General features: G+C 69.9%; 42 protein-coding genes, 1 tRNA gene and 1 CRISPR repeat array. Of the genes, 16 read left to right on the top strand and 27 right to left on the bottom strand.

Annotation, left to right across the window (positions count from 1 at the left end):
• Nucleotides 1-983, bottom strand: a 983-nt coding sequence (locus ACFE64_RS06485) for an aminopeptidase P family N-terminal domain-containing protein (RefSeq protein WP_375391640.1), incomplete at its 3' end; no start/stop codon positions are given.
• Between the two features lie 82 nt (nt 984-1065).
• Nucleotides 1066-1731: a hypothetical protein gene (locus ACFE64_RS06480; protein ID WP_375391639.1), complete on the bottom strand. Its 666-nt coding sequence runs from the start codon at nt 1729-1731 to the stop codon at nt 1066-1068.
• A 107-nt stretch (nt 1732-1838) separates the two neighbouring features.
• Between ACFE64_RS06480 and ACFE64_RS06475 the strand changes: the two genes are divergently transcribed.
• Nucleotides 1839-3662, top strand: a complete 1824-nt coding sequence (locus tag ACFE64_RS06475) for a DUF885 family protein (protein WP_375391638.1) — start codon at nt 1839-1841, stop codon at nt 3660-3662.
• A gap of 1 nt (nt 3663) precedes the next feature.
• On the opposite strand, the gene ACFE64_RS06470 is transcribed toward ACFE64_RS06475, so the two are convergent.
• A complete protein-coding gene (locus tag ACFE64_RS06470; RefSeq protein WP_375391637.1) occupies nt 3664-5073 on the bottom strand; it encodes a hypothetical protein in 1410 nt (469 codons plus the stop codon).
• A gap of 27 nt (nt 5074-5100) precedes the next feature.
• Here ACFE64_RS06470 and ACFE64_RS06465 point away from each other — a divergent pair, with 27 nt between their 5' ends.
• From ACFE64_RS06465 to ACFE64_RS06450, 4 genes are all read left to right on the top strand, one after another.
• On the top strand, nt 5101-7158 hold the full coding sequence (locus ACFE64_RS06465) for a S9 family peptidase (protein WP_375391636.1): 2058 nt from the start codon (nt 5101-5103) through the stop codon (nt 7156-7158).
• 91 nt (nt 7159-7249) lie between these two features.
• Nucleotides 7250-7678 carry a hypothetical protein gene (locus ACFE64_RS06460; RefSeq protein ID WP_375391635.1) on the top strand — a complete coding sequence of 143 codons (429 nt, stop codon included), beginning with the start codon at nt 7250-7252 and terminating at the stop codon, nt 7676-7678.
• Complete coding sequence (locus ACFE64_RS06455) at nt 7675-8241, top strand: DedA family protein (RefSeq protein WP_375391634.1); 567 nt, start codon at nt 7675-7677, stop codon at nt 8239-8241. The genes ACFE64_RS06460 and ACFE64_RS06455 overlap by 4 nt, the downstream gene beginning before the upstream one ends.
• A complete protein-coding gene (locus ACFE64_RS06450) occupies nt 8238-8645 on the top strand; it encodes an acyl-CoA thioesterase (protein WP_375391633.1) in 408 nt (135 codons plus the stop codon). The genes ACFE64_RS06455 and ACFE64_RS06450 overlap by 4 nt, the downstream gene beginning before the upstream one ends.
• 54 nt (nt 8646-8699) lie before the next feature.
• Here ACFE64_RS06450 and ACFE64_RS06445 read toward each other — a convergent pair whose 3' ends face one another.
• Nucleotides 8700-8981: a hypothetical protein gene (locus ACFE64_RS06445; protein WP_375391632.1), complete on the bottom strand. Its 282-nt coding sequence runs from the start codon at nt 8979-8981 to the stop codon at nt 8700-8702.
• A gap of 118 nt (nt 8982-9099) precedes the next feature.
• Nucleotides 9100-11766, bottom strand: a complete 2667-nt coding sequence (ppc, locus tag ACFE64_RS06440) for a phosphoenolpyruvate carboxylase (protein WP_375391631.1) — start codon at nt 11764-11766, stop codon at nt 9100-9102.
• Between the two features lie 123 nt (nt 11767-11889).
• Here ppc and ACFE64_RS06435 point away from each other — a divergent pair, with 123 nt between their 5' ends.
• Nucleotides 11890-12381, top strand: coding sequence for an RES domain-containing protein (locus ACFE64_RS06435; protein WP_375391630.1), 492 nt, complete (start codon nt 11890-11892; stop codon nt 12379-12381).
• A gap of 68 nt (nt 12382-12449) precedes the next feature.
• Here the strand turns inward: ACFE64_RS06435 and katG are convergent, their stop codons facing one another.
• A complete protein-coding gene (gene katG, locus ACFE64_RS06430; RefSeq protein ID WP_375391629.1) occupies nt 12450-14648 on the bottom strand; it encodes a catalase/peroxidase HPI in 2199 nt (732 codons plus the stop codon).
• 94 nt (nt 14649-14742) lie between these two features.
• On the opposite strand from katG, the gene ACFE64_RS06425 reads away from it, so the two are divergent.
• On the top strand, nt 14743-15645 hold the full coding sequence (locus tag ACFE64_RS06425) for a hydrogen peroxide-inducible genes activator (RefSeq protein WP_375391643.1): 903 nt from the start codon (nt 14743-14745) through the stop codon (nt 15643-15645).
• Between the two features lie 10 nt (nt 15646-15655).
• On the opposite strand, the gene pyrC is transcribed toward ACFE64_RS06425, so the two are convergent.
• Nucleotides 15656-16687, bottom strand: a complete 1032-nt coding sequence (pyrC, locus tag ACFE64_RS06420; protein ID WP_375391628.1) for a dihydroorotase — start codon at nt 16685-16687, stop codon at nt 15656-15658.
• A gap of 23 nt (nt 16688-16710) precedes the next feature.
• Here pyrC and ACFE64_RS06415 point away from each other — a divergent pair, with 23 nt between their 5' ends.
• Entirely contained in the window at nt 16711-17430 is a 720-nt protein-coding gene (locus tag ACFE64_RS06415; RefSeq protein WP_375391627.1) for a YgfZ/GcvT domain-containing protein, read from the top strand.
• A gap of 118 nt (nt 17431-17548) precedes the next feature.
• The gene (locus ACFE64_RS06410) at nt 17549-18025 is read left to right on the top strand and encodes an RcnB family protein (protein WP_375391626.1); all 477 of its coding nucleotides are present in this window, start codon (nt 17549-17551) and stop codon (nt 18023-18025) included.
• 107 nt (nt 18026-18132) lie between these two features.
• On the opposite strand, the gene ACFE64_RS06405 is transcribed toward ACFE64_RS06410, so the two are convergent.
• On the bottom strand, nt 18133-19461 hold the full coding sequence (locus ACFE64_RS06405; protein ID WP_375391625.1) for a UDP-glucose dehydrogenase family protein: 1329 nt from the start codon (nt 19459-19461) through the stop codon (nt 18133-18135).
• Between the two features lie 177 nt (nt 19462-19638).
• Complete coding sequence (locus ACFE64_RS06400; protein ID WP_375391624.1) at nt 19639-20382, bottom strand: DUF1134 domain-containing protein; 744 nt, start codon at nt 20380-20382, stop codon at nt 19639-19641.
• A 158-nt stretch (nt 20383-20540) separates the two neighbouring features.
• Between ACFE64_RS06400 and ACFE64_RS06395 the strand changes: the two genes are divergently transcribed.
• Nucleotides 20541-20630, top strand: a tRNA-Ser gene (locus ACFE64_RS06395).
• A 185-nt stretch (nt 20631-20815) separates the two neighbouring features.
• Here ACFE64_RS06395 and ACFE64_RS06390 read toward each other — a convergent pair.
• The 3 genes from ACFE64_RS06390 to ACFE64_RS06380 all read right to left on the bottom strand — a co-directional run bounded on the left by ACFE64_RS06390 (nt 20816) and on the right by ACFE64_RS06380 (nt 23725).
• A complete protein-coding gene (locus tag ACFE64_RS06390) occupies nt 20816-20980 on the bottom strand; it encodes a hypothetical protein (protein WP_375391623.1) in 165 nt (54 codons plus the stop codon).
• Between the two features lie 472 nt (nt 20981-21452).
• Nucleotides 21453-22973, bottom strand: a complete 1521-nt coding sequence (locus ACFE64_RS06385; RefSeq protein ID WP_375391622.1) for an ABC transporter permease/substrate-binding protein — start codon at nt 22971-22973, stop codon at nt 21453-21455.
• Nucleotides 22970-23725 carry an ATP-binding cassette domain-containing protein gene (locus ACFE64_RS06380; RefSeq protein WP_375391621.1) on the bottom strand — a complete coding sequence of 252 codons (756 nt, stop codon included), beginning with the start codon at nt 23723-23725 and terminating at the stop codon, nt 22970-22972. Before ACFE64_RS06380 ends, ACFE64_RS06385 begins: the two co-directional genes overlap by 4 nt.
• Nucleotides 23726-23775: 50 nt before the next feature.
• On the opposite strand from ACFE64_RS06380, the gene ACFE64_RS06375 reads away from it, so the two are divergent.
• The gene (locus ACFE64_RS06375) at nt 23776-24570 is read left to right on the top strand and encodes an SDR family oxidoreductase (protein WP_375391620.1); all 795 of its coding nucleotides are present in this window, start codon (nt 23776-23778) and stop codon (nt 24568-24570) included.
• Nucleotides 24571-24572: 2 nt separating this feature from the next.
• Here the strand turns inward: ACFE64_RS06375 and ACFE64_RS06370 are convergent, their stop codons facing one another.
• Both ACFE64_RS06370 and ACFE64_RS06365 read right to left on the bottom strand, forming a co-directional pair.
• The gene (locus ACFE64_RS06370) at nt 24573-24713 is read right to left on the bottom strand and encodes a hypothetical protein (RefSeq protein ID WP_375391619.1); all 141 of its coding nucleotides are present in this window, start codon (nt 24711-24713) and stop codon (nt 24573-24575) included.
• 44 nt (nt 24714-24757) lie between these two features.
• Nucleotides 24758-25051, bottom strand: coding sequence for a 4a-hydroxytetrahydrobiopterin dehydratase (locus ACFE64_RS06365; protein ID WP_375391618.1), 294 nt, complete (start codon nt 25049-25051; stop codon nt 24758-24760).
• A 49-nt stretch (nt 25052-25100) separates the two neighbouring features.
• Between ACFE64_RS06365 and ccmA the strand changes: the two genes are divergently transcribed.
• Both ccmA and ACFE64_RS06355 read left to right on the top strand, forming a co-directional pair.
• Complete coding sequence (gene ccmA / locus ACFE64_RS06360) at nt 25101-25691, top strand: heme ABC exporter ATP-binding protein CcmA (protein WP_375391617.1); 591 nt, start codon at nt 25101-25103, stop codon at nt 25689-25691.
• A 130-nt stretch (nt 25692-25821) separates the two neighbouring features.
• A complete protein-coding gene (locus ACFE64_RS06355; protein ID WP_375391616.1) occupies nt 25822-26469 on the top strand; it encodes a heme exporter protein CcmB in 648 nt (215 codons plus the stop codon).
• Here the strand turns inward: ACFE64_RS06355 and ACFE64_RS06350 are convergent.
• The 10 genes from ACFE64_RS06350 to ACFE64_RS06305 all read right to left on the bottom strand — a co-directional run bounded on the left by ACFE64_RS06350 (nt 26466) and on the right by ACFE64_RS06305 (nt 33366).
• Nucleotides 26466-27005, bottom strand: a complete 540-nt coding sequence (locus tag ACFE64_RS06350; protein WP_375391615.1) for a hypothetical protein — start codon at nt 27003-27005, stop codon at nt 26466-26468. The two genes, ACFE64_RS06355 and ACFE64_RS06350, sit on opposite strands and share 4 nt — an antisense overlap.
• The gene (locus tag ACFE64_RS06345; RefSeq protein ID WP_375391642.1) at nt 27006-27890 is read right to left on the bottom strand and encodes a class I SAM-dependent methyltransferase; all 885 of its coding nucleotides are present in this window, start codon (nt 27888-27890) and stop codon (nt 27006-27008) included. It lies immediately after the preceding gene.
• A 5-nt stretch (nt 27891-27895) separates the two neighbouring features.
• Nucleotides 27896-28213, bottom strand: a complete 318-nt coding sequence (locus tag ACFE64_RS06340) for a hypothetical protein (protein WP_375391614.1) — start codon at nt 28211-28213, stop codon at nt 27896-27898.
• Entirely contained in the window at nt 28200-29618 is a 1419-nt protein-coding gene (gene thrC, locus ACFE64_RS06335; RefSeq protein WP_375391613.1) for a threonine synthase, read from the bottom strand. Before thrC ends, ACFE64_RS06340 begins: the two co-directional genes overlap by 14 nt.
• A gap of 157 nt (nt 29619-29775) precedes the next feature.
• Entirely contained in the window at nt 29776-30357 is a 582-nt protein-coding gene (locus ACFE64_RS06330) for an SURF1 family cytochrome oxidase biogenesis protein (RefSeq protein WP_375391612.1), read from the bottom strand.
• Nucleotides 30354-30770 carry a DUF983 domain-containing protein gene (locus ACFE64_RS06325; RefSeq protein WP_375391611.1) on the bottom strand — a complete coding sequence of 139 codons (417 nt, stop codon included), beginning with the start codon at nt 30768-30770 and terminating at the stop codon, nt 30354-30356. Before ACFE64_RS06325 ends, ACFE64_RS06330 begins: the two co-directional genes overlap by 4 nt.
• Nucleotides 30730-31656, bottom strand: a complete 927-nt coding sequence (locus ACFE64_RS06320; protein WP_375391641.1) for a cytochrome c oxidase subunit 3 — start codon at nt 31654-31656, stop codon at nt 30730-30732. Before ACFE64_RS06320 ends, ACFE64_RS06325 begins: the two co-directional genes overlap by 41 nt.
• A 119-nt stretch (nt 31657-31775) precedes the next feature.
• Complete coding sequence (locus tag ACFE64_RS06315; RefSeq protein ID WP_375391610.1) at nt 31776-32330, bottom strand: cytochrome c oxidase assembly protein; 555 nt, start codon at nt 32328-32330, stop codon at nt 31776-31778.
• Nucleotides 32327-32461: a hypothetical protein gene (locus ACFE64_RS06310; protein ID WP_375391609.1), complete on the bottom strand. Its 135-nt coding sequence runs from the start codon at nt 32459-32461 to the stop codon at nt 32327-32329. The genes ACFE64_RS06315 and ACFE64_RS06310 overlap by 4 nt, the downstream gene beginning before the upstream one ends.
• A complete protein-coding gene (locus ACFE64_RS06305; RefSeq protein WP_375391608.1) occupies nt 32458-33366 on the bottom strand; it encodes a heme o synthase in 909 nt (302 codons plus the stop codon). The genes ACFE64_RS06310 and ACFE64_RS06305 overlap by 4 nt, the downstream gene beginning before the upstream one ends.
• 329 nt (nt 33367-33695) lie before the next feature.
• Between ACFE64_RS06305 and gntA the strand changes: the two genes are divergently transcribed.
• Both gntA and ACFE64_RS06295 read left to right on the top strand, forming a co-directional pair.
• Nucleotides 33696-34400 carry a guanitoxin biosynthesis heme-dependent pre-guanitoxin N-hydroxylase GntA gene (gene gntA, locus ACFE64_RS06300; protein ID WP_375391607.1) on the top strand — a complete coding sequence of 235 codons (705 nt, stop codon included), beginning with the start codon at nt 33696-33698 and terminating at the stop codon, nt 34398-34400.
• Nucleotides 34370-34987, top strand: coding sequence for a DUF1989 domain-containing protein (locus ACFE64_RS06295; protein ID WP_375391606.1), 618 nt, complete (start codon nt 34370-34372; stop codon nt 34985-34987). The genes gntA and ACFE64_RS06295 overlap by 31 nt, the downstream gene beginning before the upstream one ends.
• Before the next feature lie 61 nt (nt 34988-35048).
• Nucleotides 35049-41681: direct repeats of the CRISPR family, unit length 36 nt; unit sequence GTTGCCGTTGGACCGCGGTCTCTGAGCGGCTATGGC.
• Between the two features lie 74 nt (nt 41682-41755).
• Here the strand turns inward: ACFE64_RS06295 and cas2 are convergent.
• The 3 genes from cas2 to cas9 all read right to left on the bottom strand — a co-directional run bounded on the left by cas2 (nt 41756) and on the right by cas9 (nt 46399).
• A complete protein-coding gene (gene cas2, locus ACFE64_RS06290) occupies nt 41756-42094 on the bottom strand; it encodes a CRISPR-associated endonuclease Cas2 (protein WP_375391605.1) in 339 nt (112 codons plus the stop codon).
• Nucleotides 42091-43011, bottom strand: coding sequence for a type II CRISPR-associated endonuclease Cas1 (gene cas1 / locus ACFE64_RS06285; protein WP_375391604.1), 921 nt, complete (start codon nt 43009-43011; stop codon nt 42091-42093). The genes cas2 and cas1 overlap by 4 nt, the downstream gene beginning before the upstream one ends.
• An 88-nt stretch (nt 43012-43099) precedes the next feature.
• Nucleotides 43100-46399, bottom strand: coding sequence for a type II CRISPR RNA-guided endonuclease Cas9 (gene cas9, locus ACFE64_RS06280; protein ID WP_375391603.1), 3300 nt, complete (start codon nt 46397-46399; stop codon nt 43100-43102).
• A gap of 467 nt (nt 46400-46866) precedes the next feature.
• Here cas9 and ACFE64_RS06275 point away from each other — a divergent pair.
• Nucleotides 46867-47656: cation:dicarboxylate symporter family transporter (locus ACFE64_RS06275; RefSeq protein ID WP_375391602.1), on the top strand; the 790-nt coding region annotated here is incomplete at its 3' end.

Below are 47656 nucleotides of genomic sequence, written 5' to 3'. Positions count from 1 at the left end.
GCCCAGCGCAGGAAGCGGGTCAGCGCCGCGCCGTCGCGGATCGAGGCGGCGCGGTGGCCGGCCACCTCGGCGGGGTGCTTGAGCGCCTTGGCGAGCACGACGGGATCGCGCAACGGCACGACGGTCGCGCCCGCGCGCTCCAGCCGGGCGGCGATCGCCGCCACCGCGCGCTCGGGGTCGACCGCGACGCGCCTGCCACTCAAGGCGGCGAGACCGTCGGCGAAGGCTTCGCGCGGATGCGTGCGCACCGCGTTGCCGAGGTGGCGGCGCACGGCGTCGTCCAGCTTCTCCGGCGCGACGAACAGGTCGATCGCGCCGTCGGCGTTGACGATCGCATAGCTGAGCGCGACCGGCGTGTGTTCGACATCAGCGCCGCGCACGTTGAGCGCCCAGGCGATGGAATCGAGCGCGGTCAGCACCACCGCGTCGGCGCGGTTGGCCGCCAGCCAATCGGCGATATCCGCCCGCTTCTCCGCAGACGAGCGACCGGCGGCCGGGTCGTCATGGGCCTGCAGCCTGGCGTCGGACGGATGGGGGCGATCGGTCCAGATCGCGTCCACGGGGTTGCGGTCGACCGGCACCGGCGTGGCGCCGCGTTCGGCGAGCCGCGCCGTCGTGTCGGCCACCCAGCCGGCGGTGTGGAGCCAAGGATCATAGCCGATCCGCGCGCCTGACCGTACATGTTCGGCGAGCCACCCGGCGACGCTCTCGGCGGGCACCCCGACATGGTCCCAGTTGGCGCCGTCCACCTGTTCGCGGACCTGGATGGTGTAGCGGCCGTCGGTGAAGATCGCTGCCGCGTCGGCGAGCACCACCGCCGTTCCCGCCGAGCCGCCGAAGCCGGTCAGCCAGCCGAGCCGCTGGGCGTAGGCGCCGACATATTCGCTCATATGCTCGTCGGTGAGCGGGACGACGAAGCCGTCGAGCCCTTGGGCGCGAAGCTCGGCGCGAAGGGCGGCGAGGCGGGCGGAATAGCGGGTCATGCGCCAGACCATGCCAGAGCAGAAGCACGGGCGACAGGCCGCGGTCTCGCTCCCGGTCGACCGGAAGCGAGGCCTGACCGGTTTACTGGTTGGTCGTGACGGTCGTCGTCGTCTTGACCGCGGCCGGCCGGGCCGCCGCGCGATGAACGATGCGGCGAGTCGTGGTGTGGCGGACGACCGGGTGGCTGGTCGCGGCGGGGGCGACGGCGCTGGTCGTGGTGGTCACGGTCGCGCTGGTCGGCTGCGGCTGGGCGACCACCACCGGCGGGGCAGCGCGGGCCGCGGCGGCATCGGCCTGGGCGGACGCGGCGGCTTGCTGCGCGGCCTCAGCCCTGGCATTGGCGGCGGCAGCGTCAGCCCGGGCCTGCGCCGTCGCGTCCTGCTGCTGTTGGGCGGCGGCGGTAGCGGCGTTCGCCTGCGCGTTCGCGGCGTCGACCTGCGCCGCGGCGGCGTTGGCCTGGCGCTGCTGCGAGGCCCCGATCGCGCGGTCCGCCAGCTCCTGCGCCCGATTGGCGTCGGCGATCGCCTGATCCTTGTGGTTGCGGGCCAGGTCCTCCTCGGCGGTGCGCAGCGCGGCAGCGGCCTCGGCGTGGAGGCGCGGGGCGTCGCCGGTCGCGCCGACCTGGGCAGCGGCCTGCACCTTGGCCCGGGCGGCGGCAACCGCTTCCTGCGCGCGGTCCTTCTTGCCTTCGGCGAGCGCGGGCGCGGCAATCAGCGCGGCCGCGGACAGGAACAGGATGGTACGCATGGACTACTCCTAACGATGATGACGCAGGTTAACCCGGTAGGTCCGCTCCGGTTCCCTCATTGCTCCGCGCCCAAGCCGTGGGTAGCGAGGCGGGGAGGGGAGACTTCATGCTCATCAGGACCATTATCGCGCTGGCGTTGCTGGGCGCCGCGCCGCCGGTGCTGGCGCAGGCGCCGCCGCTGCCGACGCCGCTGCCGGGTGACGGGCCGGAGGACGCGAAGTTAAAGCGGCTGTTCTACGACCAGGACGAGCGCGACCTGCGCTACAACCCGATCGGTGCGATCTATCGCGGCGATCTGCGCTATGCGGGATCGATCGGCGATCCCTACACCGACGCGGCACAGGCGCGCGCGCTGCGATTCACGCGCGACGACCTCAAGGCGATCCGGGCGATCGACCGCGCCAGGCTGACGGCTACAGACCAGATCGCCTATGACGTCTTCCTCGACGGCGCCGAGCGCGACCGGCGCGGCTTTGCGCCCGGGCTCGTCAAGATCGGCCGCGCGATGCCGATCAACCATTTCGGCGGCTACCAGACCTTCTATCCAGATTTCGCCTCGGGCAAGGGCGCCGCGCCGTTCACGACGGTGCTCGATTACGACAACAATCTGAAGCGCAACGCGCAATATGCGGCGCTCTACGACCGCGTCATCGCGCGCTTCCGCGAGGGGCTGCGCGCGGGGATCGTCGAACCGAAGCTGACCGTGCGCAACATGATCGAGCAGTTCGACAACCTGCTGGGACAGGGGGTCGAGGGCTCGGTCTTCTATCAGCCGGTGACGATGTTCCCGCCCGCGATCCCGGCGGCGGACCGGGTGCGGCTGACCGCCGCTTACGCGGCACAGGTCCGCGACGTGATCCAGCCCGCGCATCGGAAGATCAGGGACTTCCTCGCCGACGAATATCTGGCGCGCGCCCGCGACACGGTGGGCCTGTCGGCGATGCCTGGGGGCAACGCCTATTACGCCTATCGCATCGAGACGAGCACGACGCTGCCGATGACGGCAGCCGCGGTGCATGCGCTGGGGCTGCAGGAGGTGGCGCGCGACACCGCGCAGATGCAGGCGCAGGCGGCACGGATCGGCTGGACGGGCACGCTGCCGCAGCTGTTCGACCGGATGCGCACCGATCCGCGCTTCCAGCCGACATCGGCGACCGACGTGCGCGCGGGCTATGCCGCAATCGCCAGGGCGGTCGACGCCCATGTCGACGAGCAGTTCGCGCTGAGGCCCAAGGCGCCGCTGGAGCTGCGACCCGTGCCCGCCTTCCGCGAGAAGACTGCCGCCTCGGGCAGTTACGAGGAGGGGACGCCCGACGGCAGCCGGCCGGGCATCTTCTACTACGACACCTACGACCTGCCCTCGCGCTACACCTGGGGCATGGATTCGCTCTACCTGCACGAGGCGATTCCGGGGCATCACTTCCAGATCAGCCTGGCGCAGGAGAATGCGAAGCTGCCCGCCTTCATGCGGTTCGGCGGCAACACCGCCTATGTCGAGGGCTGGGCGCTCTATGCCGAGAGCCTGTACGCGGCGTTCGGGCAGGAGCGCGATCCGTACGACCGGATGGGCGGGCTGAACGACGACATGTTGCGCGCGATGCGGCTGGTGGTCGACAGCGGGCTGCACGCGATGGGCTGGAGCCGGGAGCAGGCCATCGCCTACATCCTCGCCAACTCGCCCGAGAGCCGCACGGACGCCACCGCCGAGGTGGAGCGGTACATCGCCAATCCGGGGCAGGCGCTCGCCTACAAGATCGGGCAGCTGACCATCCTGAAGCTGAAGGCGGAGGCGCAGGCGGCATTGGGCGCGACGTTCGATCCGCGCGCGTTCCATGCCGTGGTGCTCGATACCGGCGCGCTGCCGATGCTGGTGTTGGAGAAGAAGGTGCGCGCCTGGATCGCGGCGGGCGGCGGTATGCCGGCGGCGTAGCTCAGCCGGCGAGCGCCCAGGTGGCGGGCGCAGCGATGCGCAGGCCGGCGAGGGCGATGAGCCCGGCGGCGAGGGCGAGCGCGGATCGGCGACCCCAGCCGACCGGAGCGCCCTCGCAGGCCGCGAGCAGGCCCGCGGCGAGACCCGTCGCGACTGCCGCCCACAGATGATAGCGCAGATCGGAGGCGATGCCGACGACGAGCAGGCCCGCCTCCATACCGAACGCCGACAGGAGCAGGCCGAGCGCCAGCGCGCGCGCGGGCTGCGGCGGCGTGCGACGGAGTGCCGCCGCCAGCGCGAACGCACCGATCAGCCACCAGGCGGGGGCGCCGACCGGCGATGCTCCGATCGCGGCGGCGGCGGGCTGCAGCGCGCGGGCGGCGGCGCGCGCCGGCTGGCCCACGCCCCAGCCGTTCGGCTGCGACGCATACGGGGCGGCGGCGGGCGCCTGGCGCGGCGGCGGCAGCAGGCGCAGCGCGCTGACCGCGTGGAGCAGGCGGTGCTCGGCATAGCCGAGCGGGTGGGCGGCGATCAGCTGAAGCCAATCGCGCTGGACGGGGGAGAGGTTCGGATCGCGGTCGAAGGCGAGCGTGTCGGCCAGCGCGCCGCAGCGCGTCTCGTCGCCCAGCACATCCCAATAGACCGGCGTGTAGCAGTGCCGGGCGCGCGCCTGGCTCCAGGTGGCGACGGGCAGGCCCGGCAGCGTCGGCAGGTCCGTGAGCGTGGCGATCCCGGCCATGTCGAACACGGGCAGCGTGCGCTCGACCAGCGACGGCCTCGCGCCGAGCAGGCGGTGATTGACGGAGCCGCCCAGCGCCACGACCAGCACGATCCCCGCCAGCGCCGCGCCGACGCGCGCCACCGGCCGCGTCAGCCCGCCCCATTGCCCCAAGGCGAGCGCCAGCGGGACCGCGCCGAACGCCGCGTTGGCGCGCACCAGCACCGCATAGCCGACCAGCAGCACGACGGCCGCGCGCGCCCCGCCCGGCACGGACCGGCCGGCGAGGCGATAATGGGCGGTGACTCCCGTCGCGGCCGCGAGGCACGCGATCATCTGCGCGTCTTTCAGCACGCACGTCATCCAGCTCGCCAGCGGCGGGAACAGCGCGCACCCCAGCACGGCCCACCCGGCGCGTGGCCGCCCCGCGCGGGCGAGCGCGGCGGCCAGCAGGCCCAGCCCGGTGAAGAACAGCGCCGTCTGGACGGCGAAGAACGGCCCGCTGCCGCCCAGCCCCAGCCGGATCAGCAGCCGCCACGTCGCCGCCATGATCGGCGGGTGCCAATCGTCGAGATCGCCGGTCAGCGCCTGGCGATACTGGTCCACCCCGTCGAAGGTGACGACGCCCGGCCAGAACAGCGCGATCCACCCGGCACCGGCGATGGCCGCTGCGACGCCCACGCGCATCGACATGACGCGGTCAGACGGTAAGGGCGGGGCATGACCGAACCCGTGCCCCCCGTCGCGCCGACCCGCCCCCACAGCTTCACCGCCCATGGCGAGACCATCAGCGATCCTTGGGCCTGGCTCAAGGACCCGCATTATCCCGAGGTCACCGACCCCGATGTGCTCGGCTATCTGCAGGCGGAGAATGCCTATTTCGAGGCGGTGATGGCGCCGCACCGGCCGCTGGTCGACCGGCTCTACGAGGAGATGAAGGGGCGCATCAAGGAAGACGAATCGTCGGTGCCGCAAAAGGACGGCGACTGGCTCTACTGGACGGGCTTCGAGACCGGCGGGCAGTATCGCAAATGGTGGCGCAAGCCCGTCGCGGGCGGCCCGGATGAACTGCTGCTCGACGAGCCGGCGCTGGCCGAGGGCAAGGAGTATTTCCGCCTCGGCGCGTTCGCGGTGTCGAACGACGGGTCGAAGCTCGCCTACGCGATCGACGACAGCGGCGCGGAGCGGTTCGAGATCAGGGTCAAGGACCTGCTGACCGGCGAGCACCTGCCCGACACCATCCCCGGCATGCTCTCCGACATCGTCTGGACGGCGGACGACGCCGGCTTCCTCTACGGCCTTGCCAACGAGCAGTGGCGGACGGACAATGCCCGCTTCCACCGGCTCGGGACCGATCCCGCCGACGACGTCGTGCTCTATCACGAGGCGGACGAGGGCTTCCGCGTCGCGGTCGCCGAGACGAGCGCGCGCAACTGGATCGTCATCGCGACGGGCGATCATGTGACGAGCGAAATCCGGCTGCTGCCCGCGCACGATCCGCGCGCGGCGCCGATCCTGGTCGCGCCGCGCCGCGAGGGCCGCGAGTACGACGTGGACGAGCATGACGGCACGCTCTTCATCCACACCAACGACACCGATCCGCAGTTCCGCCTGGTCACCGCGACGGTCGAGCGCCCGGAGGAGTGGAATGAGCTGATCGCGCCGGACCCGCATTTCTACATGACCGGGGTGGAATGCTACCGCGACTTCTTCGTGGTGGAGGGGCGCGAGGACGGGCTCGATCAGGTCGAGATCCATTCCTACGGCGGCGGCGCGCCGAAGCGGATCGCCTTCCCGGAGGCGAGCTACGCCGCCGGGCTGGGCGACAATCCCGAATATGACGTGGCCGTGCTGCGGCTCGGCTACGAGTCGATGGTCACGCCGGGCACGGTGCGGGACTATGACGTCGCGACGGGGGCGCTCACCACCCTGAAGGTGCAGGAGATCCCGTCCGGCTACGACGCGGACAGATACCGGACCGAGCGGCTGCACATCGCGGCGCGTGATGGGACGCGGGTGCCGGTGTCGATCGTCTACCCGCGCGACTTCCCGCGCGACGGCTCGGGGCGGCTGTTCCTCTATTCCTACGGCGCCTACGGGCACGCCATCCCGCCGGGCTTCTCGACCGGGCGGCTGTCGTTCCTCGACCGCGGCTTCGCCTATGCCATCGCCCACATCCGCGGCGGCGACGATCTCGGCCAGCAATGGTATCTCGACGGCAAGCTGGCCAAGCGCACCAACACCTTCACCGACTTCGTCGACGTCGCACGCGGGCTGATCGCCGGGGGCTGGACGGGCGAGGGCCGCATCGCCATCGCCGGCGCGTCCGCGGGCGGCGAGCTGATGGGGGCGGTGGTCAATTCCGATCCCGAACTGTGGGGCGCGGTGGTCGCAGGCGTACCGTTCGTCGACGTGCTCAACACGATGATGGACGCCGAGCTGCCGCTGACGCCCGGCGAATGGCCGGAATGGGGCAACCCGATCGAAGACGCCGACGCCTTCCGGCTGATCCGCTCCTACAGCCCCTATGACAACGTCACGGCGCAGGCCTATCCGCCGGTGTTCATCTCCGGCGGTCTCAACGATCCGCGCGTCACCTATTGGGAGCCGGCCAAATGGGCGGCGAAGCTGCGCGCGACCAAGACGGACGGTAATCTGCTGCTGCTCAAGACCAACATGGGTGCGGGCCATGGCGGCAAATCCGGCCGCTTCGAAAGCCTTCGCGAGGCGGCGGAGGAGAACGCCTTCGTGCTGTGGCAGATGGGCGTGGAGGGGTGAGCCGCTGGCCCCCCGCGCTGATCCTCGCCGCCGTGGTTGGCGGATGGGCCTACCTGGCGGTCCGATCGGACGACGAGCCGAGCGTGCCGCAATGACGGGTTGCTATTCGAGTGAGGCGCCTTCGCAGCCACAACGCTTGCTCGTCGAACGCAGCGGATCACTCGTGATCGGAACGGAGACCGTTCCCGTATCCGGCTACCATGACAAGGACGGTGACGCGCTTCTACCGACTAAGAAGATTGTTGTGGTGCAAGTGCATCTTCCAACGATCGAGGTGGATACCGGCTATCCCTTGCTGCTCCGCGCGATCGCCGATCGTCGTGGGCTTTTCGTCCCGAGCGAGGCCGACGCCGGGATGAGCTTTGATCGCGTGCCGTGCAGCGCGGCGACGCGCGATCGTCATGCCGGGCTTGTCCCGGCATCCACTGCGGGTTGGGCGTCCCGCTCGAGCCCGGAGAGCTTCGCCAGGACCGTCGGTGGACCCCGGCACGAGGCCGGGGTGACGGTCAGGTCGGCATGAACATCGAGTCCCTCGTCCAGCATTACGGCCTGCTCGCCCTGTTTGTGGGTGCGGGGATCGAGGGCGAGGCGGTCGTCGTCGCGGGCGGGCTGCTTGCGCATCAGGGGCTGATCCCGCTGCCGGGCGCTTGTGCCGCGGCGGCGGGCGGTTCGTTCCTCGCCGATCAGGCGTGGTTCGCGGTCGGGCGGAGCCAGCGCGACCGGCCATGGGTGCAGCGCATCCGCGCCAGGCCCGCTTTCGCGCGCGCGCTGCAGGCGCTGGAGCGACATCCCAAGGGCTTCATCTTCGCCTTCCGCTTCATCTACGGCCTGCGCACCGTCAGCCCGATCGCGATCGGCACCGCGGGCGTGCGCCCGCGTCTTTTCCTGGCGGTGAATGCGGTGGCGGCGGTGGTGTGGGGGATCGTCTTCAGCGCGATCGGCTACCTGTTCGGGCGTGAGTTCGAGGCGTTCACGGGCCGGTTCCACCCGCACGGCCACCGGTTGTGGATCGTCGTCGGGGCGCTGGTCGCCACCGGGCTCGTGGTCGGCGGCATCCACTGGCTCCGGACCCGCCGGCGATGAGCCGCTTCCGGCTCGCCTTCACCGCTGACGCGGCCGACATCGACGCGCTGGGTCACGTCAACAACGCGGTGTGGGTGCGCTGGGCGCAGGAACTGGCGGTGGCGCACTGGGCGGCGCTCGCCTCGGCCGCGGACCAGGCGGCCTATGTCTGGGTCGTGACGCGGCACGAGCTGGATTATCGCGGCAATCTCGGCCCGGGCGCGACCGCGATGGGCGAGACGTGGGTCGCCGATGCGCCGCGCGGCGCGCGGTTTGACCGCCGCTTCCGGTTCGTCGGCGAGAATGGGCGGGTGCTGGTCGAGGGGGTAACGACCTGGGCGCTGCTGGACCGGGCGAGCGGGCGGCTGCTGCGCGTGCGAGCGGCATTGGCGGAGCTGTTCCTGGCCGGGGCGACGCGGAAATGAACTCCGCGTCGGCGGTCGGCCGCTCGCGCGGCGCGACCGCCGGCCGCGCTCAGCCTAACGGTAGTAGCAGCGCCGCTTGGCAGTGATCGACCGGTCGATGGCACGGCCGCCGAGCGCACCGCCCGCCACGCCGGCCAGCGTGCCGCCGACACCGCCTAGCAGCGCGTGGCCGAGCAGGCCACCGCCGACGCCGCCCGCGACCAGGCCCGTGGTGCCGCTCGAATGCCTGCACACCTTCTGACCACGATAATAATGCGTGTGCCGGCGCCGTGCATCGGCGGCAGTGGTGGGCAGCAGCACCGCGGCGGCGGTGACGGCGAGAATGAGCTTACGCATACTAGAACCTTCCCGGGTTGAAGACGCGGACAACACACGATGCGTCGTTTCGGTTCCGGTTCGATGCGCAGCGCGAGCGCGCTGGAGCGGCCGGGCTGGCGCGGCGTGCCGCACCTGCTCAGCCGGAATTCCGCAGCGCCGTCGCGATGGCGTTGATCGACAAGAGGATGCCCTCCGCGACCCGCGGGTCGTCCTCGCCGGCGCGGTGGCGGCGCATCAGCTCGACCTGGAGGAGGTTGAGCGGCTCGATATAGGGCAGGCGCAGCCGGATCGAGGCATCGAGCTTGGGGCTATGCTCCAGCAGGCGCGACTGGCCGGTGATCGCCAGCAGCCGTTCGATCGTGCGCGCGTGCCAGTCGGCGATATGGCGAAACGTCGGCGCGGCGAACGCGCGGTCCTCGACCAGCTCGGCATAGCGCGCGGCGATGGCGATATCGGATTTCGCCAGCACCTGCTCCATGTTGGCGAGCGTCGCGGCGAAGAACGGCCAGCCCTGCGCCATGTCGGCCAGCAGCGCCGCATCCGCCTCGCCCGCGAGCGCCTGGCCGACGCCGTACCAGCCGGGCAGCATCACCCGCGCCTGTGCCCAGCTGAACACCCAGGGAATCGCGCGCAGATCCTCGATCGCGTCCGACTTCTTGCGGCTGGCGGGGCGGCTGCCGATGTTGAGGTCGGCGATCTCGGTCACCGGCGTCATCTGGCGGAAGAAGGTGCGAAACTGGTCCGAGCCGTAGACCAGATCGCGATACGCGCCGAACGCCGCCGCCGACATCCGGTCCATCACCGCGCCGAACCGCTGCGCGTCGGCGGCAGACAGGCGCGGCGGCTCCAGGCTGGCGAGCAGCGTCGCGGACGCCATCGCCTCTAAATTGGTCCGAGCCGCGTCGCGGGTGCCGTATTTGCCCGCGATCACCTCGCCCTGCTCGGTGATGCGGATGCGCCCGGCGACGGTGCCCGGCGGCTGCGCGCGGATCGCCGCGAAGGCGGAGCCGCCGCCGCGCCCGACCGCGCCGCCGCGGCCGTGGAACAGCTGCATCCGTACGCCCGCCGCATCGAACACCGGCCGCAGGGCCGCCGCCGCCTGCGACAGGCTCCAGACCGACGTCAGATAGCCGCCGTCCTTGTTGGAATCGGAATAGCCGATCATCACTTCCTGTTGACCGCGTGCGCGGGCGATCGCGGCGACCTCCGGCAGCGCGAACCAGGCCTGCATGATCGCGGGTGCGCCCTCCAGATCGGCGATCGTCTCGAAGAGCGGCACCGCCATGATCGCCGCCTGCGGCGGATCGCCGGGCAAATAGAGCCCCGCTTCCTTCAGCAGCAGGTGGACCTCCAGCAGGTCCGAGACCGAGCCGCACATCGAGACGATATACTGCCGGATCGCGGCGGGGCCGTAGGCGCGGTGCGCGGCGGCGGCGGCTTCGGCGATGGCGAGCTCGGACGCGGTCTCCTCGCTGTAGGTCGCGTGGCGACTGACGAGCGGGCGGGGGCTGGCGAGCTCGCGGCGCAGCAGCGTCACGCGGGCGTCCTCGTCGAGCGCCGGGTAATCGCCCTCGACGCCGGCGACCCGGAGCAGCTCGGCGACGACGCGCTCGTGGACCGCGGAGTTCTGGCGCAGATCGAGCGTGGCGAGGTGGAAGCCGAACAGCTCCACCGCGCGCACCAGCCGCCCGAGCGCGCCGCTCCCCGCCAGCGCCCCGGCACCGCCCTCCGCGAGCGCGCGGGCGAGCACCACCAGATCGGCGCGGAAGGCGCGGGCGCTCGGATAGGGTTCGCCGGCCAGCCGCCCCGGCCGCGGCGCGGGCCGACCGGTCAGCTGAAGGTGCGTCGCAGCGAGGCGCGCGTAGACGCCCGACAGCGCGCGACGATAGGGCTCGTCCTGGCGGCTCGGCGCGTCGTCGCCGCTGCGGTCGGCGAGCGCCCGCACCGCCGGGTCGATCGCCGCCTGGCCGCTGGCGATCGACAGCTCGGCGCCGAGCGCGTGCACCGCGTCGAGATAATGGCCCAGCGCCGCCTCCGCCCCGCGCCCGAGCGCCGCGGCGAGGCTGTCGGCGGTGACGAAGGGATTGCCGTCGCGGTCGCCGCCGATCCAGCTGCCCGGCGCCAGGAAGGAGGGCGCGCGCTCGCCCAGCACCCGGTCCCAGCGCTGGTAGAGGCCCGGCAGCACCGGCATGAACACGTCGCGCAGGTAGGAGAGGGCCGTCTCTACCTCGTCGGTGACGTAGAGCCGCTCGCGGCGCAGCGCGCGGGTCTGCCACAGCAGCGCGATCTGGCGGCGGATCGCGTCATCGACCGCGTCGCCCTCGGGCGTCTCCGCCGTGCCCGCATCCTTCAGCGCCATCAGCTGCGCGATGCGGTTGCGGTGGTCGATCATGCTCTTGCGCCGCACCTCGGTCGGGTGCGCGGTGAGCACGGGCGCGACCAGCGCGTCGGCGAGCAGCGCGCGGACGGCCTCGGCCGACACGCCGTCCGCCGCGAGCTTCGCGACCGCCTCCGCGAGCGTCGCGCCTTCCTCGGCGGCGACGCCCTGCCGATCCTCGGCGAGGTTCGCGAGCATGGAGAAGAGCATGAAGCCGCGCACCACCTCGACGCTCTCGTCGAGAGCGAGCGGCGGCAGCTGCGGCGTCTCGGTCGCGCCGGCGCGAGCACGCTCCACGGCGGCGCGGCGGATGTCCTCGATGCGCGCATAAACGCCCTCGCCGGCATAGCCGCGGATGACGTCGCCCAGCATCGCGCCAAGCAGGCGTACGTCGGGGTTGTTGGCGATCGGAGGAAGGCTGGCCATGGCGTCGATGCTGCGCTGCGGCACGGCAGGGGTCAATGGTGGAGCGGCGCCGTGCCTGCTGATCGGCTGCCTGTGCCGGGTATGTGGTTAGCTGCCGCGTACCGATCCGTGTAACATCGCCCCGTGTCGCGCGACGAACCCGATGTGCGGACGACCGGCAGCGTTGCCACGGTCGCCGGACGATTCTTCCGGTCCGTCGCCGCCGATTTCAGCTCCGATGCACTCGCCGGGTCATCCCGGGCCGGTCGCTACTCGCGACCCGATCAGCCGACGCTTTACCTCAGCGCGTCGGCAGCCGGGGTCAGCGCCGCGATGATCGCTCACCGTATCGCCAGCGAGCGGCGGCAGATCCTCATGTTCGACGTGCATGCCGTGAACATCTTCGACTTGCGTGTGCCCCAAGCCCTCGAACAGGTGCGGCTGGAGGCCGGCGATCCTTTCGCCGATTGGCAGGCGGCCGTTGCAGCGGGAGGGGAGCCGTCCTCCTGGCGTGCCCGCGACTGGATCGAGGGCACCGGCGCGACGGGGCTGATCGACCCGTCCCGCAAGGGTCCGGGGTTATGGCACCTCGTGCTGTTCAGCTGGAACGCGGCCGGCAGCCCTTCCGTCCGTTGACCGTCCGCAACCGGGGGATGCCCCTGCAGGTCAGCCGGTCGGGCCTCGCCCGACCGGCCGCCGCAGCCTCACGCCGTCAGGTCGAAGCGATCGGCGTTCATCACCTTGGTCCAGGCCGCCACGAAATCAGTGACGAACTGCTCCTTGGTGTCGTCCTGCGCGTAATATTCCGCGATCGCACGAAGCTGCGAGTTGGAGCCGAACACCAGGTCGGTGCGCGACGCCGTCCACAGCTGCTCGCCGGTGTGGCGATCGGTGCCCAGAAACTCCTCGTCGCCGCTGTCATCGATCTGCTTCCACGCGGTCGCCATCTGCAGCAGGTTGATGAACCAGTCGTTGGTCAGCGTCTCCGGCCGGGTGGTGAACACCCCATGGCTCTTCGCCTTGGCGTGATTGACGCCGAGCACGCGAAGGCCGCCGACCAGCACCGTCATTTCCGGCGCGGACAGGCCGAGCAGTTGCGCACGGTCGACGAGCATCTCCTCGGTCGGCACGCTGTGCTTGGTCGACAGATAGTTGCGGAAGCCGTCGACCTTGGGCTCGAGCACCGCGAAGCTCTCGACGTCGGTCCACTCCTGCGTCGCGTCGCCGCGGCCGCTGGTGAAGGGGACCGTCACATCGTGGCCGGCCGCCTTCGCCGCCTGCTCGACACCGACGCCGCCGCCCAGCACGATCAGGTCGGCCATGCTGACCGTGATCCCCGCATCACGCTGAATGCCTTCATACACCGCCAGCACCGTGGCGAGCTCGGCGGGCTCGTTGACCTCCCAGTCCTTTTGCGGCGCGAGACGGATGCGCGCGCCGTTGGCGCCGCCGCGACGGTCCGAGCCGCGATAGGTCGAGGCCGACGCCCAGGCGGTCTTCACCAGCTGCGAGACCGACAGCCCGGCGCCCGCGATCCTGCCTTTCAGCGCCGCGATATCCGCGTCGGACAGCGGCGTGCCGGCGGGGATCGGGTCCTGCCAGATCAGGTCTTCGGTCGGCGCCTCGGGACCGAGATAGCGGGTCTTCGGCCCGAGGTCGCGGTGGCACAGCTTGAACCAGGCGCGCGCGAAGGCGTCCCCGAAATAGGCCGGGTCGGCGCGGAACTTCTCCAGGATCCGGCGATAGGCGGGATCGTCCTTGAACGCCTTGTCGGCGGTGGTCATCATCGTGGCGACCTTCTTGCCGGGCGTATGCGCGGCCGGAGCCTGCGTCTCCTCCGGATTGCCGACCGGCTGCCACTGGTTGGCACCCGCCGGGCTCTTCACCAGCTCATATTCGTGATCGAGCAGGTTGGAGAAATAGGTCATGTCCCACGTCGTCGGTGTCGGCGTCCACGCGCCCTCGATGCCCGAGGTGATGGTGTGGTCGCCCATCCCGCTCTCGTGGGTCGAGTGCCAGCCGAGCCCCATGTGCGCGATGTCCGAACCCTCCGGTTCGCGGCCGACGTTGGACGCATCGCCGGCGCCGTGCGCCTTGCCGAAGGTATGGCCGCCGGCGGTCAGCGCCGCGGTCTCCTCGTCGTTCATCGCCATGCGCGCGAACGTCTCGCGCAGGTCGCGCGCCGAGCCCTTGGTGTCGGGCTTGCCGCCCGGCCCCTCGGGATTCACGTAGATCAGGCCGTGCTGGATCGCGGCCAGCGGGTTTTCGAGGGTGAGGCCGGCTTCCTCGTCGATGCGGGTCTGGCCGAGCCACTCCTCCTCGGTGCCCCAGTAGATGTCGCGCTCGGGCTCGAAGATATCCTCGCGGCCGCCGGAGAAGCCGAACACCGGTCCGCCCATCGACTCGATCGCGACGTTGCCGGCGAGGATGAACAGGTCGGCCCAGCTCAGCGCCTTGCCGTACTTCTGCTTGACCGGCCACAGCAGGCGGCGGGCCTTGTCGAGGTTGCCGTTGTCCGGCCAGGAGTTGAGCGGCGCGAAACGCTGCGAGCCCGAGGACGAGCCGCCGCGGCCGTCGCCGGTGCGGTAGGTGCCGGCCGAGTGCCAAGCCATGCGGATGAAGAACGGGCCGTAATGACCATAATCGGCCGGCCACCAGGGCTGGCTGTCGGTCATCAGCGCCTTGAGGTCGTCCTTGACCGCCCAATAGTCGAGCGCCTTGAACGCCTCGCGATAGTTGAAGCCCTTGGGATGCGGATCGGTCGAGACGCCGCCCTGCGTCAGAATGTCGACGCTGAGCGATTCAGGCCACCAGTCCTTGCTGGTGCGGCCGAGCAGCGTCCGCAGCGCCGCGGGCTGCTTGGCCGGATCGTTGATCGGGCTGGTGGAGGTGATGGCGTCCATGCTCGCTCTCCTGGAGGACGGGGTCTGGACCAGCCGTTGTACCCATGTAAAAGATTTATCCAATGATTTAATCCAATTTCTGTGATCGGATCACATCATCACTGCGCGACTCCCTTCGCTACGCCAGCTCGGCTATCTGCTCGCCTTGCACGAGCATGGTCATTTCGGCCGCGCCGCGCGGGCGTGCTTCGTCACGCAGTCGGCCCTGTCGGTCGGCATCGTCGAGCTGGAGCGGCTGCTCGGCGCGACGCTGGTCGAGCGGACGCGGCGGTCGGTGCGCTTCACCGCGGTCGGGGAGGCGGTGGCGGCAAGGGCGCGTGGCGTGGTGCGCGCGGCCGAGGACCTGAGCGCGGCGGCGCAGGAGGCGCAGGCGCCGCTGACCGGCGCGCTCCGGCTGGCGGTGATCCCCACGGTCGCGCCCTTCCTGCTGCCGCGCGCGCTGGCGGCGGCCGCGGCGCAATGGCCGCGGCTCAAGCTGCAGGTGCGCGAGATGCTGACGGGGGCGGCCTGCGAGGCGCTGGGCCGCGGCGCGCTCGACTGCGTGCTGCTGGCGCTCCCGGCCGAGTGCGGGGAGGTGGACACGATCGAGATCGCGACCGACCGGCTGCTGCTTGCCGTCGGCCCCGCCGACGATGCGACGGCGGTGGCGCTGCCGCTCGCCGAGGAGGATGCGCACCGCCTGCTGCTGCTGGAGGACGGACACTGCCTCAAGGATCACGCGCTCGCCGCGTGCGATCTCCAGGCGCGTGACATGGAAGCGCCGGTGGTCGCGGCGACCTTGCAGACCCTGGTGCAGCTCGTGGACGCGGGGCTGGGCTTCACCTTGCTGCCCGCGATGGCGGTGGAAGCCGGGATGCTGACGGGCACGCGGGTGGCCGCGCGCGCGGTCGACGGGCTGGCCGCCGAGCGCCGCATCGCGCTGGCGTGGCGGCGCGGTCACGCGCGGGCGGGGGATTTCCGGCTGCTGGCCGAGACGATCCGGGCGGCGGTGGCGTGATGGCCGCCGCTCACGCCAGACGCCAGGTGAGCCGCTCACCCGCGTGGAACGGCACGACCGCGCCGATCCGCTCCGGCACGTCGGCGCCCCCGCGCGTCACCGTCACCGTCCCTTCGTTGAGCGGCAGGCCGTAGAAGCGGGCGCCGTGCTCGCTCGCGAACGCCTCGAAACGATCGAGCGCGCCTTCCTCCTCGAAGACCGTCAGATAGCTTTCCAGCGCGAACGGCGCGTTGAAGATGCCCGCGCAGCCGCAGCCCGTCTCCTTCGCCTCGATCAGGTGCGGCGCGCTGTCGGTGCCCAGGAAGAACTTGGGCGAGCCCGATGTCGCCGCGGTGCGCACCGCATCGCGATGGCGCGCGCGCTTGAGCACGGGCAGGCAATAGGCGTGGGGGCGGATGCCGCCGGCGAACAGCGCGTTGCGGTCGAGATGGAGGTGCTGCGGCGTGATCGTCGCAGCCAGGGTCGCGGGCCCTGCGGCGACGAAGCTCGCCGCCTCCGCCGTGGTGATGTGCTCCAGCACGATCTTCAGCGCGGGGTAATCGATCAGCAGCGGCGCCAGCACGCGCTCGACGAACACCGCCTCGCGGTCGAAGATGTCGATCGCGGGATCGGTCACCTCGCCATGGATCAGCAGCGGCATGCCGGCGCGCTGCATCGCGTCGAGCACGGGGCGGATGTGCGCGACGCTGGTGACGCCGTGGGCGGAATTGGTGGTGGCGTGGGCGGGGTATAGCTTGCACGCGGCCCAGGCGCCCTGCTCGAAGCCGCGCACGACCTCGGCTGGATCGGTGTGATCCGTCAGATAGCAGGTCATCAAGGGCGTGAAGCGCGCGTCCTCCGGCAACGCCGCCAGGATGCGAGCGCGATAGGCGGCGGCCATCGCCACGCTGGTCACCGGCGGCGAGAGATTGGGCATGACGATCGCGCGGGCGAACTGGCGGCCCGTCCAGGGCGCGACCGCCTGCAGCATCGCGCCGTCGCGCAGATGGACGTGCCAGTCGTCCGGGCGCCGGATGGTGAGCGTCTGGGGTTGGGAAGCCATGCCCGGACGCTTACCTTGCGCCGATGAGCGGAACCACAGCCGAAACGACCCTGGCGGACCGCGCGGTGCTGCGCCTCGCCGGCGACGACGTGCGCGGGTTCCTGCAGGGCCTCGTCACCAACGATCTCGGCCTGCTCGCGCCCGAGCGCCCGCTCTGGGCGGGGCTGCTGACGCCGCAGGGCAAGGCGCTGTTCGACTTCATCCTGTGGGCGGACGGCGACGATGTGCTGATCGACGCGGAGGCGGCGCAGGCCGACGCACTGGCGAAGCGGCTGGCGCTCTACCGGTTGCGCCGCGCGATCACGATCGCGCCCGATCCGCTCGCCGTCCACTGGTCCCTGGCGACCGGCGGCGGCGCGCCCGATCCGCGGTTGCCGGACCTTGGCTGCCGCTGGCTCGCGCCGCCTGCCGCGCCCGCGACGGGCTGGCAGGCGCATCGGCTGCGGCTGGGCGTGACGGAGGGCGTCGGTGAGCTCGGCGCCGGCGACACCTTGTGGCTGGAGGCGAACGGGCGCGAGCTGAACGGCGTCAGCTTCACCAAGGGCTGCTATGTCGGGCAGGAGAACACCGCCCGCATGCATCACCGTGCCAAGGTCAACCGCCGGCTGGTCGTCTCCCGCCTCGGACCGGAAACGGAGCGGACGCGCGCGCGCTATCCCGAGCTCGGGCTGATGGTGGAGCATCGCCGCGTCGAGGCGCTGGGCGATGCGATCGTGCCCGGCTGGCTGGCCGCGGCGCTCTGACACATGCTGTTACAATCCTGACGACCCGCTGACCGCGCGGTTCGCGCCACGTTCAGCGCGCCCCGCCTATCGCGTCGGTCATCCCGGCCACACCGCCGGGCCAACCGAGGAGCAGGACATGCGTATCATCATCACCGCCGCGCTCGCCGCCGCCGCGCTGGCGCCCGTCGCCGCCGGCGCGCAGAGCTATGGCGAGGGCCGCCAGGACCAGCGCGAGGTGCGGCAGGACCAGCGCGATCTGCGCGGGGCCGAGCGCCAGCGCAACTATGGAGACGCTCGCGGCCCCAATCAGGAGTTGCGCGAGGACCGGCAGGAGACGCGCGGGGACTGGCGCGACTTCCGCCGCACCCATCCGGGCGCATATCGGCTGGGCGCCTATGCCGGCCCGCGCGGCTATCGCTATCGCCCGGTCGCGGTCGGCTACCGGTTCGACCCGGTCTATTACGGCCGCAGCTACTGGCTGAACGATCCCTCGCGCTATCGCCTGCCGGCGCCCGCCGCCTATGAGCGCTGGGTCCGCTACGGCAACGACGTGGTGCGCGTGAACCTGCGCACCGGGCGGGTGGTCACCGTCTACAACGGCTTCTTCTACTGAACGGACGGCCTGGGATGGCGCGAGCCATTCCAGGACTCGTCACGGCGGGCAGCAGGGCCGGCATTGCCGGTCCTGTCTGACGGCGTGGCGTTACCCCGGGCCGGTGCTCACCGGCCGACGGCGGTGTACCGGAAGCCCGCCGCCTCGACCGCCTCACGCCGGTAGATGTTGCGCAGGTCCACCAGCACCGGCGCCTGCATCGCGCCCTTCAGCCGGTCGAGGTCGAGCGCGCGGAACGCGTCCCATTCGGTCACGATCACCACGGCGTCGGCGCCGTCCGCCGCCTCATAGGCGTCGCGGCAATAGGTGAGGTCCGGCAGCAGCGCCCTGGCCGCTTCCATCCCTTCCGGATCGTAGGCGCGCACCCGGATGCCGGCATCGGCCAGGCTCTGCGCGATGGCGAGGCTGGGTGCGTCGCGCATGTCGTCGGTGTTGGGCTTGAAGGTGAGGCCGAGCAGCGCCACCGTCTTGCCGCGCGCGCCATTGTCGCTCGGCAGCCCGCCATTGGCCTGGCCGAGCGCGGCGAGCACCTTGCGCCCCATCGCGCGCTTGCGGCTGTCGTTCACCTTGACCACCGCCTCGACGATCTGGGTCGGGCTGCCGAAATCCTCCGCCGTCTTGAGCAGCGCCAGCGTATCCTTGGGGAAGCACGAACCGCCATAGCCGGGACCGGCGTGGAGGAACTTGCGGCCGATGCGATTGTCGAGGCCGATGCCGCGCGACACGTCCTGCACGTCCGCGCCGACCGCCTCGCACAGATCGGCGATCTCGTTGATGAAGGTGATCTTGGTCGCGAGGAACGCGTTGGCGGCGTATTTGATGAGTTCCGACGTGCGCCGGCCGGTGAACAGGATGGGATTGTCGTTGATGTAGAGCGGGCGATAGATCGCCTGCATCACCTCGCGCGCGCGCATGTCGTCGGTGCCGATGACGATGCGGTCGGGCCGCTTGAAGTCGCCGATCGCCGCGCCTTCGCGCAGGAACTCGGGGTTGGAGACGACCGCGACATCGATGTCCGGCCGCTTCTCGCGCAGGATCGCCTCGACGCGATCGCCGGTGCCGACCGGGACGGTGGACTTGGTGACGACCACCGTCGGCCCGGTGACGGCGGCCGCGATCTCTTCGGTCGCGGCGAAGACGTAGGACAGGTCTGCGTGGCCGTCGCCGCGGCGCGACGGCGTGCCGACCGCGATGAACACCGCGTCGGCGCCCGCGACCGATGGGGCGAGATCGGTGGTGAAGCCGAGCCGCCCGGCCGCGACATTGGCCGCGACGAGCTGATCGAGGCCGGGCTCGTAGATCGGCATCTTGCCCTGGCGGAGCGCGTCGATCTTGGCTTCGGCCTTGTCCACGCAGGTCACCTGGTGGCCGAAATCGGAGAAGCAGGCGCCGGAAACGAGCCCGACATAGCCCGAACCGATCATGGTGATGCGCATGTGACGAAGCTGCCCCGGTTACCGTTGCGGGCGCTTTAGCCGATGAGACCGGGATTGCCAGCGGGGTCGGCTGCGAGCGGGGGACGCGGCCAAGCCGGTCGTCGGACGGGTTCGCTGGCGCGACCCACCGGCCGGCCTTGCGCGTGCCGCGCGGGCGTAGACGCGCCTGCGCTGCGGCTAGAACGGCAGCAGCCGGCTCTTGTGCGTGAAGTTCATGTAGCCGACGTTCACCCCCGCGCGCCAGCCGACGCCGAGCCGGATCGGGATCAGCACGACGTTGCCGCGCCGCAGGTAGGTCGCCGCGAACCCGCCGACGAAATAAAGGCGTCCCTCGGCGCCGGGGAAGCGATGGTAGAGGTCGGCGGTGTCGTAGAGGTTGTAGACCAGCACGAACACCTTGGTCGCGTCGCCGCCGAGATCAAAGCCGACCGACGGCCCGGTCCAGTAGACCGGCATCTGCCCTTCCACCTTGTGGGTCATCACGCCCGAGCCGTAGCGCAGGCCGACCACCACCGCGCCCGCCGCCTCGCGCCCGGCGATATAGGCATTGGGGCGGCCCTGGCTCTTGAGGATCTTCTCGATGATGCCGGCCAGCCCCTGCGCGCCCTTGCCGAACACGCCCTCGCCCGCCGCCAGCAGGTCGTCGCGCGCGAACGTCTCGGAGGAGCGGGTGGTGGCGTCGGCGCTGCGCTCGTCGGGCGGCGGCGCGCTCGGCACCTGCGGCGGCTGCGCATCGGCAGGCGCCTCTTCGGCCGGGACGGGGTCGCGCGGGTAGGCAGGCGCGGGCGTGGTCTGGCGCGGCGCGGATCCGGCCAGGTCGCCGTCGATCGCGCGATTCGGATCGATCGTCCGCACCTGCGCCGACGCCATGGAGGCCGCCAGCACCGCCGCTGCCGCGACCCCCGTGATCATCCGCTTCATCGCCGCCGCTCCCTCGCCCCTGATGCGCCATGGTTAACCGCGCGCGCCCTTGCGGGGCAATGAACGGACGCGCCGGGCCGAGTCGTTTGCGCGCCGGCCCGAGCCGTTGCCTGCCCGCGCCCGCGCCGCTATAGCGCGCGTCGGCCGGCCAGGCGTTGGGAGACGTGGGTGAGTGGCTGAAACCAACGCTTTGCTAAAGCGTCATACGGGAAACCGTATCGAGGGTTCGAATCCCTCCGTCTCCGCCAGCTAGAGCATTTCCCATGTGGGTTCACATGGCCTGAGTTCCTGAGCTAGTTCTTGCACTCGTCGGGGGAGAACGCATCGAGGAGCAGGCCGATGGTGTCCTGGCGCTTGTCGGGGGAGCGTACGGCGGCCTTGCGGAGCAGCGCTTGGCTTGGCGAATCTGCTCGATCGAATTGAGGTGGGAGCTTTAGCGCGGCAGATAGCGCAGCTCGGCATCGCGCGTGGCGATCGCGTCGTCGATGCCCTTCACCTTGTGGGCAGGCCGGTTGTCCATCACGAATCGGCGCGACGCTCCAGCGTCAACCGCTCGCACGATCCGAACTCGCAGATCATCGGCATAGGCCTTCGGCATGGCGGCTGGCCTCCTGCCCGGCAGCCACGCTGAATCACGTCCAGGCTGCTTGTGCATCCCTGGCGACTCTACCCGCGAGGAAACCGCTCTAGGGACTGTGGGATTCATCGTAAGTTGATGACGGCGGCGGCGAGGAGATCATGGCTCGAAGCTCCGGTCGGTTTTGCAGGCGCATTGCGATGCGCTTGAAGTCCTTCAGCTTGCAGAAGGCTCGACGGGTTGACACCAAGTGTAACGGCGGTGTCGATTGAGCTTCTGCGCGCAGCCCGGATGCTGCGAGATGACGACCCTGGCGCCGCGCTCGTTCAACTCGGCCACGAGCGCGTTGCTGTCGAACGCCTTGTCGGCCGGGGTCAGTCGCCTTGCCCGGACAATGCGGCTCTATCTGCGCCCACTGGGCGTCCGTCAGTATATCGCGATCCATCCGCAGCGTGAATCACATTCACGCAAACTTGTGAGTCCCCCACAGTCCCTAGTTGATCTTCGCCGCCAGCCAGCGCGCCGCCTGTTCGGGGCTGCGCTTGGCGGTATCGCGATCGACCTGGTAGTTGGCGGCCCGCATCGCCGCCACCGGAATGCGGCCGACGAGCGGCTGGAGGGCCGCGAGGAAGCGGGCGTCGTGTGCGTGCCGCGGCGAGACCAGCAGGATCGCGTCATAGCCGGGGATCGCGCCCTTCGGGTCGGTGAGCACCGTCAGCCCATCCGCCGCGATGCGGCCGTCGGACGAGAAGGCGGAGATGACATCGGCCCCGCCGCTGGCGAGCGCGCGATACATGAAGGTGGGACTGTAAGGCCGCGCGGCCTTGAAGCGGAACGGGTAGGCGCGCTGCACCGCTCGCCATTCGGGCCGCTCCAGGAACTCGAGGTCGCTGCCCAGCGTCAGGTCCGGCGAGGCGGCGGCGAGATCGTCCAGCGTGCGGAGGCCGCGCCGGCGTGCATCGGCGCCGCGCATGGCAAAGGCGTAGGCGTTCTCGAAGCCGAGCGGCCCGACCAGCCGCACCCCGCGCGTGCGCTGCGCCCAGTCCCCGATCGCGCGCACCATCGCGGCGTGCGGCGGCGTGTCGGCGCGCTTCATGGCGTTGGTCCAGATCGTGCCGGCGTAATCGACGTACACGTCGACCTCGCCGCCCGCGAGCGCGCCGAAGATCACGGCCGAGCCGAGCCCGTCGCGATACTCCACGCGGTAGCCGGCGCGGGTGAGCCGGTCGCCGATCAGGCGCGCGAGGATATATTGTTCGGAGAAGTTCTTGGCGCCGACCACGACGGTGCGCTGCGGTTTCAGCCACAGCGGGACGGTCGCCGCGAGGACGCCCGCCGCCAGCGCCAGCAATGCCCCGGCCCAGAGCCAGCGCCGCCGCTCGCGCACCCCGCGCTCGACGAGCCCGATCAGCGCATCCGCTGCCAGCGCCAGCGTCGCCGCCGCCACGCAGCCGGCGAGCACCAGCGCCCAGTTCTGCGTCTGCAGGCCGGCGAAGATCAGGTCGCCCAGGCTCGCCGCGCCGACCGTGGTCGCCAGCGTCGCCGCGCCGATTGTCCATACCGCCGCGGTGCGGATGCCGGCGACCACCACCGGCAGCGCCAGCGGCGCCTCGACCAGCCGCAGCTTCTGCGCCGGCGTCATGCCCACCGCGTCGGCCGCCTCGGTCACCGCCGGGTCGATCCCGGCCAGCCCGGCGACGCCGTTTCGCAGGATCGGCAGCACCGCATAGAGCGTCAGCGCCAGCAGCGACGGCAGGAAGCCGAGTGCGGGCACGCCCAGCCAGGCCAGGCTGAGCAGCAACGGGTAGAACAGCGCCAGCAGCGCCAGCGACGGGATCGTCTGCACCAGGCTCGCCGCGCCCAGCGCGACGCGCGCCACGCCCGCCCGCCGCGCGGACCACACCGCCAGCGGCAGGCTGATCGCGATGCCGAGCGCCAGCGCCGCCGCGGCGAGCAGGACATGCGCGGCCAGCAGCGGCGGCACGCGGCCGAGCGCCTCCGTGAACGCGTTCACCGCATCACCTCGCGCAGCTGCTCGGCCTGCCGCCTCGGCACGGCGACCAGCGCCTGCGCGGCGTCGCCGCCTTCGCCCGCCAGCAGCGCGGCGGGCCTGGCGTCGGCGACCAGCTTGCCCGCCGCCATCACCAGCACGCGATCGGCGAGCAGCAGCGCCTCGGCCATGTCGTGCGTCACCAGCACCGTGGTGAGCCCGAGCGCGTCGTGGAGCGCGCGGAGCTTGCGGCCGAGCGTATCGCGGGTCACCGGATCGAGCGCGCCGAACGCCTCGTCGAGCAGCAGCAGCCTGGCGCCGGGCGCGAGCGCGCGGGCGATGCCGACGCGCTGGCGCTGTCCGCCCGACAGGGCCGCGGGCATCCGGCCCGCGACCTCCCGCGGCAGCTCGACCAGATCGAGCAGCTCCGCCACCCGCCCGCCTTGCGGCCGGCCGGCGATGCGCAGCCCGATCGCGATGTTCTCGGCCACCGTCATATGCGGGAACAGGCCGATATGCTGGAAGACATAGCCGATCCGCCGCCGCAGCGCCGGAGCGGGCCCGGCCGCCACGTCGGCGCCGTCGATCAGCACGCGGCCGGCGCTCGGCACGATCAGGCGGTTCACGGTCTTGAGCAGCGTCGACTTGCCCGAGCCGGACGCGCCGACCAGCGCCACGAACGTTCCCCCCGCGACCGCCGCCGACACCCCGTCCACCGCCGCCACGTCGCCGTAGCGCCTGGTGACGCCCTCGAAGACGAGAGAGGGGGCTGGCATCATCGCCGAGGATGGGGGATGTGAGAGGGACCGTCAAACCGGGAGCGCGCATGAGCATCGTCAAAGCCATCTTCATCACCGGCGGCGCGTCCGGCATCGGCCGCGCGGCGGCGCGGCTGTTCGCGAGCCGCGGCTGGCGGGTCGGCATCGCCGACGTCAACGAGGCCGGGCTGGCCGAGACGGCGGGCGAGATCGGCGGGATGGCGCAGCGCCACACGCTCGACGTGCGCGACCGGGACGGCTGGGTGCGCGCGCTCGACGCCTTCACGCAGACGTCGGGCGGGCGGCTGGACGTGCTGTTCAACAACGCCGGCGTCGCGCAGGGCGGTCCGCTTGCGGACGCGCCGTTCGACGAGATCGATCGGGTGGTGGCGATCAACCTGGTCGGCGTGATGAACGGTGCGAAGATCGGCCATCCCTATCTCAAGCGCACGCCCGGATCGTGCCTGCTCAACACCGCGTCCGCGTCCGCGATCTACGGTTCGGCGGGGCTGGCGCCCTATTCCGCCAGCAAGTTCGGCGTGCGCGCGCTGACCGAGGCGCTGGACGGCGAGTGGAGCGCGGACGGCATCCGGGTGCGTGATCTCGTGCCGGGCTTCATCGACACGCCGCTGCTGACGGGCACGGTGACGGGCAGCAACCAGTCCATCCGCGAGGTGGTGACCGGCCGCGGGCTGGAGCTGACCAGCGCCGAGGCGGTGGCGGAGGCGGCGTGGGCGGCCGTGCACGGCGACCGCATCCATACCTATGTCGGCCCGACGGCGCGGCGGATGGCGTTCGCGGCCCGCTGGATGCCCGGACGCCTGCGGAAGATGATGCGCGGCGGCCCGGGCCGCGAGGTCTAGGCTCAGCCGGTCGAAAAGACCCAGGCGCCGACGCCCTGGCCGAATCCGGTCAGCGCGGCGATGAAGCTGTGGAATCCCGCACCATGATTGGCGAAGGCGTCGACGGCGACGAGCACGATCAACGCGAAGAGCACCGCTTTCATGCCCGCAGGATAACCGGCCAGGGTTAACGACCCGTTCGCGCGCCTCAGTCGCCCAGGATCGCGTCGATCGCCGCCGCCAGCTCGATGTCGCGGTGGGAGAGACCGCCGGCATCGTGGGTGGTGAGCAGCACCTCCACGCGGTTCCAGACATTGGTCCATTCGGGGTGATGGTTCGCCTTTTCGGCGATCAGCGCCACCTGCGCCATGAACCCGAACGCTTCGGCGAAGTCGGTGAAGACGATCGAGCGGGTGATCGCGTCGCGGCCCTCGTCATAGTCCCAATCGGGCAGCCCATCGAGCGCGTCCGCCCGCTCCGCCTCGCTCAATGCCTCGACCATGGCTCACGCTCCTTGGGAAACCGCGGGTGCCAGCGTAAGGCGACGCACGATGACGGGGCAAGCCCTGCTGGAGATGGACGGGGTCGCCTGCCGGCGCGGCGGGCGGCTGCTGTTCGAGCGTCTCGACCTGCGGCTGGCGGCGGGGGAGGCGGTAGTCGTGACGGGGCCGAACGGGGTCGGCAAGTCGAGCCTGTTGCGGCTCGCCGCCGGGCTGCTCGCGCCGGCGGCGGGGACGGTGCGGACCGGTGGGCGCGTCGCATGGCTGGGCGACGCGACGGCGCTGGACCCGGAGCTGCCATTGGCCAAGGCGCTCCGGTTCTGGGCGCGGCTGGACGGGTCGGCGCCCGGCGCGGTGGGCGACGCACTGGCGGCGGTCGGGCTGGCGGCGCTCGGCGATGCGCCGGTGCGGCTGCTCTCCACCGGCCAGCGGCGGCGCGCGGCGTTGGCGCGGGCGGTGGCGAGCGGGGCGGCGCTGTGGCTGCTCGACGAGCCGGCGAACGGGCTGGACGCGGTGGCGGTGGCGGTGCTGGAGGGCTTGATCGCCGCGCATCGCCAGGCGGGCGGGGCAGTCGTGGTGGCGACGCATCTGGGGCTCGATGTGGCGCGGGCGGAGCGGATCGCGTTAGGCGGGGTGGTATGACCTGCTCCCACCGTCACCCCGGCCTTGTGCCGGGGGCCACTCCCGACCTTGGCGTCACCCTCCATTACGGTGCGAGCGGTTCGACCTGCGGCGGATGCCGGCACGAGGCCGGCAAGACGGAGTAGGGCAGGTGCTTCCCCTGATTCTCCGCGATGTCCGCCGGGCGTATGCCGGCGGGGGCGTGACGCTGACCGTCGCCTTCTTCCTGCTCGCCGCGATCCTGTTCCCGTTCGCGATCGGGCCGGACGCGCGGCTGCTGGCGCGGGTGGGCGGCGGGGTGATCTGGGCGGCGGCGCTGCTGGCGGCGCTGCTCCCGGTCGAGCGGCTGGTCGGGCCGGACGTTGAGGCCGGCGTGATCGACCAGCTGGCGAGCCGCGGCGTGTCGCTGGCGGCGGTGGCGGCGGCAAAGACGGCGGCGCATTGGCTCAGCTTCGCGCCGCCGCTGATGCTGGCGGCGGTGGCGGCGGCGGGGCTGCTCGACCTGCCGGCGGCGACGCTGGCGCGGGTCGAGGCGGGGCTGCTGCTCGGCACGCCGGGGCTGGCGGCGCTGGCGGTCGCCTGCGCGGCGCTCGTGGCGGGCCTGCGCGGGGCCGGCGCGGTGGCGGGGCTGCTCATGCTGCCCCTGGCGCTGCCGCTGCTGATCTTCGGCGCCGGCGCGCTCGACGGCGGCGCGTCGGAAAGCCTTGGGGCGCTGAAGCTGCTCGCGGCGACCAGCCTGCTCCTCACCGCCGGCGCGCCGTTCGCCGCGGGCGCGGCCCTGCGGGCGGGGATGGATTAATGCAGCATCGTGAAGGTCATCAGGTGCTGATGCGCGCCGATCGGCTTGTCGCCGAAGGACGCGATGATCGCGAGCTCGTGCGTGCCGGCGGTCACGATCCAGCTGGCGCGATGCACGGTCACGCCGTCCTCGATGGCGGTCTCATCCGGCCGCTGAGTGAACGGGAAGCCCAACGAGCCGTAGAAGGCGCTGATCTTGGCGGTCAGCGCCGGTTCCAATCCAGCGGGATCGGCCGCCCGGACGGTCACGCCGCATGTCCGTTTGGCGGGAGCGAACCAGATGGCCGCCCAGGCGTCGTTCGGGCTCTTCGTGATCCAGCCCTCCGTCACGACGGTGCCGGGCATGACCCTGGCCATCTCATCGGCGGTCATCGGCCGGCCAAGCGCCGGGGCTTGATCGAACCCATGCGCGCGTCCCGACTGCCCTGCCGTCTCGACGCACATCGTGGCGAACAGATCGATCACGTCGCGGCCCTGCGCCGTGGGTGCGGGCTGCGCCAGGACAGCGGCTTGCAATAGCGCGAACGCGAGTCTCATTCAGCTCATCTCCCGGTGGTTCGACCACCTAGCCCAGATCGCGGTCGGCAGCACCAGGCCGCGGGCCTCCTCGCGAACGCCGAGTTCGCCGCATTCGACCGTGCCGGGCAAGCCCGCGCAGGCCTGGCGGAGCATCTCGCCGATCGCCAGCGCGGACATGCGCACCGCATAGACGGTGAGAAACAGGAAGCGGGACTCCGGCCCGAGCAGCGCGCGGCAGCTCGCGATCAGGCCGGGCAGATCCTCCTCCAGCCGCCAGACCTCGCCCTCGGGGCCGCGACCGTATTTGGGCGGGTCGAGCAGGATGCCGTGATAGCGCCGGTCGCGGCGGACCTCGCGCGCGGCGAACTTGGCGGCGTCGTCGACGAGCCAGCGCACCGGCGCGTCCGCCAGCCCGGAAAGGCGGGCGTTGGCGCGGGCGGCCTCGACCGACTTCTTGGACGCGTCGACATGGACGACGCGCGCGCCCCTGGCGGCCAGCGCCAGCGTGCCGACGCCGGTATAGCCGAACAGGTTGAGCATGTCGGGCGCGTCGAGCCCGTGGAGGCGCTCGCGCATCCAGCGCCACACCGGCGCCATGTCCGGGAAGAAGCCGAGATGGCGGAAGGGCGTCGCCTGCGCAGTGAAGCGGACGTCGTCCCAGGCCAGCGGCCAGCCCTCGCGCGGGACGGGCTGGTGGAACCGCCACTGGCCGCCGCCCTCCTCGTCCGCGCCGGGAACGAACTCGGCGTCGGCCTGCCAGTCCGCCGCGGCGGGCGACCACAGCGCCTGCGGCTCGGGGCGGACGAAGCGGAAGCGGCCGTAGCGCTCCAGCTTGCGGCCGTTGCCGGAGTCGAGCAGGCCGTAATCGGGCCAGGGCTCGCCGATCATGGTGTGGAGGGGCAGAGCCGTCACCCGGTGCTGCGCTGGGTGGCGTAGCGTCGCCGGACCGCCCACGGCACCGCGATGGCCACGAACACCGCCATTGTCGCGAAGATGGTTACGCTCTCGCGATCGTGCGCGCGGACGGCGAGCGCGATGACCAGCGGCATGGCCGCGATCGGTGTCAGCTTGGTCGTCCACCACAGCGCCGGCTCGGCGCGTTCCAACCGGACCGCAAGCAACGCCACCGTCGCCCCGACCTTAGCGCCGAGTAGCAACGCGACCGCCCAGCTCATCGCATCGCCAACGGTCGTGAAGCCGAACGACATCATATCAGCCCGCCCCATGGTCCGCGACATAGCCGCCGACCGCGGCCAGCGTCGCGGGCAGGGTGACGAAACGCTCCTGCCGGTGGTGCAGGTCGCCGACGCGAGCCGGCAGGCGCGGACGCACGCCGGCAGCGCGCTCGACGGCGTCGGGGAACTTGGCGGGGTGGGCGGTGGCGAGCGCCACAACAGGTGTTTTCGGCGGCACGCCGGGCGCGAGCCGCAATCGGCGCGCGGCGGCGAGGCCGATCGCGGTATGCGGGTCGATCACCTGCCCGGCGGCGTCGCAGGCCCAGCGCATCGCCATCGCCATCTCGTCCGCGTCGACGCGTTCGGCCGCGAACAGCGCCGCCGCGCCCTCCGCCTGCGCGGTGGTGAGCCGCATCGCGCCGCTCGCCTCGAAGCCGGCCATCTGCGCCGCCGTCGCGCTGCCGTCGCGACCGCCGAGATCGAACAGCAGCCGCTCGAAATTGGAGGAGACCTGGATGTCCATCGACGGCGTCGCGGTGCGCTGGACGGACCCGCGCGAATAGTCGCCGCTGCCGAGCGCGCGCGCGAGGATGTCGTTGACGTTGGTCGCGACCGCCAGCCGTGCGACCGGCAGCCCCATCTTCGCCGCCACATAGCCTGCGAACACGTCGCCGAAATTGCCGGTCGGCACGGCGAACGCGACCGCGCGACCGGGCGCGCCGAGGCGGACGGCGGCGTAGAAATAATAGACGACCTGCGCGGCGAGGCGCGCCCAGTTGATCGAATTGACCGCAGACAGGCGCAGGTGGCCCAGCGCGGCGTCGGCAAACATCGCCTTCACCAGGGCCTGTGCCTGATCGAAGTCGCCTTCGATCGCGATGTTGTGGATGTTGGGCGCGGTGACCGTGGTCATCTGCCGCCGCTGCACGTCGGTGACGCGCCCGAGCGGGTGGACCATGAACACCTCCACGCCCGCGCGGCCGGCGAGCGCGTCGATCGCCGCGGAGCCGGTGTCGCCCGAGGTCGCGCCAATGACGGTGAGCGGCCGGGAGTCGCCGGTGCGATCCGGGTCGGCCAGGAAGCGCTCGAACAGCAGGCCCAGCAGCTGCAGCGCCACGTCCTTGAAGGCGAGCGTCGGGCCGTGGAACAGCTCCAGCAGCCACAGCTCATGATCGAGTTGAACGAGCGGGACGACGGCGGCGTGGCTGAACCGCGCATAGGCCTGCTCGCACAGCGCCCGCAGGTCGGCGGCCGGGATCGCCTCGCCGACGAAGGGCGCGAGGACGCGGGCGGCGGTCTCGGCGTAGGACCGGCCGGCGAGGTCCGCTATCTCGTCCGCGGTGAAGCGGGGCCATGCTTCCGGCACGTACAGCCCGCCGTCGCTCGCCAGGCCGGCGAGCGTCACCTCGGCGAAACCGAGCGCGGGGGCCGAGCCGCGGGTGCTGACGTAGCGCATGGGTCGCGCGGGTAGCGGGGCGGTGAGGGGGGAGCAAGCAAGCTCTGCTTCTCGTCAGGCCGGGGCTCGTCCCGGCATCGACGGCAGGGCGCGTTGCTTGCTCGGCGGAACAGGATCGACGTGGATGCCGGCACAAGGGCGGCATGACGATCCCGGGTCAGCGGCGGCGGCGGAGCGCCAGCACGTAGATCACGGTCGCGATCGCGGCGAAGAAGAACCATTGCACCGCATAGGCGAGATGGTTGTTGGGCACTGCGGCCAGGTCCGGCGGGGCGTTGCGGGCGAGGCCGGGCGGGGCCTCGTCGGCGACCAGCATCATGCGCGCCGGCGTGTGGTCGAACAGCGACGCGATCAGTGGGCGCGCGTCCGGCGCGTGGGAGATGTAGCCTGTCACCACGCCGCCGGACCACGCGATCCTGGCGTCGGGATCGTGCGTCGTGCCGAGCTGGACGATAAGGCCGGCGCGGCACTCGGCTATCGCCCTGAAGCCGACGGCGCCCGCGCCGGCGAGGCGGATCGTCACGGGCTGCGGGCACATCGCCGTCGTTCGGCGAAAGAGCAGTCGGTCGTCGGGAACGGCCGGGAAGGCGACCGAAGGCTTGGCGGGGTTGGCCGCGAGCTGGGCGAGGAACGCCTCCTTCTCGGGGAGGCGGATCAGCAGCTGCCAAAGGCCGAGCGCGATCATCGCGGCGACCGCCAGGCCGACCAGCAGCGTCGGCAGCAGCGGCACCCGCCTCACTTCTTGAGGCGTCCCTCGGCGGCGCGGTTGCGGTATTCGGCGGCGAGCAGCGCCGCCTTGGCGAGCCGCAGCGAGCCGATCACGCCGGCGAAGGTGACCGGCAGCCAAATGATGAAATGGACCCAGAGCGGCGGGTGGACGGTCAGCTCCAGCAGGATCGCCATCGCCATCACGACGGTGCCCAGGATCAGCGTGAGGAACGCCGCCGGCCCGTCGCCGACGTTGAACGCCGAGATATCTAGCCCGCACGCGCGGCAGGTCGGCTCGAACTTGATCCAATGCCGCCCGAACAGCGTCCGCGCGCCGCAGCGCGGGCAGAGGCCCCGCAGTCCGGCCTGCGCGATGGTCGGCTCGGCCACCGCGCCCACGTCCTCAGCCGCCTTCGATCGGCGCGCCCCAGCCGCCCCAGACATAGACCGTGACGAACAGGAACAGCCAGACGACGTCGACGAAGTGCCAGTACCAGGCGGCCGCCTCGAAGCCGAAATGCTGGCGCGGCGTGAAATCGCCCCGATAGGCACGGACCAGGCAGACGATCAGGAAGATCGTGCCGACCAGCACGTGAAAGCCGTGAAAGCCGGTCGCCATGAAGAAGGACGCGCCATAGTTGATCCCCTTGAAGGGGAAGGGCGCATGGGCATATTCGTACGCCTGGATGCTGGTGAAGGTCATGCCCAGCAGGATCGTCAGCCACAGGCCCTTGAGCACGCCGTCGCGGTCACCGACGCCGACGAGGCCCCACACGCCCTTCTTCTCGCCGCCGCGCTGCCCGTGAATCAGCGCGTGGTGCGCCCAGGTGACGGTCGTGCCCGAGCAGAGCAGGATCATCGTGTTGAGCAGCGGGAAGGCGAAGGGGTTGATGACCGTCAGCCCCTTGGGCGGCCATTGCGCGGCAATCGCCGCGGCCCCCTCCGTCGCGCGGGTCACCTGGCCGTCGACGAAGCTCATCGCGGTGGGGAACAGCGAGAAATCGAAGAACGCCCAGAACCAGCCGACGAAGAACATCACCTCCGACGCGATGAACAGGATCATGCCGTAGCGCAGGTGGAGCTGGACGACCGGCGTATGGTCGCCCGCGTGCGCCTCCCTGATGACGTTCGACCACCAGGAATACATCACGGTCAGCACCGCGATCACGCCCATGAAGAACAGGTAGCCGCCGCCGTTCGGTTTGCCGACATGGCCGCCATGCATCCACAAGATGCCGCCGACCGCCATCATCAGCGCCGAGAAGGCGCCGGTGATCGGCCAGATGTCGGGCGGCAGGATATGATATTGGTGGTTCTTGGCGCCGGCCATGCTCACGGATTCCTATCGGTCGTCGGATCAACGCTCTAACGCGGCGGCGAGCGCCGTCAAACCCAAGAGTCGGGAGGCAGCGGTCAGCGGGTAGCAGACCCCCCAAACCTACCTGCTACCTATCCGTCATGCGCGGTTCGCCCCGCCGACGCCCCGGCCGCGCCGGCGGGCCAGAAGGTGTAGGACAGCGTGATGGTCTGGATGTCGCGCGCGTCGGGGTCCTGCAGGATCGCGGGGTCGACGTAGAAGATCACCGGCATGCGCTGCGTCTCGCCGGGCCTGAGCGTCTGCTGGGTGAAGCAGAAGCACTGGATTTTCTTGAAATACTTGCCCGCCTGCGCCGGCTGGACGTTGAAGGTGGCAGTGCCGGTGATGGGGGTCCGGCTGGTGTTGGTGGCGTCGAAGAACGCCATGTCCCGCGCGCCGATGTCCACGGTGTCGGTCCGTGCCTCGGGCCGGAAGCGCCAGGGCAGGTTGGGCGCGACATTGGTGTCGAAGGCGACGACGATCTGCTGATTGACCCCGCCCGGCGCCCGCTCGGCCCGTCCGGTCGTGCCGTTCAGCCCGGTCGCCTGGCAGAACAGGCGGTAGAGCGGCACGCTCGCCCAGGCGAGCCCGCTCATGCAGCAGATGCCGAACACGGCCAGCAGCGCCGTCCGCGTCTGCCGGGTCATGCGTGGCCCTGCCGGATCTTGGCGATGCTGATGAAGAACACCAGCAGCACGAAGCCGCCCAGGATCAGCGCCATCACGATCGCGCGCCCCTTCTGCCGGCCGCGCACCAGGTCTTCGTCATCGGGGGTCATACGAACCATCGGTCGGCAACCAGCGCGCCGAACAGGAGGAAAAGGTAGAGGATCGAATAGGCGAACAATGTCTTTTCCGGCTGCATCCGGTCATCCACGCCCGTCTCGCGCACCGCGACCCGCGCCGCCATGGCGGCGAACACGGCCGTCAGGGTCAGCGCGGCACCCGCGTAGAGCGGCCCCGCCAGCCCCAGCGGCCAGGGCGCCAGCGCGGCGGCGGCCATCGGCACCGTGTAGAGCCCGATCTGCCGCCGGGTCGCGCGCTCGCCGGCGACCACCGGCAGCATCGGCACGCCTGCCGCCGCATAGTCGGACCGCATGAACAGCGCGAGCGCCCAGAAATGCGGCGGCGTCCACAGGAAGACGAGCAGGAACAGGAGCACGGGCAACACGTCCACCCGGCCCGTCGCCGCGGCCCAGCCGATCACCGGCGGAAACGCCCCCGCCGCGCCCCCGATGACGATGTTCTGCGGCGTCCGGCGCTTCAGCCAGACGGTGTAGACCAGGACATAGAACAGGATGGAGACAGCCAGGATCGCCGCCGCCAGCAGGTTCACGGCGAACCCCATCAGGATGACCGACGCCACCCCGACCCCGACGCCGAAATGCAGTGCCGACTGCCGGTCCATGCGCCCTGCCGGCAACGGGCGGGCGGCGGTGCGGCGCATCCGCGCGTCGATGTCCGACTCCCACCATTGGTTGAGCGCCCCCGCCGCCCCCGCGCCGAGCGCGATGCACAGGATGGCGGTGAAGCCCAGCACCGGATCGATCCGGTGGCCGTCGACCGGCGGAGCTGCGAGCAGGCCGCACAGGCCGGTGAAGACGACCAGCGTCATCACGCGCGGCTTGGTCAGCGCCAGGAAGTCGCGCCAGTCGGCAGGCAGGGGGGCGGCGGCGGTGGCCATGAGCCGGTGGATATAGGCGTGGGGGGCAGGCGGGGGAAGCGGCGTTCGGCGACCGCCTCGCCGGGCGGGACGGCGCAGGTCACCACCCCACACCGGATCGGCGCAGCAAGGAACGCCGGAGAGTGTCTGCGGAGATCCACAGTGTTCGACAACAACCACGCCGCCTACCTGTCGCAAGGCTCGGCTCGACGTCGGCCCTTCCTTGGCGATGAACCATGCGGGTTTGATGTTTGTTTACCTCTGGGGGCGCGAGATAACGCAGGTAACCTGCTCTTCTTGACCCGCACGTGACGTTCGGAACGAGGTCTGTCAGCGCGCGTTTGGCGGGCATGCTGAAACCTGAACAGCCCCTGTTCGGCTGGGGCGCCTCGGGCGAGGACGATCTGGCCCGTCGCCTCCACGATCGGGTCGGCGAGGCGGCGTTTCCGTGCGTCGGCGCCAAGGCGGCGCTCGCCCGCGGCACGCTGGACGTGCTGGTCGCGCGCGACCTGACGAGCGCGTGGGACGATCTGCGCATCCACGACAAGCTGATGAAATGGGCCGACGCCTATCGCGCCGAGCCGGCGCTGTTCCGCAGCCTGGCGGTGATCTTCGACCGCCCGGGCGATCTCAGCGAAGCCGAGTTCGAGCGGCATATCTGGCGGCGCATCCAGTCGCTGTCCGACAAGGACGTATGGCTCGGCCAGGATTACGACCGGAGCGTCAGCGCCGATCCCGACGATCCGCATTTTTCGCTGTCGTTCGGCGGCGAGGCGTTCTTCGTCGTCGGCCTGCATCCCCATGCCAGCCGCCCCGCGCGCCGGTTCGAGCGGCCGGTGATGGTGTTCAACCTCCACGACCAGTTCGAGCGATTGCGCGCGCAGGGCAAATATGAGGGCATGCGCGAGAAGATCATGCTGCGCGACGAGGCGCTGGCCGGCTCGCGCAACCCGATGCTCGCGCGCCACGGCGAGGCCAGCGAAGCGCGGCAATATTCCGGCCGCGCGGTGCAGGACGGCTGGCAATGCCCGTTCCGCTACAACGGGGCGACGTGAGCGACCCGCAGATCGTCCCGGAGCGGAGCGGCGTCGCGTTCCGTCTGGATGCGGGCGCGAAGCTGGTGGTGATCGATCCCCGGGGCGAACAGGTGGCGGACCTGCTCGCCTTCAACGCGGACGATGTGGACGAGGTGATGTCGTCGGGGCGCACGCTCGACTATGCCGAGACGATCCGGCTGACCACCGGCCACAAGCTCTATTCGAACCGCTCCAACGTGCTCCTCACGATCGAGGAGGACACCGTCGGCCTGCACGATTTCCTGCTGACGCCCTGTTCGTACGATACCTTCCGCCACTTCTACCCGACGCTGCCGCCGCACCGCGGCTGTTTCGGCAACCTGGCCGACGCTCTGGCGCCGTACGGGATCACGCCCGATCGCATCCCGATCGCGTTCAACTGCTTCATGAACGTGCCCGTCGACGGGGCGACGGGCAGGCTGCGGGTGCTGCCGCCGCTGAGCCGCGCCGGTGACCGGATCGCATTCCGCGCCGCGCGCGATCTGGTGATCGGCCTGACCGCCTGCTCCGCGCCGGATTCGAACGGCGGCAGCTTCAAGCCGATCCATTACCGCATCGAGGGCTGAGAGGGGCGTCGGGCCTACGCGGGGGGTATTCGGCGCTACTAAGGGCGACCGATCGGTGGCTGTTGCCGTTGGACCGCGGTCTCTGAGCGGCTATGGCGTGGTCAGCGCGTTCTCGCTGACGTCAATGGTTGCCGTGGGCCGCGGTCTGAGCGGCTATGGCGCCGCATCGATGGCGGCGCTTACGGCGTGCGTTGCCGTTGGACCGCGGTCTCTGAGCGGCTATGGCCTTGCTAGCTAACGACGTGCCCCTGCGCGCGTTGCCGTTGGACCGCGGTCTCTGAGCGGCTATGGCTTTGGCGATGTGGCAGCCCTGCACTGACGGGTTGCCGTTGGACCGCGGTCTCTGAGCGGCTATGGCCTGCGCCAAAGTGATCAGGTCAGAAGCCTTGTTGCCGTTGGACCGCGGTCTCTGAGCGGCTATGGCCCGACACGAACACGGGTAGCGTCGAAACGTGTTGCCGTTGGACCGCGGTCTCTGAGCGGCTATGGCCAGTTCGGCCGGGTAGCGCTCGTCCCCATGTTGCCGTTGGAGCGCGGTCTCTGAGCGGCTATGGCCAACAGACGACGCTTGCGCTCGCACAAATCGTTGCCGTTGGACCGCGGTCTCTGAGCGGCTATGGCCGCCTGGCCACGCTCATGGTCGCTGGTGCCGTTGCCGTTGGACCGCGGTCTCTGAGCGGCTATGGCATTTTGTGATTCGTCACCACCACCCGCGCGGTTGCCGTTGGACCGCGGTCTCTGAGCGGCTATGGCACATGAGAGCGTCATGGAGCAGGCGCTACAGTTGCCGTTGGACCGCGGTCTCTGAGCGGCTATGGCGCGATCGCCTCGGCACCGGTTAGCTGCTGGGTTGCCGTTGGACCGCGGTCTCTGAGCGGCTATGGCCAGCTCGCCATCGATCGCATAAGCGCCGCTGTTGCCGTTGGACCGCGGTCTCTGAGCGGCTATGGCCTCGGCGTTCCTCGCCTATGTCGCGGCGCAGTTGCCGTTGGACCGCGGTCTCTGAGCGGCTATGGCCCACGCGATGCGCGGCAATGCGCGCGTCTGGTTGCCGTTGGACCGCGGTCTCTGAGCGGCTATGGCGCGCACCAGCAACGAGATAGCCTCGGCGCTGTTGCCGTTGGACCGCGGTCTCTGAGCGGCTATGGCGGTCAGGCCGGACGCGAACGCTACCGTCGTGTTGCCGTTGGACCGCGGTCTCTGAGCGGCTATGGCAGTCAGTTGCGCAGCGTCGCCAACAAGCAAGTTGCCGTTGGACCGCGGTCTCTGAGCGGCTATGGCGATGTTGAGCGGCGGCCGTCCCACGGAGTTGTTGCCGTTGGACCGCGGTCTCTGAGCGGCTATGGCAGACTTCCAAGTAAACACCGGCTTTTGTTAGTTGTCGTTGGACCGCGGTCTCTGAGCGGCTATGGCCCATCCCGCCACTGACATATCATCGCTGTGTTGCCGTTGGACCGCGGTCTCTGAGCGGCTATGGCCATTTGCGTCCTCTGCTCTGGCGCTGATCGGTTGCCGTTGGACCGCGGTCTCTGAGCGGCTATGGCGCGGCAGACGTTCATGTCCGATCCGCCTCCGTTGCCGTTGGACCGCGGTCTCTGAGCGGCTATGGCCTGGCAAACGACCGGAACGCCGCCTGCACGGTTGCCGTTGGACCGCGGTCTCTGAGCGGCTATGGCTTGAATCTCCGGCTGGCGCAGCCCTGGACCGTTGCCGTTGGACCGCGGTCTCTGAGCGGCTATGGCTGCTCGGCCGCATCGCCGTGCTCAGCGGCACGTTGCCGTTGGACCGCGGTCTCTGAGCGGCTATGGCAGCGCAGCCGCTGCCAGCCGCGCTCGCGGTGTTGCCGTTGGACCGCGGTCTCTGAGCGGCTATGGCCGGCGGGACGGAGGCGCGCTACGCGCTTGAGTTGCCGTTGGACCGCGGTCTCTGAGCGGCTATGGCTGCGACCGCCGCTCGCCGTGATCTGGTAGGGTTGCCGTTGGACCGCGGTCTCTGAGCGGCTATGGCCGATCGCGATCGGGACACCTGGCTTCTGGCGTTGCCGTTGGACCGCGGTCTCTGAGCGGCTATGGCCAAGTCGGTGAACGATCGCCTGTTCGGTTCGTTGCCGTTGGACCGCGGTCTCTGAGCGGCTATGGCGTGATGCAGGGACGCCAGCCCCGCGAAGTTGTTGCCGTTGGACCGCGGTCTCTGAGCGGCTATGGCGCAGCGCATTCTTAGCCGGCTCCCCGCTGTGTTGCCGTTGGACCGCGGTCTCTGAGCGGCTATGGCGGTGCTCGCGGCGGCTCATTGACCGAGGCAGTTGCCGTTGGACCGCGGTCTCTGAGCGGCTATGGCTGATCGAGGCGAACACGCGCTGCTCTCTGTGTTGCCGTTGGACCGCGGTCTCTGAGCGGCTATGGCGCTAGCGTGAACAAGGGTGACCGGTTTGCAGTTGCCGTTGGACCGCGGTCTCTGAGCGGCTATGGCTGATGGCGGTAATCCGCGGGTCCAATCTGAGTTGCCGTTGGACCGCGGTCTCTGAGCGGCTATGGCTGATCGACGACCTTCGCGCGGACGGCCACGGTTGCCGTTGGACCGCGGTCTCTGAGCGGCTATGGCGCAACCTTGCGCCGGGCCTAACTCGAACCTGTTGCCGTTGGACCGCGGTCTCTGAGCGGCTATGGCACTTCGCGAGCGCCGAGTGGGCCCAACCTAGTTGCCGTTGGACCGCGGTCTCTGAGCGGCTATGGCGGCAGATAGTAGATATGGCGAAGCGCGCCATGTTGCCGTTGGACCGCGGTCTCTGAGCGGCTATGGCTTGGACAAGGAATAACAGCATGGCCGATCAGTTGCCGTTGGACCGCGGTCTCTGAGCGGCTATGGCCGTCCACGCCGTGCCGTTGAGCGAAGGGTAGTTGCCGTTGGACCGCGGTCTCTGAGCGGCTATGGCCGGCAAGGCGCATGCCGAGGGCGACGGCCAGTTGCCGTTGGACCGCGGTCTCTGAGCGGCTATGGCTCACGAGCCCGTGGATCACCTTGCCGCGCTGTTGCCGTTGGACCGCGGTCTCTGAGCGGCTATGGCCCTCTGCGCCGGCGTCGGAGGACTCGACCTGTTGCCGTTGGACCGCGGTCTCTGAGCGGCTATGGCGCTCGTCGTCTCTGGCGCGAGAACGTCCCGGTTGCCGTTGGACCGCGGTCTCTGAGCGGCTATGGCCGATCGTATTCATCGCCAGCAGCGCCTTGTGTTGCCGTTGGACCGCGGTCTCTGAGCGGCTATGGCCGAGCACGACGCGTCCGCGATGATCGCGATGTTGCCGTTGGACCGCGGTCTCTGAGCGGCTATGGCTGCGCGCCCGCCTGATCGCGGACGCGCAGCGTTGCCGTTGGACCGCGGTCTCTGAGCGGCTATGGCCGAGCTGGTCGCGATAGCTGGCGAGCGGGCGTTGCCGTTGGACCGCGGTCTCTGAGCGGCTATGGCCGGACCGTCAGGTGGTCTGCAGGTGGAGCTGTTGCCGTTGGACCGCGGTCTCTGAGCGGCTATGGCCGCGATCGCGGCGGGGCAGGACCCACGGACGTTGCCGTTGGACCGCGGTCTCTGAGCGGCTATGGCCGCGTCGACCGCCAAGTGAACCGGCGGCTAGTTGCCGTTGGACCGCGGTCTCTGAGCGGCTATGGCAATCCAGACGGGCTTGAAGGGCTCGTTTCGGTTGCCGTTGGACCGCGGTCTCTGAGCGGCTATGGCTCTCCGTCCCTGTCATCGTGCTGATGCTCGGTTGCCGTTGGACCGCGGTCTCTGAGCGGCTATGGCTCTCCGTCCCTGTCATCGTGCTGATGCTCGGTTGCCGTTGGACCGCGGTCTCTGAGCGGCTATGGCAATGCGCTGATAGAATTGCGGCCCTTCGCCGTTGCCGTTGGACCGCGGTCTCTGAGCGGCTATGGCGATTGTATCGGATACTTCCGTCGGCGTTTCGTTGCCGTTGGACCGCGGTCTCTGAGCGGCTATGGCGACGGGGCCGCGCAGACCTCGTACACGCCCGTTGCCGTTGGACCGCGGTCTCTGAGCGGCTATGGCCGCTCATCAGCGCGACCGGGTTATCGATCTGTTGCCGTTGGACCGCGGTCTCTGAGCGGCTATGGCCGTGAACGCGCACAGGTCGACCATGCGCGCGTTGCCGTTGGACCGCGGTCTCTGAGCGGCTATGGCGCCGCCCCCCGTGCAGATCAGCTGCCCGCTGTTGCCGTTGGACCGCGGTCTCTGAGCGGCTATGGCGGTCAGCCGGTCCTGTGGCAGCGGGCGGTAGTTGCCGTTGGACCGCGGTCTCTGAGCGGCTATGGCCGCTGGCGTCCTGCGCGCCATCAGCTTGGCGTTGCCGTTGGACCGCGGTCTCTGAGCGGCTATGGCAGGCAGCGGCAAGGGGAAGACTGATGCACTGTTGCCGTTGGACCGCGGTCTCTGAGCGGCTATGGCACGCTTCGACCTTCGCCGTGGTCGCGTTGCGTTGCCGTTGGACCGCGGTCTCTGAGCGGCTATGGCCGCGCCGGCCACGGGATGGTGCGCTGACATGTTGCCGTTGGACCGCGGTCTCTGAGCGGCTATGGCGTTCTCGTAAGTGTGATCGCCGGTCTGCGTGTTGCCGTTGGACCGCGGTCTCTGAGCGGCTATGGCTGCGCTCCTGCTGGTCATCAAGGCGAAGCTGTTGCCGTTGGACCGCGGTCTCTGAGCGGCTATGGCCGGCGCTTTCGTAAGGAGGATAGACGATGAGTTGCCGTTGGACCGCGGTCTCTGAGCGGCTATGGCTCGTCCAATCAGGTGGCGCTCGCAGCTGCGGTTGCCGTTGGACCGCGGTCTCTGAGCGGCTATGGCTATCCCGCGGTGATTGAGCGCGGCCCGGAAGTTGCCGTTGGACCGCGGTCTCTGAGCGGCTATGGCCACCCGGCTGCACGTAATTCTTCGCCATAGGTTGCCGTTGGACCGCGGTCTCTGAGCGGCTATGGCTGTCCGCTGTGAAGCTCAGAGCGTCATTGTGTTGCCGTTGGACCGCGGTCTCTGAGCGGCTATGGCCGGGCGAGATGCCCAGCGTCCGTCAATTCGGTTGCCGTTGGACCGCGGTCTCTGAGCGGCTATGGCGGCCTCCTCACTTGTCAACGGCGCGGCGCCGTTGCCGTTGGACCGCGGTCTCTGAGCGGCTATGGCTGATGGTCTCGCGCGGGAGCTGAGCGTAGCGTTGCCGTTGGACCGCGGTCTCTGAGCGGCTATGGCCCTCTCGGAGGTTATCCTGGTCGGTCGCTAGTTGCCGTTGGACCGCGGTCTCTGAGCGGCTATGGCCACGGCGCTCGCACAGGCCGCGATGCCGGCGTTGCCGTTGGACCGCGGTCTCTGAGCGGCTATGGCCGCGGTCAACGCTTGGTCCGCGAGCTGTTGGTTGCCGTTGGACCGCGGTCTCTGAGCGGCTATGGCCGAGGTCGACGAGATCACCGGCACCATCAAGTTGCCGTTGGACCGCGGTCTCTGAGCGGCTATGGCTCGACGGACAGCAGCGCGCGCGTGGCGCCCGTTGCCGTTGGACCGCGGTCTCTGAGCGGCTATGGCGGCGATCACCACCGCCAACAACTCGGCTGGGTTGCCGTTGGACCGCGGTCTCTGAGCGGCTATGGCCCACGGCGTCCACAGCTGCCGCCGTCAATGGTTGCCGTTGGACCGCGGTCTCTGAGCGGCTATGGCTCGACGGACCCGCTGGCGCGCGCCTACACCGTTGCCGTTGGACCGCGGTCTCTGAGCGGCTATGGCCGTGATGGTAGACGCCGGGTTCATCAAGGGGTTGCCGTTGGACCGCGGTCTCTGAGCGGCTATGGCTGAATGCTCTGGCGCATGTTGTCGAGATATGTTGCCGTTGGACCGCGGTCTCTGAGCGGCTATGGCTGGCCCCGTTGCGACTGCCCAATTAAAATCGTTGCCGTTGGACCGCGGTCTCTGAGCGGCTATGGCCAACGCGAGGCATTGCGCGACGGTCAACGCGTTGCCGTTGGACCGCGGTCTCTGAGCGGCTATGGCCTCCGCCTGCGACAGCATGATCGGCCAGCCGTTGCCGTTGGACCGCGGTCTCTGAGCGGCTATGGCGTTTGAGTTGTTCGGCGCCGGGCTCGATCGGTTGCCGTTGGACCGCGGTCTCTGAGCGGCTATGGCGGGGCGCAGCGCCGAAGACATCTGCAGCCCGTTGCCGTTGGACCGCGGTCTCTGAGCGGCTATGGCGTCGCGCACGCGCAGCCCGCGTTGCGCGCCGTTGCCGTTGGACCGCGGTCTCTGAGCGGCTATGGCTCTCCGCAGCGACCACGACAACCGGCGGGGGTTGCCGTTGGACCGCGGTCTCTGAGCGGCTATGGCGGCGATCGGATGGTCGGCGGGGCGTGGCCCGTTGCCGTTGGACCGCGGTCTCTGAGCGGCTATGGCCGCGGAAGACAGCACTGGTGATGCGTATAAGTTGCCGTTGGACCGCGGTCTCTGAGCGGCTATGGCGCGCCCGGCGCCGTCACCGTGGCCGCGCGCGTTGCCGTTGGACCGCGGTCTCTGAGCGGCTATGGCGGTGGTGCAAGCGTCGCCACCGTTCCGCGTGTTGCCGTTGGACCGCGGTCTCTGAGCGGCTATGGCGCAGAATCTTGGCCAGCTGCGCAGGCGTGCGTTGCCGTTGGACCGCGGTCTCTGAGCGGCTATGGCAGGAGTGTCGCTATGTCGTTGAACCTTAACGACATAGCGGCCTCCGCGCCCGCGGTTGAATGCCCTCGACTCACCTAGAACAGCGCCAGCTGGTCCGGATTTTTTCGTGGCCGCCGGCGGCGTTGCCCCGCGAATCGGACGATGGTCTCGTATTGCCGGTCCGTGAAGGTGAGGATGTGGATGTCCCCCCGGTCCGGCAGGTTGGCCTCGATGCGACGGAGATAGGCCTCATATTGCTCCTTGCCGTTGCAGAAGCGTGCGTAAATCGAGAATTGCGATTTCTCGAAGCCCTCGTCCAGCAGATACTCGCGGAATCTGGTCGCCGCGCGCATCTCCGCCTTGGTGCCCACCGGCAGGTCGAACATCACGAAGATCCACATCAGGCGATAGCCGCTGAGCTGCGTCGCGGTCATGCCGGCACGGGAAGGCCGGCGAGCTCCAGCGCGGAGGGCGGTTTCGGCAGCACGAGATCGGCGACGCGCCCCGATTGGAGGGCGCGCGCGAGCGTCGCCGCGGCGCGCATCGCCGCCTGCCAGACGGTGGTCGTGCCGTCCTCGCCGGGCAGATCGAGCGCGATCAGGCCGGCATAGGCGTGCTTCGCCGCCGGCGTCACCGCGTCCTGCCCGGCCGCGCGCAGCCGCACGGTCAGCCAGTCGACCAGCGGGCGGAACGGCTCGATCAGGTCGTCGGCGAGCGCCATCGGGTTGCCGCGATTGGCATGGTGGATGCCGATCGACGGATGCAGCCCCGCCGCGACCACGGCCCGTGCGCAGGTGGCGCGCATCACCGCATAGCCGTAGTTGAGCATCGCGTTGGCCCCCTCGGCATCGCGATCGCGGCGGAAGTCGGGGCCCATCAACTCGCCCCAATAGCGCCGCGCCGCCTGCGCCTCGATATTGTCCGGGTCGCCCGAGCCGACCCGGCGCGCGAGGAACTCGTACGGCGCCGCCGAGCCGCCGTTCGCCGCCGCCGCCGCGCCCTGCCAGCGCACCTTGGCGACGACGACGGCGCGCCACAGCTGCTTGGCGAGCGGCCGCTTCGCCTCCCATTGCGCGCGCATCCGGGCGTTCTGCGCGTGGTGGCCGGCGAGCGGCAGGCAGATGGCGACGGGCGCATGGTTGGCGCCGCACAGCAGCAGGGTCGCGCCGCGCTCCGCGAGCGCGACGACCAGGTTGGTCGTCCAGGTGACGCCGTGCGCGTGCACGATCACCGCGCCGACATCGTCGAGCGGCACGCGCCCGACCTCCTCATGCCCTTCGGCGACGATCAGGAAGCCGCGATGCGCGGAGAGATGCCGGCCGTCGGTGGCGATGTCGATGATGCGGTCCACCCGGCCCTCCCCAAGCCCGAAGCTAGGGGAGGGCGGGGCGGGTGTCAGCGTGGGCCGGACACGAGATCGCTCCCGAATGGAGCCAATGTCATCCGACGGTCGGGGGCTTCGGCCGTGTCGGGCGGACGGCCTTGCGCGCCGGGAAGCCGGGATCCCGAACTTGGCCGAGCTCGTCGATCCGGACCTGGCGCGCGCGCGCCTTCTTTAACCCGCCTGCGGTTGGCGAGACATATTTGAAATAGTCTTCGTCGTTAGCCGTTGCGTCGCGGCGCTTGAGGTCACCCGCTTCGTTCGGGCCAGCCAGCGTGATCTGGCCGTTTTGCCCAAACTTGACGACCCGCATCAGGCGTCGCTCGCCGCCCTCAGGATCGAGCACGACCAGGTCGTCCTGATGCAGGCTCAACACTTTCCGGGCGGCGGGATGCGGTCTCGGTTCGAGCCGCGCCTGATGGGCATCGAACATCGACACGATGCCGCAATGGTCGGTGCCGTCGCGGTCGCGCCAGTGCGTGACCCACTTGCCATCCGGCATCTCCCAGACGTCGTAGCGGTAGTTCGAGTCGCCCTTGTAGCCTTTGTAAGCCGTCCCCCGCGCGTCGCGGATCAAGATCACGGTGAGCGGCTCGGTCACGCGCACGTGTCGCGTGCCCCGGAACTGAAGCGGCCCGGTCCGCGAAAACTCGGCAAGCGCACGCTCGAATGCCTTGCCGTCCAGCCCCTCGGTCGCGCGGTGCAGCGCAGCCCGCAGATCGGGATCGCGTATGGCGACGAGATCCGCCGGCCTCAGTCCGGCGAGCGGCTTACGCCGGACGACGATCGTGTTACCACTCGCGTCCGTCATGCGCGTGAGCCCATAGGCGGTGTCGTTGTGCAGACGTCCGGCGGTCGAGCCGGTACCGTGGCCGGCAGTGCCGTGATCGGCCCGGTGGCTGGTGACGATCGCGCGCACGGTGGTGCGCACCTCGTCGCGGAAGCCGTCCCACGGCTCGGGAATGATGATGCGCTCGCGGCCCTCCTCGCCCTCCAGCCCCGACGCGCGCGCGATCTGCTGCAGCATGCCGCGGTCAACCACGCCGATCACGATCGCATCGATCGCATGGTGGCGATGATCCAGTCGGTTCTTCTTGCCGCCGGCGATGTTGTGGTCATCGAGCAAATCGTTCAGACCGAGCTTGCGGCGGACCATCTCGGTCAGCTGACCGGGCGACACCCAGACATTGCTGCTGCCGTCGCCCTTGTCGGGGTAGAGCGACGCCATGTATTCGCGCGCGAGCCGCGACAGATACTGCGTATCGACCAGCTGGCGCGGCAGGAAGCCCGCTTCTTCCTTGTACCGCTCCATGGCATCGGGCTCGAACCGCCGCCGCTTGCCGCGCGGCAGGCGTGACGCGCGCTCGGCGATCCCCTCCCAGGCAGCCGTGCCGCCCCATGTCTGCCAAGGGGATCGCTTGCGCTTGTAGCGATTGGCCAGCTGCATGCAGACGATCTTGTTGCCGTTGCTGTCGTCCAGCGTGTCCTTGAAGGGCAGGATGTGATCGACCTCGACCTCCGGCGAAAACAGGCGCCGGATCGAGATCACCTCGCCGGAATACACACATGCCCGCCCCATGACGTTGTCGCCGTCCAGCTCCTCCCAAAGGCGGAGCTTCGCCCGGTTCTCGCCGGAGTTCTCGATGCCGATCTCGTCCAACATCCGTCCGCGCCGCTCGGCCGCCTGCCGATTGTCATTGTTCTCGCGACTGCGCTTCTTCTTCTCGTCGTCGGTAAGCTTGAGCTCGCGCGCCAACTCGACCGCGATCTCCCGAGGCGGGCCGTAGCGCGCGATCAGTCTGTTCACCGTCCGACGTACTTGATTGAGCCCGATATGGACGGTCGGGTTGGTCAAGCGGCCGACCCGCGTGATCACATCCGGTTCGGAGGCATCTCCACTACCAGGCATGATGTGGCGGTCGAGCACCTCGCCATAATAGGGCAGCTCGGCCAGGATCTCGCCGGTGCGGAAATCGCTGTGGTGTCGCCCCAGCCGCTCCACGGCTTCGCTGTAGACGATCACGCGACCGTCCGCGTCGCGTTCCTGGCCGAGCGCATCAATCAGCTCGCGTGTGACGGTTTCGCCGAAACGGCCGAACCCTTGTGGCAGCCGGGCTGTCGCGACAGCGCTCGCCCGTTCCGGCGTCAGGCCATAGGCTCCCGCTACCCAGTCGCGGAAGCTGGCGAGTTCGGCATCGGTCTGCACCGCCTCCAGCCGTTCCACGATCGACCATTGCTCGTCGGGCGAGAAGTAAAGCCAGCGCTCGGCGAAGCGGGTCTTGGCACCCATCACCGCCGCGACCTCGTCGCCTTTCAGGTCGGTGCGGTTCCCACTTTCCTTGTTAAATCGCGCTTCATGCTCGAGCCTCAACGCTTTGCGCATCGCTGCGAAGCTCATCTTACCGCTGCCCTTCAGTCTAGATAGCAGCAGGTCGCGCTGCTCGGGCGTGAGGCGCTCGGCCACCTGGCCGACCCGAACGATCTTGAGCGCGTTCAGCTCCTCCAGCAACCGCCGTCGCTGGAATAGCGGGTGTGCCTTGGCAAGGCGCGGCTCGCCGGTGCCGAACGTGTCGGTGCCGATCTTCGGCTGCTTGAGCGGGCGCTGGTGAAAGACGATCTCGAACAGTCGCGCGCGCACATCGGGCGTCAGCACGTCGGGATGATAGGATTCCTGCGCGCTCCAGAGCTCGTTGAACTCTTCTTCGAGCAGGTCGCGGTCGGGGTAGAAGTCGTAGCCCATCCCTTTCGCGTCATCGCCCTGCTCCGCGCGCAGGCGGGTGCGCACCGACAGACCGTCCGGATGCTCCTCCGTCTTGCGCTGCCGGCGCAGGTGCAGCCATTCACCAAAGGTGCGCGCGTCGCCTCGATCTATTTCAGCGCGCAACCGGCCCACACCCGTCTTGATCTTGCCGCTGTCATCCCCTGGCTTATCGGGTTTGTCGGTCTTGCGGTTCGACTTGAAGCCGCGGCGCTGGTTGAGGTGCCAGATGGCGCGGCCGAGCTCGGGGAGCGTCAGGGGCTCATCCAGCGCACGGGCGCGCAGCTCGTAGGGATCCAGCTCTTCCAGCGCCTTGCGCGCGGCGGGATCGGCCGGGAACAGCCCGTCGGCGACGAGGTGGGTCATCAGCGCGCGCTGGCGCTGCTGGAACCGGTCGCGCCGCCGCCGCATCGCGCGAGCTTCCCTTCGGTCAACCGCGAGCGAGGCGCCGGATTTCGGGTCGCGCCCGTCGCTGAATATGCGCGAACCGGCCGCGACGATCCCGTCAGGCGCCCAGCCATCGCCGCTTTTGACCAGATGGAGCGCCGCCCATCCCAGTGAGTTTGTGCCCAGATCGATGCCCAGCCGCCAGTCCATCATGTTCCCCTCCCGTTCGCCTGATTGACGCGCGGGAACGAGAGTGGGTCAACTCATGGCCGGCCCACTCTCACCCGATCGGCGCAGGCCGCACCGAAAGGCTCCACCAGCCGGGCCCTCGGTCTCGAACCGAGCTGTTCCGGCAACCTTCACTTGCAACGCCAAAAACGCACGGTCAAGAAAAAAGCCTCTTACGTACTGCGTATTACATATACCGTTCGGAGGGGAGCCGCCATTGAGGCTGACAGCGACGTATGTCCAGCTTATATAAGCCGCACGATGTATGCGCAGCACGTGAGGTTGCCTCTGGACCCGATCCCTGAAATTGCTTGACCGCGATCTCGATATTGCTATGCTGATGTCCTCAGAGATCGCGGTCTGGCGGTTAGACAAGTGTCTGACTCAGTCAGTACGCACCAGATAAGGGCAGCGCCACGGCGCTGCCCTTTTTCGGTTCGGGGGAGGTGCAGGTGATCGCCGACGCTGCGCACGCGCCGCCATCCCGCCCCCATTGGGCCTCGCACCTTTATTTCCAGGTCCTCGTCGCGATCGCGCTCGGCGCGCTGCTCGGCGTGTTCGCGCCCGCGACCGGGGCGGCGCTGAAGCCGCTGGGCGACGCGTTCATCAAGCTGGTGCGGATGATCATCGGGCCGGTGATCTTCCTGACGCTCACCACCGGCATCGCCGGCGTCGCCGAGCTGCGCGCGCTCGGGCGCACCGCGGCCAAGGCGCTGGGGTATTTCCTGGTCGTCTCCAGCCTGGCGCTGGTCGTCGGGCTGCTCGTCGGCGAGCTGGTCCGGCCGGGCGCGGGAATGGGGATCGATCCGCGCACGCTCGATGCGGGCTCCGTCGCGATCTACGTCCGCCAGGCGCACGAGACCGGCGTGGTCGAGTTCCTGCTGGCGATCATCCCCGATACGCTGGTCGGCGCGTTCACCGGCCCGTCGATCCTGCCGGTGCTGCTGGTGGCGGTGCTGACCGGGATCGCGATCAGCCTGGTTGGGGAGCCCGCGCGGCCGGTCGCCGCCCTGCTCGAGCGGCTCAGCCTCGTCGTGTTCCGCATGGTGGCGCTGCTGATGCGGCTGGCCCCCATTGGCGCGTTCGGCGCGATCGCCTTCACCGTCGGCAGATACGGCCTTGCCAGCCTCGCGCATCTCGGCGCGCTGGTGGCCACCTTCTATCTAACGTCCGCGCTGTTCGTGCTGCTCGTGCTCGGCGCGATCGCGGCGGCGACGGGCTTCTCGATCCTGAAGCTGCTGC

This window comes from uncultured Sphingomonas sp. (assembly GCF_964250165.1).
Classification (GTDB): Bacteria; Pseudomonadota; Alphaproteobacteria; order Sphingomonadales; family Sphingomonadaceae; genus Sphingomonas.
The sequence above is the reverse complement of the archived record's forward strand: the minus strand, read 5'-3'. Positions and strand labels throughout refer to the sequence as shown.

Excerpts from the sequence above, each read along its gene's own strand:
- ACFE64_RS06480 (WP_375391639.1), bottom strand. The coding sequence starts at position 1,731 with ATGCGTACCATCCTGTTCCTGTCCGCGGCCGCGCTGATTGCCGCGCCC.
- ACFE64_RS06475 (WP_375391638.1), top strand. The coding sequence starts at position 1,839 with ATGCTCATCAGGACCATTATCGCGCTGGCGTTGCTGGGCGCCGCGCCG.
- ACFE64_RS06470 (WP_375391637.1), bottom strand. The coding sequence starts at position 5,073 with ATGTCGATGCGCGTGGGCGTCGCAGCGGCCATCGCCGGTGCCGGGTGG.
- ACFE64_RS06465 (WP_375391636.1), top strand. The coding sequence starts at position 5,101 with ATGACCGAACCCGTGCCCCCCGTCGCGCCGACCCGCCCCCACAGCTTC.
- ACFE64_RS06460 (WP_375391635.1), top strand. The coding sequence starts at position 7,250 with ATGACGGGTTGCTATTCGAGTGAGGCGCCTTCGCAGCCACAACGCTTG.
- ACFE64_RS06455 (WP_375391634.1), top strand. The coding sequence starts at position 7,675 with ATGAACATCGAGTCCCTCGTCCAGCATTACGGCCTGCTCGCCCTGTTT.
- ACFE64_RS06450 (WP_375391633.1), top strand. The coding sequence starts at position 8,238 with ATGAGCCGCTTCCGGCTCGCCTTCACCGCTGACGCGGCCGACATCGAC.
- ACFE64_RS06445 (WP_375391632.1), bottom strand. The coding sequence starts at position 8,981 with ATGCGTAAGCTCATTCTCGCCGTCACCGCCGCCGCGGTGCTGCTGCCC.
- ppc (WP_375391631.1), bottom strand. The coding sequence starts at position 11,766 with ATGGCCAGCCTTCCTCCGATCGCCAACAACCCCGACGTACGCCTGCTT.
- katG (WP_375391629.1), bottom strand. The coding sequence starts at position 14,648 with ATGGACGCCATCACCTCCACCAGCCCGATCAACGATCCGGCCAAGCAG.
- pyrC (WP_375391628.1), bottom strand. The coding sequence starts at position 16,687 with ATGGCTTCCCAACCCCAGACGCTCACCATCCGGCGCCCGGACGACTGG.
- ACFE64_RS06415 (WP_375391627.1), top strand. The coding sequence starts at position 16,711 with ATGAGCGGAACCACAGCCGAAACGACCCTGGCGGACCGCGCGGTGCTG.
- ACFE64_RS06410 (WP_375391626.1), top strand. The coding sequence starts at position 17,549 with ATGCGTATCATCATCACCGCCGCGCTCGCCGCCGCCGCGCTGGCGCCC.
- ACFE64_RS06405 (WP_375391625.1), bottom strand. The coding sequence starts at position 19,461 with ATGCGCATCACCATGATCGGTTCGGGCTATGTCGGGCTCGTTTCCGGC.
- ACFE64_RS06400 (WP_375391624.1), bottom strand. The coding sequence starts at position 20,382 with ATGAAGCGGATGATCACGGGGGTCGCGGCAGCGGCGGTGCTGGCGGCC.
- ACFE64_RS06390 (WP_375391623.1), bottom strand. The coding sequence starts at position 20,980 with ATGCCGAAGGCCTATGCCGATGATCTGCGAGTTCGGATCGTGCGAGCG.
- ACFE64_RS06380 (WP_375391621.1), bottom strand. The coding sequence starts at position 23,725 with ATGCCAGCCCCCTCTCTCGTCTTCGAGGGCGTCACCAGGCGCTACGGC.
- ACFE64_RS06375 (WP_375391620.1), top strand. The coding sequence starts at position 23,776 with ATGAGCATCGTCAAAGCCATCTTCATCACCGGCGGCGCGTCCGGCATC.
- ACFE64_RS06370 (WP_375391619.1), bottom strand. The coding sequence starts at position 24,713 with ATGAAAGCGGTGCTCTTCGCGTTGATCGTGCTCGTCGCCGTCGACGCC.
- ACFE64_RS06365 (WP_375391618.1), bottom strand. The coding sequence starts at position 25,051 with ATGGTCGAGGCATTGAGCGAGGCGGAGCGGGCGGACGCGCTCGATGGG.
- ccmA (WP_375391617.1), top strand. The coding sequence starts at position 25,101 with ATGACGGGGCAAGCCCTGCTGGAGATGGACGGGGTCGCCTGCCGGCGC.
- ACFE64_RS06350 (WP_375391615.1), bottom strand. The coding sequence starts at position 27,005 with ATGAGACTCGCGTTCGCGCTATTGCAAGCCGCTGTCCTGGCGCAGCCC.
- ACFE64_RS06340 (WP_375391614.1), bottom strand. The coding sequence starts at position 28,213 with ATGGGGCGGGCTGATATGATGTCGTTCGGCTTCACGACCGTTGGCGAT.
- thrC (WP_375391613.1), bottom strand. The coding sequence starts at position 29,618 with ATGCGCTACGTCAGCACCCGCGGCTCGGCCCCCGCGCTCGGTTTCGCC.
- ACFE64_RS06325 (WP_375391611.1), bottom strand. The coding sequence starts at position 30,770 with ATGTCTGGGGCGGCTGGGGCGCGCCGATCGAAGGCGGCTGAGGACGTG.
- ACFE64_RS06320 (WP_375391641.1), bottom strand. The coding sequence starts at position 31,656 with ATGGCCGGCGCCAAGAACCACCAATATCATATCCTGCCGCCCGACATC.
- ACFE64_RS06315 (WP_375391610.1), bottom strand. The coding sequence starts at position 32,330 with ATGACCCGGCAGACGCGGACGGCGCTGCTGGCCGTGTTCGGCATCTGC.
- ACFE64_RS06310 (WP_375391609.1), bottom strand. The coding sequence starts at position 32,461 with ATGACCCCCGATGACGAAGACCTGGTGCGCGGCCGGCAGAAGGGGCGC.
- ACFE64_RS06305 (WP_375391608.1), bottom strand. The coding sequence starts at position 33,366 with ATGGCCACCGCCGCCGCCCCCCTGCCTGCCGACTGGCGCGACTTCCTG.
- gntA (WP_375391607.1), top strand. The coding sequence starts at position 33,696 with ATGCTGAAACCTGAACAGCCCCTGTTCGGCTGGGGCGCCTCGGGCGAG.
- ACFE64_RS06295 (WP_375391606.1), top strand. The coding sequence starts at position 34,370 with ATGCCCGTTCCGCTACAACGGGGCGACGTGAGCGACCCGCAGATCGTC.
- cas2 (WP_375391605.1), bottom strand. The coding sequence starts at position 42,094 with ATGACCGCGACGCAGCTCAGCGGCTATCGCCTGATGTGGATCTTCGTG.
- cas9 (WP_375391603.1), bottom strand. The coding sequence starts at position 46,399 with ATGATGGACTGGCGGCTGGGCATCGATCTGGGCACAAACTCACTGGGA.